The 57,010-nt window shown below is 40.7% G+C and carries 65 protein-coding genes (2 of these 65 only partly in view); 7 read left to right on the plus strand and 58 right to left on the minus strand.

Features of this window, described 5'->3' with window-relative positions:
• The 7 genes from M2470_RS13990 to M2470_RS14020 all read right to left on the minus strand — a co-directional run.
• On the minus strand, window positions 1–247 hold the 5' portion of the coding sequence (locus M2470_RS13990; protein WP_280745624.1) for a hypothetical protein. 6,026 nt of this gene lie to the left of the window's left edge; only the first 247 of its 6,273 coding nucleotides appear in the window; the start codon lies at window positions 245–247; its stop codon lies off the left edge, out of view.
• A 60-nt stretch (window positions 248–307) separates the two neighbouring features.
• A complete protein-coding gene (locus tag M2470_RS13995) occupies window positions 308–2,650 on the minus strand; it encodes a hypothetical protein (RefSeq protein ID WP_280745625.1) in 2,343 nt (780 codons plus the stop codon).
• A gap of 41 nt (window positions 2,651–2,691) precedes the next feature.
• Entirely contained in the window at window positions 2,692–4,026 is a 1,335-nt protein-coding gene (locus tag M2470_RS14000) for a hypothetical protein (RefSeq protein WP_280745626.1), read from the minus strand.
• A gap of 13 nt (window positions 4,027–4,039) precedes the next feature.
• Window positions 4,040–4,978, minus strand: coding sequence for a FimB/Mfa2 family fimbrial subunit (locus tag M2470_RS14005; RefSeq protein ID WP_280745627.1), 939 nt, complete (start codon window positions 4,976–4,978; stop codon window positions 4,040–4,042).
• An 81-nt stretch (window positions 4,979–5,059) separates the two neighbouring features.
• On the minus strand, window positions 5,060–6,541 hold the full coding sequence (locus M2470_RS14010) for an Mfa1 family fimbria major subunit (protein WP_280745628.1): 1,482 nt from the start codon (window positions 6,539–6,541) through the stop codon (window positions 5,060–5,062).
• 128 nt (window positions 6,542–6,669) lie between these two features.
• Window positions 6,670–8,166, minus strand: coding sequence for a DUF3868 domain-containing protein (locus M2470_RS14015; RefSeq protein ID WP_280745629.1), 1,497 nt, complete (start codon window positions 8,164–8,166; stop codon window positions 6,670–6,672).
• A gap of 12 nt (window positions 8,167–8,178) precedes the next feature.
• Window positions 8,179–8,733, minus strand: a complete 555-nt coding sequence (locus M2470_RS14020; protein ID WP_280745630.1) for a DUF3575 domain-containing protein — start codon at window positions 8,731–8,733, stop codon at window positions 8,179–8,181.
• 472 nt (window positions 8,734–9,205) lie between these two features.
• Between M2470_RS14020 and M2470_RS14025 the strand changes: the two genes are divergently transcribed.
• On the plus strand, window positions 9,206–10,663 hold the full coding sequence (locus tag M2470_RS14025; RefSeq protein ID WP_280745631.1) for a glycosyltransferase family A protein: 1,458 nt from the start codon (window positions 9,206–9,208) through the stop codon (window positions 10,661–10,663).
• On the plus strand, window positions 10,660–11,607 hold the full coding sequence (locus M2470_RS14030; RefSeq protein WP_280745632.1) for a DUF4922 domain-containing protein: 948 nt from the start codon (window positions 10,660–10,662) through the stop codon (window positions 11,605–11,607). Before M2470_RS14025 ends, M2470_RS14030 begins: the two co-directional genes overlap by 4 nt.
• Window positions 11,608–11,684: 77 nt before the next feature.
• Here the strand turns inward: M2470_RS14030 and M2470_RS14035 are convergent, their stop codons facing one another.
• On the minus strand, window positions 11,685–12,458 hold the full coding sequence (locus M2470_RS14035; protein ID WP_280745633.1) for a hypothetical protein: 774 nt from the start codon (window positions 12,456–12,458) through the stop codon (window positions 11,685–11,687).
• Between the two features lie 238 nt (window positions 12,459–12,696).
• Here M2470_RS14035 and M2470_RS14040 point away from each other — a divergent pair, with 238 nt between their 5' ends.
• From M2470_RS14040 to thiL, 4 genes are read left to right on the plus strand one after another with little or no spacing between them, the layout of a single operon-like run.
• Window positions 12,697–13,218, plus strand: a complete 522-nt coding sequence (locus M2470_RS14040; RefSeq protein WP_280745634.1) for a hypothetical protein — start codon at window positions 12,697–12,699, stop codon at window positions 13,216–13,218.
• Window positions 13,219–13,233: 15 nt separating this feature from the next.
• Window positions 13,234–15,006 carry a signal peptide peptidase SppA gene (gene sppA / locus M2470_RS14045; RefSeq protein ID WP_280745635.1) on the plus strand — a complete coding sequence of 591 codons (1,773 nt, stop codon included), beginning with the start codon at window positions 13,234–13,236 and terminating at the stop codon, window positions 15,004–15,006.
• Between the two features lie 12 nt (window positions 15,007–15,018).
• Complete coding sequence (gene lpxK, locus M2470_RS14050; protein WP_280745636.1) at window positions 15,019–16,137, plus strand: tetraacyldisaccharide 4'-kinase; 1,119 nt, start codon at window positions 15,019–15,021, stop codon at window positions 16,135–16,137.
• Window positions 16,121–17,146 (plus strand): thiamine-phosphate kinase, encoded by a 1,026-nt coding sequence (gene thiL, locus M2470_RS14055; protein ID WP_280745637.1) that lies wholly within the window; start codon window positions 16,121–16,123, stop codon window positions 17,144–17,146. The genes lpxK and thiL overlap by 17 nt, the downstream gene beginning before the upstream one ends.
• 81 nt (window positions 17,147–17,227) lie before the next feature.
• On the opposite strand, the gene M2470_RS14060 is transcribed toward thiL, so the two are convergent.
• From M2470_RS14060 to M2470_RS14240, 37 genes are all read right to left on the minus strand, one after another.
• The gene (locus M2470_RS14060) at window positions 17,228–17,680 is read right to left on the minus strand and encodes a hypothetical protein (RefSeq protein ID WP_280745638.1); all 453 of its coding nucleotides are present in this window, start codon (window positions 17,678–17,680) and stop codon (window positions 17,228–17,230) included.
• A gap of 10 nt (window positions 17,681–17,690) precedes the next feature.
• On the minus strand, window positions 17,691–18,344 hold the full coding sequence (locus M2470_RS14065; protein ID WP_280745639.1) for an outer membrane beta-barrel protein: 654 nt from the start codon (window positions 18,342–18,344) through the stop codon (window positions 17,691–17,693).
• A 110-nt stretch (window positions 18,345–18,454) separates the two neighbouring features.
• Complete coding sequence (rplQ, locus tag M2470_RS14070; RefSeq protein ID WP_280745640.1) at window positions 18,455–19,057, minus strand: 50S ribosomal protein L17; 603 nt, start codon at window positions 19,055–19,057, stop codon at window positions 18,455–18,457.
• A gap of 8 nt (window positions 19,058–19,065) precedes the next feature.
• Complete coding sequence (locus M2470_RS14075; RefSeq protein ID WP_280745641.1) at window positions 19,066–20,058, minus strand: DNA-directed RNA polymerase subunit alpha; 993 nt, start codon at window positions 20,056–20,058, stop codon at window positions 19,066–19,068.
• A 12-nt stretch (window positions 20,059–20,070) separates the two neighbouring features.
• Window positions 20,071–20,676 carry a 30S ribosomal protein S4 gene (gene rpsD, locus M2470_RS14080; RefSeq protein WP_280745642.1) on the minus strand — a complete coding sequence of 202 codons (606 nt, stop codon included), beginning with the start codon at window positions 20,674–20,676 and terminating at the stop codon, window positions 20,071–20,073.
• Window positions 20,677–20,796: 120 nt separating this feature from the next.
• Entirely contained in the window at window positions 20,797–21,186 is a 390-nt protein-coding gene (gene rpsK / locus M2470_RS14085; RefSeq protein WP_280745643.1) for a 30S ribosomal protein S11, read from the minus strand.
• Window positions 21,187–21,197: 11 nt separating this feature from the next.
• On the minus strand, window positions 21,198–21,578 hold the full coding sequence (gene rpsM, locus M2470_RS14090) for a 30S ribosomal protein S13 (protein ID WP_280745644.1): 381 nt from the start codon (window positions 21,576–21,578) through the stop codon (window positions 21,198–21,200).
• Window positions 21,579–21,615: 37 nt separating this feature from the next.
• Window positions 21,616–21,732 (minus strand): type B 50S ribosomal protein L36, encoded by a 117-nt coding sequence (gene ykgO, locus M2470_RS14095; protein WP_044186271.1) that lies wholly within the window; start codon window positions 21,730–21,732, stop codon window positions 21,616–21,618.
• A 12-nt stretch (window positions 21,733–21,744) separates the two neighbouring features.
• Window positions 21,745–21,963, minus strand: coding sequence for a translation initiation factor IF-1 (infA, locus tag M2470_RS14100; RefSeq protein ID WP_009318521.1), 219 nt, complete (start codon window positions 21,961–21,963; stop codon window positions 21,745–21,747).
• Between the two features lie 9 nt (window positions 21,964–21,972).
• On the minus strand, window positions 21,973–22,758 hold the full coding sequence (gene map / locus M2470_RS14105) for a type I methionyl aminopeptidase (RefSeq protein WP_280745646.1): 786 nt from the start codon (window positions 22,756–22,758) through the stop codon (window positions 21,973–21,975).
• Between the two features lie 2 nt (window positions 22,759–22,760).
• Entirely contained in the window at window positions 22,761–24,101 is a 1,341-nt protein-coding gene (secY, locus tag M2470_RS14110) for a preprotein translocase subunit SecY (protein ID WP_280745647.1), read from the minus strand.
• A gap of 3 nt (window positions 24,102–24,104) precedes the next feature.
• Entirely contained in the window at window positions 24,105–24,551 is a 447-nt protein-coding gene (gene rplO, locus M2470_RS14115) for a 50S ribosomal protein L15 (protein WP_280745648.1), read from the minus strand.
• Between the two features lie 24 nt (window positions 24,552–24,575).
• Window positions 24,576–24,752, minus strand: coding sequence for a 50S ribosomal protein L30 (gene rpmD, locus M2470_RS14120; RefSeq protein WP_280745649.1), 177 nt, complete (start codon window positions 24,750–24,752; stop codon window positions 24,576–24,578).
• A 17-nt stretch (window positions 24,753–24,769) separates the two neighbouring features.
• Entirely contained in the window at window positions 24,770–25,288 is a 519-nt protein-coding gene (gene rpsE, locus M2470_RS14125; protein WP_280745650.1) for a 30S ribosomal protein S5, read from the minus strand.
• Between the two features lie 5 nt (window positions 25,289–25,293).
• On the minus strand, window positions 25,294–25,638 hold the full coding sequence (rplR, locus tag M2470_RS14130; RefSeq protein ID WP_280745651.1) for a 50S ribosomal protein L18: 345 nt from the start codon (window positions 25,636–25,638) through the stop codon (window positions 25,294–25,296).
• Window positions 25,639–25,660: 22 nt separating this feature from the next.
• Window positions 25,661–26,212 carry a 50S ribosomal protein L6 gene (gene rplF / locus M2470_RS14135; RefSeq protein ID WP_280745652.1) on the minus strand — a complete coding sequence of 184 codons (552 nt, stop codon included), beginning with the start codon at window positions 26,210–26,212 and terminating at the stop codon, window positions 25,661–25,663.
• Window positions 26,213–26,231: 19 nt separating this feature from the next.
• Entirely contained in the window at window positions 26,232–26,627 is a 396-nt protein-coding gene (rpsH, locus tag M2470_RS14140; protein WP_280745653.1) for a 30S ribosomal protein S8, read from the minus strand.
• A gap of 54 nt (window positions 26,628–26,681) precedes the next feature.
• Window positions 26,682–26,951 carry a 30S ribosomal protein S14 gene (rpsN, locus tag M2470_RS14145; protein WP_280745654.1) on the minus strand — a complete coding sequence of 90 codons (270 nt, stop codon included), beginning with the start codon at window positions 26,949–26,951 and terminating at the stop codon, window positions 26,682–26,684.
• A gap of 6 nt (window positions 26,952–26,957) precedes the next feature.
• Window positions 26,958–27,515 carry a 50S ribosomal protein L5 gene (rplE, locus tag M2470_RS14150; RefSeq protein ID WP_280745655.1) on the minus strand — a complete coding sequence of 186 codons (558 nt, stop codon included), beginning with the start codon at window positions 27,513–27,515 and terminating at the stop codon, window positions 26,958–26,960.
• On the minus strand, window positions 27,515–27,835 hold the full coding sequence (gene rplX, locus M2470_RS14155; RefSeq protein WP_280745656.1) for a 50S ribosomal protein L24: 321 nt from the start codon (window positions 27,833–27,835) through the stop codon (window positions 27,515–27,517). The genes rplE and rplX overlap by 1 nt, the downstream gene beginning before the upstream one ends.
• An 18-nt stretch (window positions 27,836–27,853) precedes the next feature.
• On the minus strand, window positions 27,854–28,219 hold the full coding sequence (gene rplN / locus M2470_RS14160; RefSeq protein ID WP_280745657.1) for a 50S ribosomal protein L14: 366 nt from the start codon (window positions 28,217–28,219) through the stop codon (window positions 27,854–27,856).
• A gap of 1 nt (window position 28,220) precedes the next feature.
• Complete coding sequence (gene rpsQ / locus M2470_RS14165) at window positions 28,221–28,478, minus strand: 30S ribosomal protein S17 (protein WP_280745658.1); 258 nt, start codon at window positions 28,476–28,478, stop codon at window positions 28,221–28,223.
• A gap of 12 nt (window positions 28,479–28,490) precedes the next feature.
• Window positions 28,491–28,688: a 50S ribosomal protein L29 gene (gene rpmC / locus M2470_RS14170; protein ID WP_280745659.1), complete on the minus strand. Its 198-nt coding sequence runs from the start codon at window positions 28,686–28,688 to the stop codon at window positions 28,491–28,493.
• 5 nt (window positions 28,689–28,693) lie between these two features.
• On the minus strand, window positions 28,694–29,128 hold the full coding sequence (gene rplP / locus M2470_RS14175; protein WP_280745660.1) for a 50S ribosomal protein L16: 435 nt from the start codon (window positions 29,126–29,128) through the stop codon (window positions 28,694–28,696).
• A gap of 19 nt (window positions 29,129–29,147) precedes the next feature.
• Entirely contained in the window at window positions 29,148–29,900 is a 753-nt protein-coding gene (gene rpsC, locus M2470_RS14180) for a 30S ribosomal protein S3 (RefSeq protein WP_280745661.1), read from the minus strand.
• Between the two features lie 6 nt (window positions 29,901–29,906).
• Window positions 29,907–30,317 (minus strand): 50S ribosomal protein L22, encoded by a 411-nt coding sequence (gene rplV / locus M2470_RS14185; RefSeq protein WP_280745662.1) that lies wholly within the window; start codon window positions 30,315–30,317, stop codon window positions 29,907–29,909.
• Between the two features lie 12 nt (window positions 30,318–30,329).
• On the minus strand, window positions 30,330–30,599 hold the full coding sequence (gene rpsS / locus M2470_RS14190) for a 30S ribosomal protein S19 (RefSeq protein WP_280745663.1): 270 nt from the start codon (window positions 30,597–30,599) through the stop codon (window positions 30,330–30,332).
• A gap of 20 nt (window positions 30,600–30,619) precedes the next feature.
• Window positions 30,620–31,444, minus strand: a complete 825-nt coding sequence (gene rplB / locus M2470_RS14195; protein ID WP_280745664.1) for a 50S ribosomal protein L2 — start codon at window positions 31,442–31,444, stop codon at window positions 30,620–30,622.
• Between the two features lie 6 nt (window positions 31,445–31,450).
• Window positions 31,451–31,744 (minus strand): 50S ribosomal protein L23, encoded by a 294-nt coding sequence (gene rplW, locus M2470_RS14200; protein ID WP_280745665.1) that lies wholly within the window; start codon window positions 31,742–31,744, stop codon window positions 31,451–31,453.
• A gap of 11 nt (window positions 31,745–31,755) precedes the next feature.
• On the minus strand, window positions 31,756–32,385 hold the full coding sequence (rplD, locus tag M2470_RS14205; protein ID WP_280745666.1) for a 50S ribosomal protein L4: 630 nt from the start codon (window positions 32,383–32,385) through the stop codon (window positions 31,756–31,758).
• The gene (rplC, locus tag M2470_RS14210) at window positions 32,385–33,002 is read right to left on the minus strand and encodes a 50S ribosomal protein L3 (RefSeq protein ID WP_280745667.1); all 618 of its coding nucleotides are present in this window, start codon (window positions 33,000–33,002) and stop codon (window positions 32,385–32,387) included. Before rplC ends, rplD begins: the two co-directional genes overlap by 1 nt.
• A 19-nt stretch (window positions 33,003–33,021) precedes the next feature.
• Window positions 33,022–33,327: a 30S ribosomal protein S10 gene (gene rpsJ / locus M2470_RS14215; protein ID WP_005634728.1), complete on the minus strand. Its 306-nt coding sequence runs from the start codon at window positions 33,325–33,327 to the stop codon at window positions 33,022–33,024.
• Between the two features lie 62 nt (window positions 33,328–33,389).
• A complete protein-coding gene (fusA, locus tag M2470_RS14220) occupies window positions 33,390–35,516 on the minus strand; it encodes an elongation factor G (RefSeq protein ID WP_280745669.1) in 2,127 nt (708 codons plus the stop codon).
• Between the two features lie 33 nt (window positions 35,517–35,549).
• Window positions 35,550–36,026 carry a 30S ribosomal protein S7 gene (rpsG, locus tag M2470_RS14225; RefSeq protein WP_280745670.1) on the minus strand — a complete coding sequence of 159 codons (477 nt, stop codon included), beginning with the start codon at window positions 36,024–36,026 and terminating at the stop codon, window positions 35,550–35,552.
• A 148-nt stretch (window positions 36,027–36,174) separates the two neighbouring features.
• Window positions 36,175–36,564, minus strand: coding sequence for a 30S ribosomal protein S12 (gene rpsL / locus M2470_RS14230; RefSeq protein WP_280745671.1), 390 nt, complete (start codon window positions 36,562–36,564; stop codon window positions 36,175–36,177).
• Between the two features lie 333 nt (window positions 36,565–36,897).
• Complete coding sequence (locus M2470_RS14235; RefSeq protein ID WP_280745672.1) at window positions 36,898–38,013, minus strand: NAD/NADP octopine/nopaline dehydrogenase family protein; 1,116 nt, start codon at window positions 38,011–38,013, stop codon at window positions 36,898–36,900.
• A 1-nt stretch (window position 38,014) separates the two neighbouring features.
• Window positions 38,015–39,829 (minus strand): aminotransferase class I/II-fold pyridoxal phosphate-dependent enzyme, encoded by a 1,815-nt coding sequence (locus tag M2470_RS14240; RefSeq protein WP_280745673.1) that lies wholly within the window; start codon window positions 39,827–39,829, stop codon window positions 38,015–38,017.
• A gap of 91 nt (window positions 39,830–39,920) precedes the next feature.
• Between M2470_RS14240 and M2470_RS14245 the strand changes: the two genes are divergently transcribed.
• Window positions 39,921–41,234: a UDP-glucose/GDP-mannose dehydrogenase family protein gene (locus tag M2470_RS14245; protein ID WP_280745674.1), complete on the plus strand. Its 1,314-nt coding sequence runs from the start codon at window positions 39,921–39,923 to the stop codon at window positions 41,232–41,234.
• A 4-nt stretch (window positions 41,235–41,238) separates the two neighbouring features.
• Here M2470_RS14245 and M2470_RS14250 read toward each other — a convergent pair whose 3' ends face one another.
• From M2470_RS14250 to M2470_RS14310, 13 genes are all read right to left on the minus strand, one after another.
• The gene (locus tag M2470_RS14250) at window positions 41,239–42,498 is read right to left on the minus strand and encodes a metallophosphoesterase (protein WP_280745675.1); all 1,260 of its coding nucleotides are present in this window, start codon (window positions 42,496–42,498) and stop codon (window positions 41,239–41,241) included.
• Between the two features lie 63 nt (window positions 42,499–42,561).
• Window positions 42,562–42,738, minus strand: a complete 177-nt coding sequence (locus tag M2470_RS14255) for a FeoB-associated Cys-rich membrane protein (RefSeq protein WP_348524224.1) — start codon at window positions 42,736–42,738, stop codon at window positions 42,562–42,564.
• Window positions 42,739–42,754: 16 nt separating this feature from the next.
• Window positions 42,755–45,259, minus strand: a complete 2,505-nt coding sequence (feoB, locus tag M2470_RS14260; RefSeq protein WP_280745676.1) for a ferrous iron transport protein B — start codon at window positions 45,257–45,259, stop codon at window positions 42,755–42,757.
• Between the two features lie 301 nt (window positions 45,260–45,560).
• Window positions 45,561–46,562, minus strand: coding sequence for an SAM-dependent methyltransferase (locus M2470_RS14265; protein ID WP_280745677.1), 1,002 nt, complete (start codon window positions 46,560–46,562; stop codon window positions 45,561–45,563).
• A complete protein-coding gene (locus M2470_RS14270) occupies window positions 46,555–47,679 on the minus strand; it encodes a glycosyltransferase family 1 protein (protein WP_280745678.1) in 1,125 nt (374 codons plus the stop codon). The genes M2470_RS14265 and M2470_RS14270 overlap by 8 nt, the downstream gene beginning before the upstream one ends.
• On the minus strand, window positions 47,672–48,931 hold the full coding sequence (locus M2470_RS14275; protein ID WP_280745679.1) for a glycosyltransferase: 1,260 nt from the start codon (window positions 48,929–48,931) through the stop codon (window positions 47,672–47,674). Before M2470_RS14275 ends, M2470_RS14270 begins: the two co-directional genes overlap by 8 nt.
• Window positions 48,928–50,241, minus strand: coding sequence for a polysaccharide deacetylase family protein (locus M2470_RS14280; protein WP_280745680.1), 1,314 nt, complete (start codon window positions 50,239–50,241; stop codon window positions 48,928–48,930). Before M2470_RS14280 ends, M2470_RS14275 begins: the two co-directional genes overlap by 4 nt.
• Window positions 50,238–51,182, minus strand: coding sequence for a GNAT family N-acetyltransferase (locus M2470_RS14285; RefSeq protein ID WP_348524225.1), 945 nt, complete (start codon window positions 51,180–51,182; stop codon window positions 50,238–50,240). The genes M2470_RS14280 and M2470_RS14285 overlap by 4 nt, the downstream gene beginning before the upstream one ends.
• Window positions 51,170–52,207, minus strand: coding sequence for a recombinase RecA (recA, locus tag M2470_RS14290; RefSeq protein ID WP_280745682.1), 1,038 nt, complete (start codon window positions 52,205–52,207; stop codon window positions 51,170–51,172). Before recA ends, M2470_RS14285 begins: the two co-directional genes overlap by 13 nt.
• 5 nt (window positions 52,208–52,212) lie before the next feature.
• On the minus strand, window positions 52,213–52,671 hold the full coding sequence (gene bcp / locus M2470_RS14295) for a thioredoxin-dependent thiol peroxidase (protein WP_280745683.1): 459 nt from the start codon (window positions 52,669–52,671) through the stop codon (window positions 52,213–52,215).
• A gap of 6 nt (window positions 52,672–52,677) precedes the next feature.
• The gene (locus M2470_RS14300; protein ID WP_280745684.1) at window positions 52,678–53,691 is read right to left on the minus strand and encodes a radical SAM protein; all 1,014 of its coding nucleotides are present in this window, start codon (window positions 53,689–53,691) and stop codon (window positions 52,678–52,680) included.
• Window positions 53,691–54,884, minus strand: coding sequence for a saccharopine dehydrogenase family protein (locus M2470_RS14305; RefSeq protein ID WP_280745685.1), 1,194 nt, complete (start codon window positions 54,882–54,884; stop codon window positions 53,691–53,693). The genes M2470_RS14300 and M2470_RS14305 overlap by 1 nt, the downstream gene beginning before the upstream one ends.
• Window positions 54,885–54,970: 86 nt before the next feature.
• Window positions 54,971–57,010: the 3' portion of an AAA family ATPase gene (locus tag M2470_RS14310; protein WP_280745686.1), read on the minus strand. The gene runs 783 nt beyond the window's last position; 2,040 of the gene's 2,823 nt are visible here — the last part of the coding sequence; its start codon lies beyond the right edge, outside the window; its stop codon occupies window positions 54,971–54,973.

Genomic DNA, 57,010 nt, shown 5'->3' on the forward strand with positions numbered 1-57,010 from the left:
ATAAAGTCAATTGCTCTGTAAGACTATATGTTCCGGGTGCAAAATAAGCATTAAATGTTGTGCCATCAGAAGCTGTATGAGCTTTAAATATTGCCATAAATTGGGTAAGATTCACCGGAGATGAAGGAGTTGTTCCGTTACCTGAACCAGTCTCGGAAACATATACATTTTTTGCCCCGACTTGTGTAACAGCGCAAACAAATGTAATAAGTAAAAGTATTATTTTGGTTTGAATTAACTTTTTCATGATTTGTAATATCGTTTAAATTCCTATTCTTTCTTATCTTTTTCCTAAATCCTTCGATATTTACGGAATGTCTTTCACGCAGCGGACAGGTAATCCATTGGCACGAATGGCTGACTTTATTGAGGCTGAAGTTGTCGAAAATTCAAACATATAAGCCTCCATACCTTTTGCAGAAGCACTCCAGACAGCCCCCTTGTTAGATGCATCGTATCGGGCTCCGCTAAACCCGTCTAAATATCCGCTTAAGGGGTATACGGCTCCATTCCGGCTGTTTGTTGTAAATCCATGCCATGGCGAACCGCTACCGGTATCTTTAACCACAGGTACACGCCAACCGAACGGACAGGGGTCATATACTCCCTTTTCTCCATTCGCAGCTACCCACAAGTTATTATTCTGGCTTTGCGCATCCGTTCCAATCCAATCATAAGGATATGAAGTACTTGTATAGAAAGTTATTGGATTGCATATTGCTGTATCTAAATTATTACTGTACGACACAGTTTTCTTCAAGAATATATCATTAGTCGCTAAGTCATATGAGATCAAATCCTTACGACCCCATTGGTAATAATTCCCGTAGTAAGTGATGGTAGCATTATTAGCATAAGCCCCTAAATTACGATCCATAAATATAAATCCATTATTATGTCGTTGATACGTTGGGTTTTCAAAGTCTATTCCTGCCGGAACAGCCCATATATGCCACCCCCAGATAATATTATCATCACTGTCATGTGCATAAATATATTTGTTTCCTCCATCAGTTATTGCTCCGACCCCACTCACCTCTATAATGGTGCCATCTGTAATTGAAAAACGATATTTTATATCATCTCCGTTACTCCAATAATGAGACAGGCGTCTTATTAATGTAGACCTAGTTGTCCCATCTATATCTGCCGAAGCCAATGGGATATATATTGTTTCACCCGAATGTAAGATGTAGCTATTGGAACCAGGACTTTGAACAACTGTGATGTCCTTCTTTAGCGTACCGGCTGAAATTGTTACAGTATGAGTAATTGGGCGACCTGTTTTATTGGGCGTTAATGTTGTTGTAGTTGCATAATCCTTAGTATTTACTCCTGCTGAACCTGTAGCGTCTCCTGTAGCAGTCCAACCACCTGGATAATTAGTTTTCACCGGAATTCTTATCTGTTCATTCCAGTCAATCATTATTTTTTCTGCCGAATAGGCCAGGTAATACTGTTCATTAGTAATAGATTCATTAAGATCTAATTCCCCAGCATCAAACAGCAACGAAGGATTATTCAATGTAGCACGTGAATCCAATGCATCAACTAACTCATCATAACCTGTTGTTTTGACTCCTACTATATTGACCGTATAACTATGATTTCTCAATAAAGGAAGGTACTTCCCGTCTTTCACAAAGTCTACACGATAATAATACGGTTTGTCATAATATGTGGCTTTTATAACCAAAAAAGCAGGCTTATTATTTGCAGGAGAATCCAATGTATCTGACTCCAAGGCATATATCGTCCTAACCATGGATACACCTTCATTCTTTTCAAATTTATAACCAATAGTTGTATCATTCGATACTACCGGATTGGGGGTCATTATCTCGATTGCACGTACACCGGCTGTTGTTGACAAATAATCATTATGAGGAGGTATTGTCCCTCGTGTACGGGTATTACACAAATATACGCTGTCTATTTCAAATATATTACCAAAACCCAAAGCCGGGTCTCCCAGACCATTTATATCCACACCTACTTCAATTCTTGCCACTGCACGAATCATATTTATAGTAATCGAAGATGGACCATTACCCTGATAAAATTGCACATAATCAGAACCAGAGCCATTGACATCTGCCATTTGTCCCCACATTGGAAAAGCAGGAGCTACTGAGGATAAGTGATCTTTCTGCCAAGAAGCTCCGCTATAACTTAACTTATTTACTATAGTGCCCAATGTAGTCGAACCAATAGCCGCTCCAGCCGTGTCTGCCACATTTAATGTTCCATCGGGTAAATTGGCCAACAGGATAAAGCGTTGATTTTCCTGCATGCTCTGCACCTTCACCTGAACGGTTTTTGTATCACCGACTACCCCATTAGGAAGAGGACTGGTTGAAGAAGAAATGGCTGAACCGGACACCTGCATCCTGTATGCCAGGACATCATCCAAGTAAGTACCGGATGAAGCTTTCTTAAAAACAAGAATATCCAACCTGTCAACACGATTTTCATCCTCTGGTGTAATAGTAGACGCTTTTGTCATATCAGACGCCTGGGGGAATTTCAGTGTTAATGTTAACTCTGAACTATCCCCTCTCCCGTTAGACAGTTCTATAGCAGACTCGTCTGTGCAGGAGGAGCCCAGCAATAATAAAGCTATTATATATATATTCCACTTTTTCATCATGCTATTTCTTTTTGTTCCCATATTAACTGCTGACCATGCATTTATTGAGCTGTTATCTTTATCGTCTTTGTAAGTTTTCCGGCGCCCACCTTTATTTCCCAAGGAGAACTTCCTCCTTTAATTATATATTTTAAGGTATTGCCAGCAATACTTGTATCCACACCAGTAGAACTTTCTTTAACATTCCATCCACCTGAATAATCAGTTGTAACAGATATACTTCCTTCATAAGTATTCGTAGGGGTATATGTTTTCAAAGGTATGCTGATCGCACTCTGAGATACGGTTAAACTATACTCCTGAGGCTCTGTTTCATCTGTTAAAGTCGCATTCCAATCTATAATCTTTCCTACAATAGTTAAGTCTGAACTAGAACTTTGATTAAAACTCTCAATAGAGGCAGTAATACCATAATGAGTATTGCGATATACACGCAGGCCTTTAATTCCTGCGTATTTTTGCATATATTCATTATCATTACGAGTAATACTATCACCTAAAATAATTTGATATTCCTGTTCAATTGTAGGATCATTCAACAAGGCTACTTTTGCAGATATATATGAACGACGTGATACTTCTGAAACAATGTGCTCCGGTATATAAAATAAGAAGTCACCTGAAAAACCTGTACTTGTTAATGCATAGTTACTATTCTTTATTACATCTGTTGTATCTCCATCAAAAAAATCAGCATCTGTATTTTTGAGATAAAAATCCGGTGCCAAATAGGATTCTTTCGGCATGCTTTTAACTAAAATACTCTTCAAATAAATAGCTTCACCGCTATTTTGTAAATTACTAAAAACACAACTCAGTTTCAAAGACACCTTCACATAAAGACGGGTTAGATTCCCTAAACTTGCAGACACATCTGCCCCATAATAATAGGCTTTAGAATCACTTTTTATCTGCAATTGTTCATAATGAGCAAACATTGGAATTGCAGTATCTTTATGTACAACCGGATATCTGTCAAAATTAAGAACTTTGCTTTTGATCAATGAGGATGAAACAAGGGTCTTAGGTGTAAGTGCATCAAAATTCCATGACTCCTTTTCATTCGCAATCAAAAAGTATTCTACTGTTCCTACAGGTACTGAGTCTTGAATAATAACGGACGTAGAATCCACCGTCAAATCAACCTTTTTTATATTATTCGTCACACGACCATCCTTTATTATGATCATACGAACAGTTTCTACCCGTTCCTCTTCATTGTTTTCCCCATTTACACTTTTCGTAAGAGGGATTTGCAACGGAATGTTCTCTTCGGTGATAGGCGGATTTAATCGTTCTTCTTCCGAAGTACAAGACAGAATCCCTATACAGCCAATCAACACAAGTAATAATCGTATTATCTTTTCAGTATTCATGTGACATATCTTTTTATAAAATTCCAGATGTAGAACCTGATGTCCAACCGTTAACAGTTACAGTTACAGTTCCTACGACATAATCAAATTCTAGTATGATATTAAAAGTATCCTCTATGTCCAAATCTCCCCTTACCGATGCAGGGAGAAGTAATTCTACCAAACTCTGGTTAAACAAGTCTTTTATTTCTCCTGTAGTAGAATTATTATGACGAAGAATCAATCGTGAATCAGTTGATCCATCATTCAACTCACGCATAGTTATGAAATCAGAGATAAGTTCCTTATCTGCATTTACTGATGCATAAGGTATATAATGTAACCGGTCGTATCCAGTTATCGTATTATCAAATTTATAATCTCCATTTACAGATGTTATTGAACAAGCAAATATATCTGTCGATGCCTTAGTAGGATCAACCGGTAGACCAACAGCTGTTACTGTAATGGATTTCGTATCTTTTATCATGTCAATCGTTAACGTCTGGTTATTTTGGTCTGCAGGTAAAACTGCTTCATTGAAGATTGCTCCATGAAATAAATGTCCCGGATGTGTAGTGATTGTATCACTTACACGAGTTAATTTCAATATAGCATCATTCATTCGGGTCTCTCCTCTTACAAATTGAGACAACGTATAATCATCACATAAATTACCCCAAACTACAAAGCTATAAATACCTGGACTTAAGTTTATATTCATACTCTTTATCGATCCAATATTCTCATGAGAATATACATCCTGATATACACCTTCTGAATCAAAAACAAATACATCTACTCGCTCTACGGATTCGGAAAATTTATCCACTCCATCCAGATTTCTTGTATATGTAAATTGCAAATTCACTCCACATACCGATAAATCATCGTTTATACACCCCTGGAAGGAAATACATACAGATAATATAGAAATGGCTATTAATATTTTGAAAAAATTTATCGGTCTCATATATATACTATTAAAAAATTCTTAATTAAGATGCGAGAAAGAAGAGGGGAAAGATATTCCCCTTCTTCTTAAAGTATTTAGTTAAAGGATAACACCAGCTCCTTTATATTCCCATGGAAGTACTTTAACAGATACCGTCAAATAAGTAGGACCATATTCAACCGGTTCTTTCGGGTCACCTTCCAGATCTTCTTCTGTTGCAGCTCCTAAACCAGAGAACCCTTCGATTTGAGCCCAATAATAAGAGTTACGCTCAATACCATAAGTATAGTTAGGATGTGATTCAGTTTCTGTAGATTTATCAAAATCACCGCTACCAATATTCAGACGATACCAAGATACACCACCTACATATTTTGTAAAGTATTTTTCAACATCTGATTCTACTACTGTTGAGACATCTGTAACAAGAGTAGACAGGCCATCATTTTCAAAATGATGTGTAATTTGCTTTACAGTAGTAGGATTGGCATATACAGCGCCGATGACAAGTCCTGAGAAACCAGCAGGAATAGAATCGAGCTTCCAGAAGTCAGCACCTTTAACCGCATCCATAGTAGGTACTTCTATCGTGAATTTATTACCTACATTAGTAAATTGAGTTGCGGCTCCATAATAATAAGTAGCTTTCGGAGTAAAAATTGCTTTTACAGCGGCATACGTTGTATTACCATTCAGGTATTCAGAACGTAAAGTACGTTTGTTTTCAGTAACATAATAATAGCCACCTCCGCCTTCTGCAGGAGCAGCAGTTTCAGCCGTTACTGTAATAAAATCTGTACCAGTAGAACCAATTCCAACTCTGTCACCATATTTATCAAAGTCAGCTGTGCCACCATAAGGAGCAAATGTTTCTTCAATAGGGAAAACTCCGCTATTTACATTCCACATTCTGTAAGATACATCAGAAATTCCACCTTTTCCGTCAGAAGTAGTACCATACGTAGTACCAGCCAAAGCAAGTCTCAACTTAGCGATAAGTCTTTTAACATCTATAACGATATTGTTTTCAGACGATGCCAGTTTAGAATCTTCTTCTGAAATACCAGAAGCCAATGTGTAATCACAATTAGCAAATGCATTTGACATCACAAAAACACTTGGATTTGCATTTGTTTTTACTTTTGTCAAATTAGCCAAAGTAGTACCAACGTCAATAATGCCACTTAAATCAGCGTACGTCAATGATCCTTTTGGTTTTAAATTAGCTGCCACATCGTTAGCTACAACAAAAATCTTCTTGAGACCTGATGTTTCCAGGTAAACAGTTAGTGGATCAGCAGTTGTAGTTGACTCATCAACTTGTGGTGTGGATGTAGGATCAACATTTCCTCCAAAGATAATCACACGGAATGAGTTAACTAATTTTGACTCATTTGCATCCGATGTCAATGCTTTAGATTGCTTATTACCACTATCATCAAATTTGAATGTAGCATACGTAGATGGCAATTCTTGTCCTCCACCTACAGTTTCGTTAGGAGTCCCTTCTTCACTGGAACAAGCCGTAAATCCTGCTGCTACGATGGCAGCCATCATAAAAAATTTAAACGTCTTTTTCATTTTCACTTGAATTAATTAATAAAACATTTTAGTAATTAGTAATAAATAAATTTGGATTGTAATCTTATCTTTTTTTTGTATAGTCTCTTTTATCTTTCTTGTTAGTCTTTTGTAAATTTATGTTTATGTTAATTTTTAAGCTGCTTGTCAGCCTCTTCTTTTCGTCTTAGTTCTTCCAGATTCTTTAAGGCGGCATCTACATTGTCTTCCGATGCTCTCTGGAACAAGCTCTTTGCCCTGGCGGTGTTACCTCTCATCATTTCCAACAAGCCCAGGTTGTTGTAATATTCGGCAGTGTTACGCTCTGCACGTTGAAGGTAACGTTCAGCTCTTGTCAGGTCTTTCGTCAACAAGGCTGAAGCTGCTGCATTCAGGTTTGCCACAGGATCATCCGGAAAGACCTTTACTGCCGTATCGAATACCTCCATGAACTCTTTGCTACCCTCCGGATAAGTGTTCGCCACCATAAACATTTCGTTCAGGCTCAATTGCTTCGGGTGGGTCTTGATTACCTGCTTGGCTTCCTCTACATTGAAGTTCCTGGCATTGTAATCGATCCGGGATACTACACGTCTTAACTGAGGATACAGCGTGTGTAACAACTGCTGATAAGTTCTACCGCCATTCAAGGCTTTCAAACGGTTCTTTCTCTCAACCGGGTTGTAGTAGTTGATGATCGACAGGATCGTACCCTTGGGCTCGATATAAGACTGTTGTACCAATCTGGCCAGGCCATCCCAATCCTCACCACCATAACCGATCTGGTACAGGTGCGAAGGGATACCCGCTCTCATTGACAAATAGTTTCGGAGGGCTTCGGCTCTGCCTCTTGACAACTGGTTGTTGAAATTTACATCACCTTCCGGCGAAGCGTAACCGGTGATTAACACTCCTGTTACGGTCAGGTTCTTATCCGTACGGATTTCGTTGATGATCTGTTCTATCTTCGCCAACTCCCTGGGGTTGTTACCAAAGCTGGGGTTGATCTCTGTTCTGGCTACAGGGAAATCAAGGAAGATATCGCTCGACTCGTTTCTGGCCTTCACTTGTTCTACCTCCGGGCGGATATAAGCTACATTAGGAAGCGTACGGTACTCTTTTGCTCCTTCCAGGATAATACGGTTCGCTACTTTGTCTGAGGCTAATACTTCAGCATAACCTGCACAGCCGCATAAGTCCGTTTCAACTTCCATACGCGCATCACGCATCCAGGGTTCAAACGCTACAGACTGACGGTAGCGATGAATTCCACGGTTTTCAGATGTTAATGGAATAATAGCATAATGGGTGTTTTTCACTTGCTTCTCCCAGCCATTCAATGTTACTTCACGTTCAAAGGCCTTCTGACGCTGACGACCATTGACAAGCAGATTTTTCAACTTTACTTCACGGCCTTGCGAATTGATTAATTTAGGCGTTAGTACTAAATAACGTTGTGTATTTAGATTCAAGTTTGTCAAATCCAAGTCCATTACCAATTGAACAGAGTCTTCAACTTGTTTCAGTCGTTGGATCTTTACCGGAATCTGCCCGTCAAAGATCACTGATTCGGTTTGGGCTTCTGAGGGAGTAACAAATACAAAGGACAGAACCCCTACACATATACTATATATTAGCTTCTTCATTTTCGGTACGGTTTATTTGATGATATAAATGATACTGATTCCTGCTTTGGTAGGGCCAAAGTAGTTCTTCGTATAATCGTCTATCTTACTCTCACACTTTCCACAAGGGTATTTGGCGTGATCCAGGTAAGTATAACCCACACCAACCGTAGCCTCGATGCTCCAGCGTTTACTGAGTATCCACTGGTAACCGTAAGAAATACCGCCTCCGTACAGGTTGCCCTCGTAGCGGTGATTGTTCAGGCCAAAAATCTTCAGACCTCCAACATTATAGCCGGCTACATGTCCGTGCAAACCAAAGAAGTGCCCATTGAACTTTTCACATAACCAGTAACGGACTTCAGGCTGCACACCCCAATGCTTCAGCTTGCGATCCTTCGGGAAATCCCATGGGTTATAGTTGACAGGCAACTCTAGCGTCCACTGAGGAGCTAAGCCTATCTCAAGACCCAGGTTGATCGTACTGGTAACATCGTACAGTAAGTTGGATTTCACCGCAACCGTTTGACTATTAATTACGGGTAATATTGCAGTTACAACAACAATAAACACGAAGATTCGTCTCATCTTATCTTTCTTGTTAGTCTTAATTATATACACCGTTCTGACACAAAACAAGGGGTCTCCCGCCTTTCAGCATTTTTACGGTTAATTCTTATCTTTCTCTCACAATATTCTCTTATGAAGAGAACTTATTAGTCTTTGAAATTACTTTTTACACCAAATCAACAGCACAAAGGTAATTTTTTTTTTATAATTAATTAATCGAAGCAAGTATTTTCGCAATAAAATTAGTTAATTTATGTAATTGCCCTAAACTTATCCTTATTTACTTCTTCATATTCTCCACTCTTAAAAGAGGAATACAATGCAAAGATATAAAATCATTTATAACTACCAACTTTTTTTACATATATTTTACATTAAATTCCATATTTCTCCGCGATAAAAATGTCAACCATCTGAAATATAGCAATTTAACAAATTGATACTTTTCGGGTTTTGACAGATATTTATTTATATCTTTGTCAATAAAAACATGAAACGCATCGATTGCTTCATTCCATATGCCCAGTTTGAATCTACCCGGCTAACAGCAGATCAGTTGAGTAAATCAGATATAGTTAATAATGTATACCTTATAACAAACAATCCTGATGTAGAAAATATCCCTGGCTGTATTATGCTTTACACGGAGCAGATATGGAGTACAGAAAGTATTCGCAATATAGCTGCAACGGCTACTGCCGATTATTCGTTGATTTATATAAAACAAGAGGCACTAAATATTGGACTATTTGCCTTGGAGCGGCTGCTGAACATTGCTGACAATACTTCTGCCGGAATGTTTTATGCTGATCATTTCGAGCTGAAGGAAGGTAAACATACTCCACATCCGCTTATAGATTATCAGAGAGGGAGTTTGCGGGATGATTTCGACTTTGGTTCCCTCTTATTATATAAGACTACGACCTTGCAAACGGCAGTCCAGTCCATGACAGAGAATTATACTTTTGCCGGACTATATGACTTACGTCTGAAAGTATCTCAACAACAACTACCGGTTCACATTAATGAATATCTTTATACGGTGATAGAGAATGATACACGTAAATCCGGAGAAAAACAATTCGATTATGTAGATCCGAAAAACCGGGAAGTACAAATTGAAATGGAAAAAGCCTGCACCGAGCACCTGAAAAGAATAGGCGGATGCGTAGAAGCACCTTTTAAAAGTATTGACCTGAACCGGATTCCTTTTCAAACAGAGGCCTCTGTTATTATTCCGGTACGCAATCGCATTCGTACCATTGCAGATGCGATACGTTCAGTTCTGACACAAAAGACCTCGTTCCCATTTAATCTTATTATTATAGACAATCATTCTACTGATGGGACCACTGAGGAAATACGCCGCTTGGCATCCGACAAACGAATCCTACACATCATTCCTGAACGGGAAGATTTAGGAATTGGCGGCTGCTGGAATATAGGGGTACATCACCCAGCATGTGGCAAATTTGCGATACAACTGGATAGTGATGATGTTTATAGTGACGAACATTCGCTTGAAAAAATCGTAGACACCTTTCACCAAGAGCAATGTGCCATGGTAATCGGCACCTATCAAATGACAGACTTCAACATGCGTACTATCCCTCCGGGAATTATTGATCACAGAGAATGGACGCCAGAGAATGGACCTAATAATGCTTTGCGAATTAATGGTCTGGGAGCTCCCAGGGCATTTTACAGCCCCTTATTAAGGGAACTAAAAATGCCAAATACCAGCTATGGGGAAGATTATGCCATTGGTTTACGCATCAGCCGCGAATACCGGATCGGAAGAATATATAATGTATTATACTTGTGTCGCCGATGGGAAGAAAATTCTGATGCCGCACTAGACATCGAAAAACTAAACAGAAATAATCAATACAAAGACAAACTAAGAACGTGCGAACTGGAAGCCCGTATCAAAGCAAACAAACGATGAAGCCGGAAATCTTTTTTGAAGAACAAATACGCTTATGGCCTTTGGCTCAAACTAATTACCAGTTATTGAGTAGTAGTGTCCGGATAAAGGAGATATCATTGGCAAATTCGCAAATCAAGGTGCAATACAATCCTACGCGCATTGTATCTTCGGGTGCTAAAGTGGATACGTCTTCCATACGTGAACGTCCTTGTTTCTTATGTGAAAAGAATCGTCCGGCAGAGCAGATCAGCCTGCCGATAGATGATAAATTCTCTCTGCTATGTAACCCTTACCCTATTTTTCCGGAGCATTTCACTATCGTATCCGGAGAGCATGAGTTACAACAGATCAGACCTTATTTCTCCAACTTGTTGGCGATTACTTGCCAATTGCCTGCGTATACGGTCTTTTACAACGGTCCTCAAAGTGGAGCCTCAGCGCCGGATCATCTCCATCTACAAGCCTGCACGCACGGATATATGCCGATTGATAATGAATGGAGGGGATTACTTCAGAAGCAAAACCAGCCAATCGTTACAGCAGAAGACGCAGCTCTTTATGCCTTTAATGGTTACCTGAGAAACGGATTTATTATCAAAGCTACCCGACCAGAAGAAGCAAGTAGGTTATTTAATCTCCTATATAGCGGATTGCAAAGCAGTCCATTAATTAAAGGGGAAACAGAACCTATGATGAATATTATCGCTTATTATCAGGAGGGCGGCTGGATTATTGTCATTATCCCACGTAAGAAGCATCGACCCCGGCAATATTTCGCTGAAGGCGAGGAGCATTTCCTTTCCAGTCCGGGGGCAGCCGACATCGGAGGGGTCTTTATTACAACTTCGGAGAAAGATTATGAAAAAACAACCGCTGAATTGCTATGCGAGATTTATAATCAGGTATGTTTGAATGATGACGAGATTTGCTTGTTGGCAGAGCATATAAAAAGCAAAAGTTGAAAACCAAAATGTTTTTCCGACATTTTAGGTTTTCAACTTTTCATACAAAAAAGGTTGCCCTTGTCTGTTTTTTGCTATTAAAAGATATTATACGTTAATTGGAAGTTCACCATAGGCCACCATTTTAACCATTTGGTGTATTTGTCTATATCTTCAAAATCATTCAGCCCTGTGGAATCCTCATCTATCTTTACACCGGATTGTTTTACCGAGTAATCGCCTTGATACAGTACACCTAACTCCACTTTATAGCCGAACTTGGACTTTCCGAATGTTCTCCCTAAACCAAAACCCAGGTATGGTTTAATTGCACCACCCAGTTTTAATTCCAGGTCTTCAACATATCCATTGGTTACATCTATTTTATGTCCGTCCAGATCCAACTCGGGCCACTCCATTCCGGGTAACAATACAGCCATATTGTCATTCTCCGGATTCGACAGGAAACCGTCAAGATCTATTTTATTTGATCCGGCATATACACCTGCAGTAATATAAAAAATACCTGTAGGCATAGGATGGTAATCAACTAATAAATGACCATGAAACATAGAGAGGCCAAATTTAGCCCTGTAATCTGGTGTATAACCAAAGGCCTTATTCAAATATCCTCCATTGTCTTCCAAAGATATATTGTAATGACTTGTATTGAAACCTAAATAATCGACACCTGCCCGGGCTCTAAAATTAGGACTCAAGGGAGTAATCGCTTCCAAGCCAAGTCCCATCGTAGAAAAACGGAGAGAGGCGTCTAACTTACTAAAAGGTTTATATTCCTGCCCAATGGCGGAAAAAGATTGAGAAGAGATGATTAATACAGCAATAAGTAAGAACCAAAAGTTCGTTTTCATAAGATAAAATTTTTAAGAATAATCATTGATAATATTTCACTAATAAGAGCTGCAAATATAAAGATTTAAAAATATTTTTTTGTTTCATTTTATGATTTATAACCAATTTTTGTTATTGCCTTTCGCTTTTCTACCAAAAGAGCAAACGATAAACAGAATTTTTCAAGTTCCATTTTTCTATTTCTAATTATATTGTATTAAGTTTGTGTGTTAAAAGTTTTAATAACTTAATGTGCGTATGAGAAGGATTATCTGTTTCTTTTTATTTTCTGCCTTAACAATAAGCGCAAGTGCCCAGTTCCAGTTAAACAGGTTAACTTTCAGTGGAGGTCTGGGGCTACAATTCGGTGATTACACAGTAGTAAATGTTGCACCTCAGGTAGGTTACAATTTTTCGAATTACTTCAATGCAGGAGCTGGGTTTACATATACTTATTACGGCGAAAAATACAATAATGACCAATGGAAACAAACTAACAGTTACTTTGGTATGAATGTATATGGCAAGTTTTATCCGATTCCTTATGCTGTTATCATGGTACAGCCGGAGATAAATCGGATGTGGCAAACAGATAAAGACCTGCGAACAGGAGTAAAGACAAGAGACGAAAGAATGGTGCCCGTTTGCTTGGTTGGTGCCGGAGTAAAACTGGGGCCTATGACGCTCATGCTTCAATACGACCTGGCACAAGATGATTACTCACCTTATGGTAACCGGATTTTCTACTGTGTGGGATATACCTTCAGCTTTGGCTTATAACTAATAACTAATGATATGAAACAATTCTTCAAAATGATGTTTGCTTCAACACTGGGAGTGTTTGTAGCAGTATGTATTATAATTATTATCGGCTCCTTTGTGATGATCGGAATGGTGGCGTCTATGAGTAGTCAGCCGGAATTTGTTCCCAAGCAGAACACCGTATTTAAGTTGTCGCTGAGTGGAGCTGTGACGGAAATTGCCGACGAAAACCCTATCTACTCATTAATGGGGCAAAGCGACAAAGCTATAACACTGAATGCCTTGTTGAAAGCGATTCGCTCGGCAAAAGAGAATGACAACATCAAGGGAATTTACCTGGACGCAGGATCTTTTGGAGTAGGAAGCGCCTCAGTCGAAGCCATCTACCGCGAGCTGAAAGACTTCAAAGAATCAGGCAAATTTTTGGTAGCTTATGCAGACCATTATTCATTAGCTTCCTATTATATATGCTCACTGGCAGACAAAGTGTTTTTGAATCCCAAAGGAGGATTGATGATCAATGGGCTGGGCTCTCAAACCATTTTTGTAAAAGGGCTTAGCAATAAAATAGGCGTTGAAACAGAAATTTTCCGCGTAGGCACATACAAAGGAGCGGTTGAAATGTTCATGCTCGACAAATTGAGCGATGAAAACCGGGAGCAGATCCAGACATACGTAGGTGGTATATGGAACAACCTGGTTAAGGGTATTGCCGAATCGCGGGGAGTAACGCCACAGCAGGTGAACGATTTCGCAGACAAAGGCTACAGCCTGGCTGGGGCAGAAAAAGCGGTAGAATTAAGTTTTATAGATGAGCTGAAATACAGACCGGAAGCCGAAGAATATATCAAAGAACTGTCTGGACAATCAGGAGACAAGCTGAAAACAGTAGGCGTTGATAAAATGAAAAATATCAAGACCAAGGGAAGCAAAAGAAAGAACGACAAAGTTGCCGTTCTATATGCAGAAGGTACGATCGACATGTACAAGGCTCCCTCTCCCTACTCCACCAGTGGCAGCATGATAACAGAAAAAATGGTAGACGAGCTAATCAAACTAAAGAATGATGAAGATGTAAAAGCCGTAGTTTTCCGCGTAAATTCAGGAGGAGGAAGCGCCTATGTTTCCGAACAAATCTGGAGGGAAGTCGTTGAGCTGAAGAAAGTGAAACCAATCGTTGTTTCTATGGGAGACATGGCAGCTTCCGGCGGATATTACATTTCGTGTGCCGCTAATAAGATTGTGGCTGAGAAAAACACATTGACAGGATCAATTGGTATCTTTGGTATGTTCTCCAACTATACCGGATTGATGAAACACCTGGGAGTTACAGCCGACGTAGTAAAAACCAACACGTTTACAGATCTGGGAAATAACATGCGCCCATGGACAGATAACGAAAGAGCAATCGTTCAGGCTTATATCGAAGAAGGATATGATTTGTTCATTACACGCTGCGCCGAAGGCCGAGGCATGAGCAAAGAGGATATTGACAAAATAGGGCAAGGACGTGTATGGACCGGAGAAGATGCCAAAGCGAGAGGTTTGGTAGACGAACTTGGCGGTCTCGACAAAGCAATAACAATCGCTGCCGAGCTGGCCGAATTAACTGATTATGATGTAACCGACATATCTAATTCCACCGATTTCTTCAAAGATTTATTGGAAAAACAGATAGAAGACATAAAAGTGTCAATCGTGAAAGATATGCTGGGCGACGAATACATGAAGTGGCAAAAGATTAATCACCTGAAATCGCAAAATGGTGTAATGGCCTTATGCCCATACGAAATAAACTCATTCTGATTAAACTAAATTATGCCGACAGACCGCTCCTTTAAATTGAATTACTTCTTTTTGCCCTTTTCCTTCTTGTACGGAATAGGGATCAGAATCCGAAACCTGTTTTTTAACTGGGGCCTCTTATCATCCGAAGAGTTTCCTGTTCCGGTGATAAGTGTTGGTAACCTTTCAGTAGGCGGCACAGGTAAAACGCCTCATGTAGAATACCTGATCCGCCTGCTGAAAGATCAATACAAAATAGCCATCCTAAGCCGTGGATATAAGCGCAGTACAAAGGGCTATGTCCTGGCGAATGAAAAAAGCTCGGCTCAGACCATAGGAGATGAGCCTTATCAAATCAAACGTAAATTCCCTGATATTCCGGTAGCTGTGGACAGCGACCGGCGAAGGGGAATAAAGCAATTACTGGCGCTGCCTGATGATCAGAAACCGGAGGTAATTCTGCTGGATGATGGCTATCAGCACCGGTATGTTACTCCTTCTTTTTCGATCGTACTGACGGATTATAACCGTTTGTTTTATCTCGACAAGTTGTTGCCGACCGGACGTTTACGCGAACCGGCCAGTGAAATCAACAGGGCCGATGTAGTGATTGTCACCAAATGTCCCAAAGACTTAAAGCCTATCGATTTCCGGATCATAAAGGACGAAATGAAGCTATTTGCCCATCAGCAGATTTATTTCACGTCTGTAGTTTATGAAAACCTGGAACCTTTGTTTCCAGAAAAGGCTCCGCTCAAATCCAATATAAAAAAAGACGACAAGCTATTGCTGCTGGCAGGAGTGGCAGCGCCCGCCCCGTTTGTAGATAAAGTGAAAAACTGCAGCGATCATGTTATCTCACAAATATATCCTGATCATCATACATTCAGCAAACAGGATATTAAAAAGATAAGTGAAACATTCACACGGGTGAACTCTCCCGACAAATACATACTTGTCACAGAAAAGGATGCTGCCAGGCTACAAAAGAATCCGCTGATACCTGAAGATTGGAAAGATGCCTTGTATTACCTTCCTATCACGATCAGGTTTGAAGCAGAAGCGGCTACTTCTTTAGACGATCTGGTATTAAAACATATTGTATCATTTAATAGAAATAGTATTTTACGTAAATATGACAAAAGAAACTGAGATAGCCTCTTTAGGCGAGTTTGGACTGATACGCCACCTTACTGAAAAAATTGAACTCAAGAATGAAAGTACGCTAAAAGGTGTAGGCGACGATGCAGCTGTATTGAATTATGATAAGCAGGTTTTGGTTACCACCGATTTACTACTGGAAGGTATCCACTTCGACCTGACATATGTGCCTTTGAAGCATTTAGGATATAAAGCGGCAGTTGTCAATTTTTCAGACATTTATGCCATGAACGGAAAACCGAAGCAAATAACTGTTTCGATTGGTATTTCCAAACGCTTTTCGGTAGAAAACATCGACGAATTGTATAATGGCATTAAGCTGGCGTGCGAAGTCTACGGCGTGGATCTGGTTGGCGGAGACACCTCTGCATCCCTCACCGGATTAACCATTAGCATTACCTGCATTGGCGAAGCCGACAAAGATAAAATTGCCTATCGGAGCGGAGCAAAAGACACCGACCTGGTATGTGTTTCCGGTGATTTGGGAGCCGCTTATATGGGTCTGCAATTGCTGGAACGGGAGAAGAAAGCATTCTCGGGAGAAACCGATTTTAAGCCCGACTTTGGAGGAAAAGAATACTTGCTGGAACGTCAGCTAAAGCCCGAAGCACGCAAAGATATTATCGAAATGTTGGAAAATACAGGAATTGTTCCTACTTCCATGATTGACATTTCAGACGGCCTTTCGTCCGAACTGCTACACATTTCTAAAGAAAGCAACGTAGGATGCCGTATCTACGAAGACCGCATTCCTATTGACTTTCAGACTGCCTCCATGGCTGAGCAATTCAATATGAACCTGGTTACTGCTGCCCTGAATGGTGGCGAAGATTACGAGTTACTATTTACCGTTCCGCTAAGCATGCACGAACAAGTAGCTGCGATGAAAGGAGTACATGTCATTGGCCATATCACAAAACCCGAGCTTGGCAACTATCTGGTAGGCCGTGACGGAGGCGAAGTAAAACTAATCGCTCAAGGCTGGAATGCAATAGATTGATTTTAAGACACGACTTATATTTCACAGGACGTTAGCCAATAAAAATAGCTAACGTCCTGTTTTTATTGGCACGTATGTGAATTAACGGATACTATATCGTACATCAAAACGACCTTCGTTGACGATATCGCTTTCGAAGCGTCCACTAATAATTCGGGCATCCGTATCAAAACGGGTGATCACGGCAGTTCCATCCGGTAGTTCTCTGTCATCCCATAAGACATTTGTTATAATACAACTTTTCCCTTCTCCGGGCTGCTGAATCGTAAACGAGATTACCTTTCCTGGCTTGACGCATACGCTGACTTCCATATCCGCCGTTTCATTATAATAGAAAGAAATGGACTCTGAGGGGATTATTCCTACCCACTGTGCATAACGTCCTCCAACATAAACCCAACCATCAATAAGACAGCCGAAGGTGTTAAGCCCCTCAGTTGTTTCTGCCGGCATAACCGTAACATCTACTGTTTCATCTTCTGCACAGCTCAAAAGGAGTAGTAAAGGCAATAATATATAAACAAGTCTTTTCATCTACTATGCATTAAAAATGGTAATTTATGCCGGCTGAAAGATTGAGCCTTGACAATGACAATCGATTATCCGAGGGAAATTTTACTTTAATCGTTTCACCATGATAATCAATATCTACTTTTCGTATGGAGGAAAGAATATATTGGGCAACAACTGACACACCCCAATGTGAAGTAAACAGGTATTCGCCCCGAAGTCCGAGATTCCCGGCAATGCGTCCTCCTGTAACTTTCCGCTCCTTTCCGTACACCTTACTGTCATTGAAGTAGCGTATATATCCCACCCCCATGTTCAGGCGAATGCGCCATCGTTCTTTATTTAATAAGTTACCAGCAAACTGCGGAGCAATATAATGTGTAAACAAGTGATCGGAACCAGTAGCATGTGAGGCCTTCGAAGTAAAACCGGAATAGAGAATCCCAAGGCCCACCTCCCTTATCGGATTATAATAATACTGAGCATCCCATGAAATACCCGAGCGAAGCTTTTTCTCATAACTATTTGAGGTGTTGGTAAGTCCGCCCGTTCCTGCTAGCATATTTGCGTAACCAAAATAGGTAGCTAGCTCATGCCGTTTAAAAGTTGGCTTTTCTGCAAAACAAACAGTAGGAAATAGTATTGCAATGGCTAACATCAGGAAATACCTGTAAATACGATTTTTCATCTTCACTCTATTTATATGTATAGATGTTAGAAAATCAAAAATGCTGCATGAAAAAACAAGCATCCATATGTATGAATGCTTGTTCTCTATTATCTAAAAGTTGCCTTATATTATTCAGCAGCTTTTTCTTCTTTGTTCTCAGGAGCTTCTTCAGCAGCTGGAGCTTCAACTTCTGATGCAGCTTCCACTTTTGGTGCTTCCTCTTCAACAGGTGCAGCAGCTTTTGGAGCTTTCTTTGCCTTTGGAGCTTCTTCTACTACAACAGCTTCAGTTGCCGGAGCATCTGTTGTTGCTTTTTTGCGCGAACGTCTTGTAGTCTTAGCTGCTTTCTTCTTGGTATCTTTCAACATGTTTTCGTTGTAGTCTACCAATTCAATAAAGCACATAGCTGCATTATCACCCAAACGGTGTCCTGTCTTCAGAATACGGGTATAACCTCCCGGACGATCAGCAATCTTCTGTGATACTTCCTGGAAGAGTTCTGTTACGGCATGTTTGTTCTGCAAATAACTAAACACGATACGTCTTGAATGAGTTGTATCTTCTTTAGACTTCGTGATAATCGGTTCAATATATTTGCGGAGAGCTTTAGCCTTTGCAGTCGTTGTAAAGATTCTCTTATGTTGGATTAAAGAAGAAGCCATATTCGCCAGCATCGCCTGACGGTGAGTGTTCGTACGACCTAAATGATTGAATTTCTTATTATGTCTCATCGCTTTACTTACTCTTTATCTAATTTATATTTAGTGATATCCATACCGAAAGAAAGATTTAGGCTTTCAAGCAGTTCGTCAAGTTCGGTAAGTGATTTTTTTCCGAAGTTACGGAATTTCAACAAGTCATTCTTATTGAACTTAACCAACTCACCTAAAGTTTCAACGTCTGCAGCCTTCAAGCAATTAAGTGCGCGAACTGAAAGATCCATATCCGACAATTTACTCTTAAGTAGTTGTCGCATGTGAAGTACTTCTTCATCAAATTCTTCATTACCATCGGAATCAACTGTCTCGATAGCAATTTTCTCGTCAGAGAATAACATAAAGTGATGAATTAGAATCTTTGCTGCTTCTTTTAAGGCATCTTTAGGATGGATAGAACCGTCTGTGGTTATTTCAATAATTAACTTTTCGTAGTCCGTCTTTTGCTCAACACGGAAATTTTCAATTGAATATTTAACGTTACGTATCGGAGTATAGATAGAGTCAATAGCAATCACATGAACATCTGAACTTTGTTCTCTATTTTCATCCGCTGGAACGTATCCACGTCCCTTGTTTATTGTTAATTCAATCTGAAAACTTGCACTCGGATCTAAGCGGCAAATAACCAAATCAGGATTTAACACTTCAAATCCTGTTAGTTGTTTACCTATATCACCAGCTTTGAACACTTCCGAACCCGAAACAGTAATACTTACTTTTTCATTCTCAATATCGTCAACTATATGTTTGAAGCAAACTTGTTTCAAATTCAAAATGATGTTGGTTACATCTTCTAAAACGCCGGGTACCGTACCAAATTCATGATCTACTCCGTCGATTTTTATGGATGTAATAGCAAAACCTTCAAGTGACGACAATAGAATACGGCGCAGGGCATTACCAATTGTAATCCCGTAACCGGGTTCCAACGGACGGAATTCAAACTTTCCGTAAAAATTGTCCGCTTCTAACATTAATACTTTATCGGGTTTTTGAAATGCTAATATCGCCATGGAAATCAATTATTATTTAGAATACAATTCTACGATCAACTGCTCTTTAATATTTTCAGGAATGTCAGCTCTCTCGGGCAAATGCAGTAATTTTCCACTTAATGAAGGCTGATCCCATTCAAGCCATGGATATTTGCTGTGATTGAAGCCTGCTAATGCTCCAGATACAACTTCCAAGGATTTGGATCTTTCTCTTACACCAATAACCTGTCCAGGTTTTACAGAATAAGAAGGAATATTTACAACTTTCCCATCAACTGTAATATGACGGTGAGAAACCAATTGACGAGCGGCTGCTCTGGTAGGAGCAATTCCTAAACGGAATACGATATTATCCAAACGTGCCTCGAGCAATTGTAGTAGAACTTCCCCTGTAATACCACGTGAACGAGCTGCTTTATCAAATAAGTTTCTAAATTGTTTCTCTAATACACCATATGTATATTTTGCTTTTTGCTTCTCGCGAAGCTGAATGCCATATTCTGACGTTTTTCTTTTTCTGGCATTACCATGCTGTCCGGGAGGATAATTCTTCTTAGAAAGAACTTTATCCGGTCCGAAAATAGCTTCGCCAAACTTACGGGCAATTTTTGTCTTAGGTCCAGTATATCTAGCCATTTTTTAATTATTTTAATTGTTCTGTTTGAATCTGAAGTTGAGCAGCCGCGATCACAGAGAGGGAAAGGTTAATATGTAATCTATTCTCAATTTCTGATCCAAAATCTAAGAATTAATTTGTTATACTCTTCTCTTTTTGGGAGGACGACATCCATTATGTGGTAATGGAGTAACGTCTACAATTTCAGTAACCTCAATACCAGCACCATGAATTGTTCTGATAGCAGACTCACGTCCGTTCCCTGGACCCTTCACATACACTTTCACCTTTCTCAAGCCCAAATCATACGCTACTTTAGCACAATCCTGAGCGGCCATCTGAGCGGCATAAGGAGTATTCTTTTTAGAACTTCTGAATCCCATCTTACCTGCCGAAGACCAGCTAATCACTTGACCTTCGCTATTAGCAAGAGATATGATAATGTTATTAAAAGAAGAATGGATATGAGCTTGACCATAAGCGTCAACCTTCACGTTTCTCTTCTTAGCTGCGACTGATTTTTTTGCCATATTAACTCTTATTATTTAGTAGCTTTCTTCTTATTTGCAACTGTTTTCTTTCTTCCCTTACGAGTACGTGCATTGTTTTTAGTGCTTTGTCCTCTTAAAGGCAAACCAATACGGTGACGAATGCCCCGATAACAACCAATATCCATCAAACGTTTGATGTTTAACTGTACTTCCGAACGAAGATCCCCTTCTACTTTATAATCTTCACCGATTATTTCACGAATCTTCGCTGCTTGGTCATCTGTCCAGTCTTTCACTTTAATATCGCGATCAATTCCCGCTTTTTCCAAGATAGAGTTTGCTGAACTACGACCAATCCCATAAATATAGGTCAGAGCAATTTCTCCTCTTTTATTCTGTGGCAAGTCAACGCCAACTATTCTTATAGCCATAATTACCTACTATTGATTAATTTACAAAAATAATAAATTATCCCTGACGTTGTTTGAACTTCGGGTTTTTCTTGTTGATCACATATAAGCGTCCTTTTCTCCTTACTATTTTGCAATCAGGAGTACGCTTTTTTAAAGATGCTCTTACTTTCATATCTTGTTATTTTTATTTATATCTAAAAGCAATTCTACCTTTCGATAGATCATATGGAGACATCTCTACTCTTACCTTATCGCCTGGGAGAATTTTAATATAATGCATTCGCATCTTTCCCGAGATATGAGCAGTGATTTCATGCCCATTCTCTAATTCTACCCGAAACATTGCGTTAGATAATGCTTCGACAATTACTCCATCTTGTTCTATTGCAGCCTGTTTAGCCATATATACTACTTAAATTACGTTATTTCCAAGAACTTCTTCTAAAAACTCAAAAGATGATAAAATCTGAGGCCCTTCCGAACAAATGGCAATGCAATGTTCAAAATGTGCAGAACATTTCCGGTCTTTCGTACGAACAGTCCAACCATCTTGTTCAAATGCTACATTTTTACTTCCCATATTGATCATTGGTTCAATACAAATACACATTCCTTTACGTAATAACGGCCCATGTCCACGACGTCCATAATTCGGAACCTCCGGTTCTTCATGCATTTTTCGTCCTATACCATGACCAACTAATTCTCGCACGACAGAATAGCCATTTGATTCGCAATAAGTTTGAATAGCATTACTGATATCTCCGATCCTCTTGCCTTCTACAGCTTGTTGGATACCTAAATAAAGAGATTCTTTTGTTATCTTCAGTAATTTTTTCACCTCTGGTTCAACCTCACCAACACAGAAGGTATATGCGGAATCTCCAACAAAACCATTCAATACTGTGCCACAATCAACAGAAACAATATCACCTTCCTTCAAAACAACCTTTGACGAAGGAATTCCATGCACTACCTGCTCATTTACAGAAGTACATAAAGAATTCGGAAAACCATTATAGCCTAAAAAAGCTGGATAAGCCCCATTATCCCTGATAAATTCCTCCGCTATTTTATCCAGTTGAAGTGTAGTAATCCCTGGTTTAATATGTTTAGCCAGTTCTGCCTGCGTTCTGCCAACCAGTTGGTTGGCTAAACGCATCAGTTCTATCTCTTCATCTGTCTTTAGATATATCATTCTTAATAAGCGGCTACTGAGCCTGAACGTCCTTTAATTCTTCCTGATTTCAATAATCCGTCATAATGACGCATCAACAAATGACTTTCTACTTGCTGCAATGTATCCAATACAACACCTACCAAAATCAACAAGGAAGTTCCACCAAAAAACTGTGAAAATTCCATGCTGACACCTGCAATTCTTGCAAAAGCAGGCATAATAGCAACCAAAGCAAGGAAAAATGCTCCGGGAAGAGTTATGCGATCCATTATTGCATCTAAATAATCTTTAGTAGCTTTTCCAGGTTTCACCCCTGGAATGAATCCATTATTTCTCTTCAAATCATCAGCCATTTGTGTAGGATTAATAGTTATAGCTGTATAGAAATAAGTGAACAGTATAATTAACACTGCAAAAACGAAATTATACCAAAAACCCGTATTATCCATAAATGCAGCCCAAAAATTACTTGTATTTCCTGTATTAGAAAATCCAACAATAGAGATTGGAATGAACATAATAGCTTGAGCAAAGATGATAGGCATCACATTTGCAGCATTCACTTTTAAAGGTATATATTGCCGCGCACCGCCATATTGCTTATTACCAACAATTCTCTTTGCATATTGCACAGGCACTTTACGAGTTCCTTGCACCAACAAAATAGCGCCAGCTATAACAAGTAACAATACTAACATCTCAAACAAGAACATTACCAATCCCCCGGTTTTTTCACTTGTTCTAGAAATAAATTCCTGGAACAAAGAATGTGGAAGTCTCGCAATAATTCCCACTAAAATAATGAAAGAGATACCATTACCAATACCTTTATCTGTTATCCTTTCTCCTAACCATAGAACGAACATACTCCCAGCCGCCAAAATGATAGTCGACGATAGAGTAAACCATAGACCGGAAGGCATTGCTGCCCCAACAGCTCTAAGTTGTACATTCAGGTTTACAAGATATGTCGGACCTTGTAATAATAAAATAGCAACAGTTAGATAGCGTGTCCACTGATTAATTTTGCGACGTCCACTTTCACCTTCACGCTGCAATTTTTGAAACGAAGGGATTGCTATTGCCAACAATTGCATCACAATAGATGCAGAAATATATGGCATAATCCCCAACGCAAAAATAGAGGCATTGGAAAATGCACCTCCAGCAAACATATCTAACAAAGCGAGCAACCCACCTCTTGTTTGTTCATGTAATGCGGTCAACGATTTAGGGTCAATACCCGGAAGAACGACATACGTTCCGAACCGGTAAATACCCACTAAAACTAATGTGGTTATAATCCGATTCCGTAGATCCTCAATCTTCCAGATATTTTTTATTGTTTCAATTGCTCTCATAACTTAGAGTTTAACGGCTGTTCCACCCACAGCCTGAATAGCGGCCTCAGCACTTTTAGAGAAAGCATGAGCTTCAACTTCTAATTTCGCTGTCAGGTTTCCATTACCAAGAATTTTAACTAACTGTGAGGCAGAAATAAATCCAGCTTTCATCAACTCTGCAATTCCAATCTTTGTCATTTTTTGACTATCCGCCAAATCTTGCAATACAGCAATGTTAATAGCCTTATATTCTACTCGGTTAATATTTTTGAAACCAAATTTCGGCAAACGTCTTTGTATTGGCATCTGACCTCCTTCAAAACCAATCTTCTTTGAATAACCTGATCTGGATTTGGCTCCTTTATGACCTCTTGTAGAGGTACCGCCTAATCCTGAACCTGGTCCACGTCCAATTCTTTTTCTGGTTTTAACAGATCCTTCTGCCGGTTTTAAATTAGATAAATTCATATCGTATATTCTTTAAACCAATTATTACTTTTCTACAGAAACTAAATGTTTCACTTTTTCAACCATTCCTAAAATGGCCGGAGTAGCTTCATGTTCTACTACGCGGTTCATTTTCTTCAGACCTAGCGCATCAAGTGTTCTCTTTTGGTCCTTCGGGCATTTAATTCTGCTCCTAACTTGTTTAATTTTTATAGTCGCCATAATAAATCCTCCTTTTTTTAACCATTAAACACTTTTTCCACAGACACGCCTCTGTTTTGAGCTACAGTGAATGGGCTTCTTAATTCATTAAGGGCTTCGATTGTCGCTTTTACCAAGTTATGAGGGTTCGAAGAACCTTTCGATTTTGCTAAAACGTCAGTAATACCCACACTTTCAAGAACAGCACGCATAGCACCTCCGGCTTTAACCCCTGTACCATGAGTAGCTGGTCTAAGAAGAACTTGTGCTCCACCAAATTTGGCAATTTGCTCATGGGGTATCGTTCCTTTATGAACAGGTACTTTAATCAAATTTTTCTTTGCAGCTTCTACACCTTTAGCGATAGCTGTTGTTACCTCACCGGCCTTACCTAAGCCCCAACCAACAATACCATCTTCGTTTCCTACTACAACAATAGCAGCAAAACTAAATGTACGTCCTCCTTTTGTAACTTTGGTTACACGGTTTATTGCAACTAATCTATCCTTCAACTCTAAGTCGTTGGTCGATTTAACTCTATTATTAACTCCTGCCATCTTCATTAAAATTTAAGGCCGCCGTTACGCGCAGCATCTGCCAATTCTTTAATTCTACCATGATACAGGTAACCATTACGATCGAAAACAACTGCCTGGATGCCTGCTTCCTGGGCATTCTTTGCAATTTGTTCACCAACTTTCGCTGCTATTTCTTTTTTAGGAGCTTTATCTTCCAGTTTTAAAGAAGAAGCGGTGGCCAAAGTCTTACCTGTTGTATCATCTATAAGTTGTGCATAGATTTGTTTATTACTTCTAAACACAGTAAGGCGTGGACGTTCTGGTGTACCGGATACTTTCGAACGTATGCCTTGTTTTATCTTTAATCTTCTTTCTATTTTCGTTGTCATGATAATTTCAGTTTACGTACAATTACTTACCAGCTGATTTACCAGACTTTCTGCGAATAGTTTCGCCAACAAACTTAATACCTTTACCTTTATAAGGCTCTGGCATCCTGAATGAGCGTATTTTAGCACAAATCTGACCTATCAATTGTTTATCAGCTGATTCCAAAATAATAAGAGGATTCTTATTCCTTTCAGTCTTCGTTTCTACTGTAATCTCTTTCGGCAATTGGAAAAAGATATTATGAGTATATCCTAAAGAAAGATCTAGCAACTGACCTGTATTTGACACACGATAACCAACACCAACTAATTCTAGCTCTTTTCTATAACCAGTAGACACACCTATTACCATGTTATTGATAAGAGAGCGATATAAACCATGCATTGCACGATGTTTTTTTTCGTCTGTCGGTCTTGTCAGTTCAAGAATACCATCTTCTATTGAAATTTTAATATCTGGATTAATGTTTTGAGTTAGTTCGCCTTTAGGGCCTTTCACCGTAACTACATTATCCTTTACAGTAACTGTTACACCGGCAGGTATTTCTATGGGTAATTTTCCTATTCTTGACATTCTGTTTTCCTCCTAAAAATTAATACACATAACATAATACCTCACCACCAATCTTTAATTCGCGGGCTTCTTTGTCAGTCATTACACCTTTAGAAGTAGAAAGGACAGCAATACCCAAACCGTTTAATACTCTTGGCATATCTTTATAGCCAACGTATCTACGTAAACCAGGACTTGAAACTCTTTCCAGTTTCTTGATTGCATTCACTTTATTTACCAAGTCATACTTCAAGGCAATTTTAATTGTACCTTGAGGACCATCATCTACAAACTTAAAGTTAAGAATGTAGCCTTTGTCGAAAAGGATCTTTGTGATCTCTTTCTTTAAATTTGACGCGGGCACGTCAACTACTCTGTGCTTCGCTTTAATCGCATTACGCAATCTTGTCAAATAATCTGCTATAGGATCTGTCATATATAAATAATTAAATTGATCCCGGCTTTCGGGACAATATTTAACAATAAAATCTTACCAACTTGCTTTTTTAACACCCGGTATTAATCCATTAGATGCCATTTCACGCAGTTGAATACGAGAAATGCCGAATTGGCGTACATAGCCTTTCGGACGTCCGGTAATTTTGCAACGATTGTGCAAGCGTACCGGAGAAGCATTCTTTGGTAAAGCCTGCAAAGCTTCATAATTACCTTCTGCTTTGAATTTTGCTCTCTTCTCAGCATACTTAGCAACCAGCTTCGCCCTTTTTACCTCACGGGCTTTCATTGATTCCTTCGCCATAAATGTTTAATCTTTTTTAATATTCTTAAAAGGTAAACCAAATTCTCTCAATAAAGCATACCCTTCTTCGTCTGTTTTCGCAGAGGTCACAAAGGTAATATTCATTCCCAATATTTTAACAATATTATCAATATTAATTTCCGGGAAGATTATTTGTTCCTGTACACCGAGAGTATAATTTCCTCTACCATCCAGTTTACTTTCAATACCTTTAAAGTCACGAATACGCGGAAGAGCTATACGTACTAATCTTTCCAAAAATTCATACATTTGCTCACGACGCAATGTTACCATTACACCGATCGGCATTTTTTTACGTAACTTAAAGTTTGAAATATCTTTCTTAGATACAGTTGCAACTGCTTTTTGTCCGGTAATAGCTGTCAGTTCTGTAATCGCAACATCTATGATTTTTTTATCTGCTGTTGCCGTACCTAACCCTTGATTGATAACAATCTTTTTCAAAACAGGAACCTGCATGACAGATTTATACCCAAATTCTTTTGTTAAAGCAGGAACGATTCTTTCCTTGTACTCTTTCTTAAGATTGGCTGTATTGCTCATCACTTCATTTCCTCCCCTGACTTTTTAGAGTAACGTACTAAAACTCCTTTCTCATTTAATTTCCGTCCCACACGTGTAGGTTTTCCTGATTTAGGGTCTACAACATTCAAGTTGGAAATGTGAACCGGCGCTTCTTTTTTCTCAATCCCTCCCTGAGGGTTTTTAGCACTTGGCTTGGCGTGCTTAGACACCATATTAACACCTTCGACAATGGCGCGCTTTTCTTTTACAAGCACTTCGAGGACACGACCTGTTTTACCTCTGTCTTCTCCGGTATTAACAAATACTATATCGCCTTTTTTGATATGTAATTTATTCATTACCTTACGTTTTACAAATTAAAGCACTTCAGGTGCAAGTGATACGATTTTCATGTTCGTCGCACGAAGCTCTCTGGCTACTGGTCCAAAAATACGGCTACCGCGAATTTCACCGGATGCATTCAACAATACACATGCATTATCGTCAAAACGAATATATGAACCATCCTGACGGCGAATCTCCTTTTTTGTGCGAACAATAATAGCTCTTGAAACAGCACCTTTTTTTACATCACTTGAAGGGATTACACTTTTAACTGCAACCACAATCACATCACCAACAGTAGCATAGCGCTTTCTTGTTCCACCCAATACGCGGATACACAATGCTTCTTTAGCACCACTGTTATCGGCAACTATTAATCTTGATTCTTGCTGTATCATATTACTTAGCCCTTTCGATTATTTGAACAAGTCTCCATCTCTTTGTTTTACTCAAAGGACGAGTCTCCATAATTTTTACGGTATCACCGATATTACATTCATTCTTTTCGTCGTGAGCATGAAACTTCTTTGTTTTATTCACGAACTTCCCGTAAATAGGGTGTTTTTCTTTCCACTTAACCGCAACTGTGATGCTTTTATCCATCTTGTTGCTATAGACTACACCCGTTCTTTCTTTTCTCAATTTTCTTATTTCCATCAGGCTCATCGATTATTTGTTGTTAAGTTCTCTTTGGCGTAATTCTGTCAACATACGCGCAATTGTTCTGCGTGATTGTTTGATTTGCGCCGGATTATCCATCGGTGAAATACTATGATTGATAACCTTCTGTTCGAGAGATGCCTTCTCTGCTTCAATTCTTTCAGTCAGCTCTTTCGTGCTTAATTCTCTAACTTCTGCAATCTTCATAACAATTACACATTTTCGTTTTGATAATCATAATCACGCCTCACAACAAACTTCGTAGTAACTGGAAGTTTTTGAGCAGCCAGACGCAATGCCTCCTTAGCAACATCGAAAGGTACCCCTTCGATTTCGAAAATTAGACGTCCTGGTGTTACCGGAGCAACGAATCCTTCCGGAGAACCTTTACCTTTACCCATACGTACTTCAGCCGGTTTCTTTGTAATAGGTTTATCCGGGAAAATCCGAACCCAAACCTGACCCTGACGTTGCATATAACGAGTTACAGCAATACGGGCGGCCTCTATTTGACGACCGGTAATCCATTTATTCTGTAACGATTTTATTCCAAAAGAACCAAAAGCAAGCTCGTGGCCTCGTTGAGCTTCACCCTTCATCCGGCCTTTTTGCTGTCTTCTGAACTTTGTTTTTTTCGGTTGTAACATCTCTTTAAAATTCTAATGTTTAACGATTAGCTCTCTTCTTTTTGAAGTTTCTGTCTCCTCTTTCCCTGCTTCCACCGGCATTATCACCGCCTCTACGGTTGTTTCCGGACTCTTTCGTTGAAGTAAATGCTGGAGCTAAATCTCTCTTACCATATACTTCTCCACGACAAATCCATACTTTAATACCAAGCAACCCGACTTTTGTCAACGCTTCAGCAAGAGCATAATCTATATCAGCTCTGAAAGTGTGTAAAGGAGTTCTTCCTTCCTTATACATTTCCGAACGGGCCATTTCAGCACCATTCAAACGACCAGAGACTTGCACTTTAATACCTTCTGCTCCCATTCTCATGGTCGAGGCTATAGCCATCTTAATAGCACGACGGTATGCAATTTTTCCTTCTAATTGACGAGCAATATTATTTGCTACAATCACAGCATCTAATTCCGGTCTTTTAATTTCGAAAATATTGATTTGTACTTCTTTGTCTGTGATCTTCTTCAATTCTTCTTTCAACTTATCAACTTCCTGACCACCTTTACCAATAATAATACCCGGACGTGATGTACAAACTGTAATTGTAATCAACTTCAACGTACGTTCAATAATAATACGCGATACACTAGCCTTTGCAAGACGGGCATTCAGATATTTACGGATTTTGCTATCTTCAAGCAAAGTATCTCCATAATTCTTTCCGCCATACCAATTGGAATCCCATCCACGGATAATTCCTAAACGATTACTAATCGGATTTACTTTTTGTCCCATCTACAATTAATTTTGACTATCGTTTGTACTACGTGTATCAACAAACAGAGTAACATGGTTCGAACGTTTACGAATCCTATATCCTCTTCCTTGCGGAGCTGGACGCATTCTTTTCAGTATTACTGCATTATCTACATATATTGAAGAAACGAACAACTCTCCGGCTTCTGCTTTACGCTCATTCTTTTGCTCCCAATTGGCAATGGCAGAGCGAAGCAATTTTTCTATTCTTGCTGAAGCTTCTTTATTGGAAAACTTCAAAACCCCTAATGCTCTAAACACTTCCATACCGCGTATCATATCTACAACGAGACGCATCTTACGGGGAGAAGTAGGCACATTTCGCAATTTTGCGAAATACATGGTTTTCTTTGCTTCTTTTCTTACTTCAGCTGATATTCTTTTTCTAGCACCCATTTTATTTGATGATTATTTTTTCTTATTACCAGCGTGACCACGGAAGGTACGTGTCGGGGAAAATTCACCCAGTTTATGCCCAACCATGTTCTCGGTTACAAAAACAGGAATAAACTTGTTTCCATTATGAACTGCAATAGTATGGCCTACAAAATCAGGCGAAATCATTGAAGCTCTTGCCCATGTCTTAATGACAGCTTTCTTTCCTGACTCATTCATTGTCAGAACTTTCTTTTCAAGCTTTACATTAATATACGGGCCTTTTTTTAGTGAACGACTCATAGTTTACTTAATTAATCAGATTACTTTTTCCTTTTCTCAATAATGTACTTAGAAGAGTGTTTCTTCGGAGCTCTTGTTTTCAAGCCCTTAGCATACAAGCCTTTGCGAGACCTTGGATGACCTCCTGAAGCACGTCCTTCACCTCCACCCATTGGGTGATCAACCGGGTTCATTACAACCCCACGGTTACGCGGACGACGTCCAAGCCATCTGGAACGACCGGCTTTACCTGATTTTTCAAGACCATGGTCTGAATTTCCAACACTACCAATAGTAGCCTTGCATGCAGCAAGGATCTTCCTGGTTTCACCAGAAGGCATTCTTATAATCACATAAGTTCCTTCTCTTGAAGTCAGCTGAGCAAAACCTCCAGCAGAACGTACAAACTTTGCACCTTGTCCCGGACGAAGCTCAATATTGTGAATAATAGTACCTACAGGGATATTTGCCATCGGCAATGAATTCCCTATTTCAGGAGCCACATCGCTACCTGAAATCACTGTTTGGCCAACTTCCAATCCGTTTGGAGCAATGATATAACTCTTGGCTCCATCGGCATAATACAACAAGGCAATACGTGAAGTACGATTTGGATCATACTCTATTGACTTAACTGTTGCTGGAACGCCATCTTTATTTCTCTTGAAATCGATAATTCTGTACTTTTGTTTATGACCGCCACCGATATAACGCATTGTCATCTTACCAGTGTTGTTACGGCCACCTGTACGTTTTTTACCTGTTACAAGAGACTTTTCTGGTGTACTTGCAGTGATTTTATCAAATGCACCAATAATCTTGTGTCTCTGCCCCGGTGTTGTGGGCTTTAATTTGCGTATTCCCATTTCTTTTTAGATATTACTAAAGAAATCAATTATTTCTCCTTCTTTCAACGTTACGATTGCTTTCTTGAATGACGACTGTTTTCCGCTGATGATACCTGATTTGGTATAACGGCTTTTACGCTTTCCGTCATAGTTCATAGTATTAACATCAACTACAGTTACATTATACATTCCTTCAATCGCTTCTTTAATCTGCAACTTATTGGCATCAGGAGAAACTCGAAAACCATAGCGATTTGGCATTTTGTCAGTAATCGCTGTTAGTTTCTCAGTTACGATAGGTTTAATAATTATTCCCATTTTTCTATTCCTTATGCTTTAAAAAGTTCTTCGATCTTCTCTACCGATTTTTCGGTCAATATTACACTAGCAGCATCTAAAATCTTATATGTATTCAACTCAGAAGCCGTAGTTACATTTGCCTTCTTCAGGTTACGGGCAGACAAATAGATTGATTTATTGTTTTCTGGTAATACCAAAAGCAACTTGCAGTCAGCAAGGTTCAGACTTTTCGCCATAGCTGTAAACTCTTTTGTTTTGGGAGTTTCCATTGAAAAATCTTCTACAACAATAATCGCATTGCCTTTCGCTTTATAAGTCAAAGCTGACTTACGAGCCAGACTCTTCACTTTTTTATTCAGTTTGAAACTATAGTCTCTTGGCTTTGGGCCAAAAACACGAGCACCTCCTACCAATACAGGAGAGTTAATGTCACCACGACGGGCTCCACCACCACCTTTTTGACGGATTAACTTACGTGTACTTCCAGACATTTCGCTTCTTTCTTTCGACTTATGAGTTCCCTGACGTTTGTTTGCCATATACTGTTTTACATCCAGATAAATAGCATGATCATTGGGTTCAATGCTGAATATCGCATCGTTTAAAGTTACCTTTCTTCCGGTATCTTCTCCTTTAATATTTAATACGTTCAGTTCCATTACTTTTCAATTAATACGATTGAACCTTTTGCTCCGGGAACAGACCCTTTGACCAATAAAAGATTATGCTCTGGTATCACCTTGAGCACTTCCAGATTCTGAACAGTCACACGTTCATTACCCATCTGACCAGCCATACGCGTTCCTTTGAACACTTTCGCAGGATAAGAACAAGCACCAATAGCACCCGGAGCACGTAAACGATTGTGCTGACCGTGAGTACTCTGTCCTACTCCACCAAAACCATGACGCTTTACAACGCCCTGGAATCCTTTACCTTTAGATGTTCCCACCACGTCTACATAGACTGCATCCTGTAAGTATTCTACAGTGATTACATCTCCTAGATTATACGCAGTTTCAAAACTCTTGAACTCAGCCAAGTGTCTCTTGGGTGTCACACCTGCTTTTTTAAAGTGACCCATTTCAGGCTTAGATGTATGTTTCTCTTTTTTGTCAGAGAAACCCAACTGTACTGCCTCATAGCCATCTTTTTCAAGCGTTTTAATTTGTGTAACCACGCAAGGACCCACTTCGATAACAGTGCATGGAAGATTCTTTCCCTCGGCACTGAAAACGGATGTCATTCCGATTTTTTTTCCTAACAATCCTGGCATTTCACTTAATTTTTAATTATCACACTTTAATTTCAACTTCCACACCACTGGGTAATTCCAGTTTCATCAATGCATCAACTGTTTTTGCAGTTGAGCTATAAATATCAATCAATCTCTTATAAGAAGAGAGTTCGAACTGCTCACGTGATTTTTTGTTAACGAACGTAGAGCGGTTCACTGTAAAGATACGCTTGTGTGTAGGCAGAGGTATAGGACCACTTACTACTGCACCGGTAGCCTTTACTGTCTTTACGATTTTTTCAGCAGACTTGTCTACCAAAGAATAATCGTAAGATTTCAATTTAATTCTAATTTTTTGGCTCATTTCTATTTGTTAATTATCTATTAATAATTGGGGAAAGAGCCATTCTCTCCCCCAATTTTTTTTTATTTTATAAGATCAACACGTCCTTGAACTTCAGTCAGCACCTGCTTAGCTATTGAGCCGGATACTTCCGTATAATGCGAGAACTGCATGGAAGAAGTTGCTCTTCCCGAAGTAATCGTACGCAAGGCTGTTACGTATCCGAATGTTTCAGCCAAAGGAACTTTAGCTTTTACGATACGAGCTCCAGTACGGCTTGTTTCCATACCTTCAACCTGTCCACGACGTTTGTTCAAGTCACCAATTACATCACCCATACTTTCTTCCGGAGTAACCACTTCAATCTTCATGATTGGTTCCATCAAAACAGGGCTGGCTTTTTCCGAAGCACTCTTGAATGCCTGGATTGCACAGATTTCATAAGATAACTGGTCAGAGTCGACAGTATGGTAAGAACCATCAATAAGAGTCACTTTCAACTGATCCAGCGGATAACCTGCCAAAATACCATTCTTCATAGCCTTTTGGAATCCTTTCTGTACAGAAGGTATAAACTCTTTAGGAATATTACCACCTTTTACTTCGTCAACAAACTGCAATTCACCTTCAAAATCTTTATCAGCCGGTTCAACACGAACAATGATATCAGCGAATTTACCACGACCTCCAGATTGTTTCTTATATACTTCACGAAGTTCAACAGACTTGCTGATCGCTTCTTTATAAGTTACCTGAGGACGTCCCTGGTTACATTCTACTTTAAATTCACGACGTAGACGGTCGATAATGATCTCCAAGTGAAGCTCACCCATTCCGCTTATTACGGTTTGACCTGTATCTTCATTTGTCTGAACACGGAAAGTTGGATCTTCTTCTGACAATTTAGCCAATCCGATACCCAGCTTATCTAAGTCTTTCTGTGTTTTTGGTTCAACAGCTATACCGATTACAGGTTCTGGGAATTCGATTGATTCCAATACAATCGGATGAGCTTCATCACACAATGTATCACCTGTACGGATATCTTTAAAACCTACACCTGCGCCGATGTCACCACAACCAATCAATTCCATTGGGTTTTGTTTGTTTGAGTGCATCTGGAACAAACGTGAAATACGTTCTTTCTTATCAGAGCGGGTATTCAATACATATGAACCGGCATGCAATTCTCCAGAATATACACGGAAGAAGCAAAGACGGCCTACATAGGGGTCTGTTGCAATCTTAAATGCCAAAGCTGTTAATGGCTCACTTGATTGAGGAGTACGAACGATCACCTTGTCCGAATCTCTCGGATCTGTACCTTCAATAGCCGGTGTATCCATCGGACTCGGAAGATAATTACATACAGAATCCAATAAAGTTTGTACACCTTTGTTTTTGAAAGAAGAACCACAAATAATTGGGTTGATCTGCATAGCCAATGTTCCTTTACGGATTGCTACTCTGATCTCGTCTTCTGTGATAGTAGAAGGATCTTCAAAGTATTTCTCCATTAAGCTATCATCACATTCAGCCAGCACTTCAAGCATTTTATCTCTCCATTCTTCGGCTTCAGCTACCAAATCCGCAGGAATTTCTTCTATCGAATATTCTGCTCCCATTGTTTCATCATGCCACAGAATGGCTTTCATCGTTACAAGGTCTACTACACCTTTAAACTTTTCTTCCGCACCAACGGGTATCTGTATCGGGCAAGGAGTTGCACCTAATACATCTTTAACCTGACGAACTACTTCAAAAAAGTTTGCACCCGAACGGTCCATTTTATTTACATAACCGATTCTTGGTACATTATACTTATCAGCTTGCCTCCATACTGTTTCTGATTGGGGTTCTACACCACCAACTGCACAAAATGCGGCAACTGCACCATCAAGGATACGCAAAGAACGTTCAACTTCAACTGTGAAGTCAACGTGCCCCGGGGTATCAATCAGGTTTATTTTATATTTCTCGTTATTATGATTCCAGAAAGTTGTTGTAGCAGCAGAGGTGATTGTAATACCACGTTCCTGCTCTTGTGCCATCCAGTCCATAGTCGCAGCGCCATCATGAACCTCACCGATTTTGTGAGTCAATCCGGTATAGAAAAGAATACGTTCTGAAGTCGTAGTCTTCCCTGCATCAATATGCGCCATGATACCGATGTTTCTTGTGTATTTTAAAAGTTCGTCACTTTTTGCCATTGTCTTTTATAATCTCCTATAAACTAATACTAATTAAAACCTAAAGTGAGCAAATGCACGGTTTGCTTCTGCCATGCGATGCATATCTTCTTTTCTTTTATATGCTCCTCCCTGGTTGTTGAATGCATCAACAATCTCTGCAGAAAGTTTGTCAGACATAGTCTTTCCACCTCTCTTGCGAGAATAGATGATCAAATTCTTCATTGAAATAGATTCTTTGCGATCAGGGCGAATTTCAGTAGGAACTTGGAATGTAGCACCACCTACACGGCGGGATTTCACTTCGACTTGGGGAGTAATATTATCGAGTGCAGCTTTCCAAATTTCGAGTGCAGATTTTTCTTCGTTCGGTAATTTGGTCTTTACAGTTTCCAAAGCGGAATAGAAAATTTCATAGGCAGTATTCTTCTTGCCATCATACATTAAATGGTTAACGAACTTCGTTACCTTTACATCACCGAAAACAGGATCTGGTAAGACCTGTCTTTTCTTTGGTTTTGCTTTTCTCATTTGTTTTCAAAAATTTTCGTTCTTGTTTCTTGGTTGCCTTTTTTGTCTTCAACGATTCCTCCGAATCATTTACTCAACCTTAATAGCCTTTCCAAATAACTCAAACCAGCTTTAATACTTAATTTAAAATCTCAGTTTGAAGGAATAATTACTTCTTTGCTGCACCAGCTTTCGGACGTTTAGCTCCATATTTAGAGCGTCTTTGTGTACGACCATTTACGCCGGCAGTATCCAAAGTACCACGTACAATATGGTAACGTACCCCTGGAAGGTCTTTTACACGACCACCACGTACTAATACGATAGAGTGTTCCTGTAAGTTGTGTCCTTCGCCCGGAATATAAGAGTTCACCTCTTTACCATTTGTCAAACGTACTCTTGCTACTTTACGCATTGCAGAGTTTGGTTTCTTCGGTGTTGTAGTATATACTCTCACACATACGCCACGTCTTTGGGGACAAGCATCCAGTGCTGGAGATTTACCTTTAACCACCAAAGTTTCCCTTCCTTTTCTCACTAATTGCTGAATTGTAGGCATTTTTTTTCTTTTTAAACTTTGTATGTATTTTTATTGTTACTAATTCACGCTTTCGTTTTCGGACTGCAAAATTACGGATTATTTCCGTATAACCAATAAGTTATACCGATATTTCCGTGGTTTTTAGTGCGAAAACGGCACAAAGGTAGGAATTTATCCCTTTTTTTCTATATAAGCCTCTGTATATATTTTGGATAATTATTATTTTTTAACAATCAGCCATATGCATTGAATAAATAAGAACTGTAGTATTATAGGATACATACGAATAAAAACCACTTTGTCTCAATATAAGTAGGATGTATACAAAAACAAAAGGACGGGAGCCATCCGCTAAAGATCTGAAAGTTTCCTGATGTTGTCAATACCGAAATTCTGGATAATGCCACTACAAGGCAGATCTTGTCCTTTTAACTCAGAACCTACAAGGTATTCTTTTTGCATCCGACCTTGCATCCACTGCAGAAGCGTGTCAATATAAGGCGTATCCATGCTCATGGCTTCAGCTATAGATTTGATAATCAAAAGTCCAAAGGGAATATCTTCTGTAAAATAACGATTGGAATAGTCTACATAATATTTACCGGCTTGGTTAATCATCGCCATTTTTATTCCTTTAAAGGCAGTAATCGAACGTATTTTTCGGGTCAGAGAAGCCGGATCTGTAGATTCATAATACTCCAGTATGCCGGGGATTTCTTCCCTTTTTACAGGAAGATGCTCCAGTATTTTCTGAAACTCATTGTCGCAATTAATCAGCACTTCCGAACTATAATCATCCCACTCTTCATAAAACATAAATTCTTTATCAAAGGCATCGGTTGTTTCTTTACTCAACATGCCATATATACGGGTAGGATGTAATAGAGGATTGCTATTTGTCAAAGTAGCTTCCAGGTAATGATTTAATGTATAGGTAGGGGTATCGAAGGCTTGCGAAAAGAAAGCAGCAAGTTCGTCTAGTTTTCCATCCGCAAGGCATCCAGCAATCTTCAGTTTTGATTTATAACCCTTAATCTCGGCGCTTTTCCCATACTCGATCAGTCTGCAAATATACGGAACCCGCTGAAAGCCGAATAAGCCACACGTAGAGCCTAATATATGTCTGGCAATCCAGAAAAATCCGTTACTGCAAACAACAGACCCTACCAATGTTTCCGGACGAATATACGGCTTCGCATCCCGCAACGTCTGTTCTACCAGAAAGCCTGGAACACATAAAAGAATCATATCTGAGATAGCAACTGTATCTTCCGGACGGCCTGAAACAACATTCAATACACCTTTGATAGTTTTGCCATTACAATCATTTACTATAATTTCAGACTGCCATTGGGTCGGACGGCTAGTCCATATATTTACGGTATATCCTTTATTACTTAAAACAGCCGCAATTACATGTCCTAAACTGCCTCCTCCGCAAATGCAGATACTTTTCGGTCCCGCCATATTATTTATCTAATCGCTGTAGCGCTTCTTTTAACATATTATTATCTTTCTCGTCCCTTATGGCTATACGAATGTATTGCGAAGAGTTGAAGCCAACCTTATTTGAGCAATCTTTTATTAAAATATTATCGGCGTATAGCAACTGGCTGCACAATTCCTTGGCGGAATATTTTTCCGTAACCTCACACAGGAAGTAATTGGCAGCAGAAGGTATTATTCTTAGGTAGGAAATATCACTCAGGAGCATACGGAAACGTTCCCGTTCTCTTACAAACTGCAGACAAGCCTGCTCGTACGCATCTTGGTATTTGATGAATATCTGCATGAAGAATTCGGCAAATGAATTGATATTCCATATCGAAACTTCTTTTTTTATCTGTCCGATCAGTTCTGTATTCCCGGAAGCCATAAAGCCCAGTCGCAAACCGGGAACACCATACGATTTAGAGATACTTTTGATAACTATTACATGTGGATTAGCCGATAGAAAATCTTTTCTGAAAAGACTAAATCGCTTATCCGTATCGGCAAAATCTATAAATGATTCATCAAGAATAAATGTCAGATTCTTATCTCCACTCCACTTAACAAGCTTCAATACATCATCCTGCGACAGTAAGTTTCCCGAAGGATTATCCGGATTAATGATCACCAGTTGGCTGATATCTGTTCCTTCAAAGAATGTAATCAGATCATCTGCCGAATAGGAGAAATTCTTGTTGGCGGGATGGAAGACAACTTTATTCGATGCCGACAGGCGATTCGGATATTCCTCAAAAGTCGGATATACAAGCCCTGTCTTCAGATCATTCAGGTGCAAATAGGCATGTATCAGTTCGGCAGCCCCATTCCCTACCACTATTTGCTCGGGATAAATACCAGTAAAGCGGGCAGCCAATGCTGAATTAACACCCATGCCGGAAGGATATTCCGTTAGCAAAATATTAAAGTTGGAAGACATTTCCTCCTTCATTCTTTCATTCGGAAAATAAGGATTCACCAGATAACAGAAATCTGTCATCTGAGGAAATCGCCAATATCCTCCAAAACGTCTGCCGTACAAATGGGGAGCCTCTTCTTCTGACGAGAAAAGAGCTTCTGCATTTTGCAGATCTTGCTCATCGTCTATTTCATACCATTTCTCATCGGCAATAGGCATTGCTTTCAGGTTTGGCTCATCCAGCAAAGATATAACCCTCAATACCTGCTCGTAATATTCATTATTTCCCAAAGCCTTGCTGTATGCCTCCAGGAAAGGAACGTATTTATTCGACGAAAAATCAACACTGAACTTGTAGATATTCACTGTCTTATAGTAATGTTCTTTTTCGCTGAAGCGAAACGCTTTCTTGGGTATAAAATTAATGATATTATTGTCTGCGTCAATGGTAACAACCGTCCCGTCCATCCAGCTCTGATATTTGGCTACAACCGTCAGGTTAGGATAAGGGTTACGAATCAGTTTCTTTATTATTTGTTTGGAGAAAATCAGATCCGACTCCAAAAGAATCGTTTCATCTTCCATCAAGTATTCGCGAGCCAGGTATAGGGAGTAAATATTGTTTGTTTTGTCGTACAGCTTATTCTCTACATAGAATATAGGTGTTCCATTAAATGTATCACCAATCAGTTTCTTTACATTCTCGCCCTTATAACCAATTACAATAATAATACGCCGCATATTTTCACTGGTGAGCTGGGTCAACATACGCTCTATCAATGTTTGAGAGTGAACCTTCACCATACATTTGGTATTATCTTTGGTGAGATCACCGAGACGCTTACCCATCCCTGCCGCCAATATTATTGCTTGCATTTGAAATATTCCTAATTAGTACTCGTTTTTTAAAGAAACACAAAAATAGAGAAATATCCTCTATCTTTGTAAAAACATCAAAAAAGAATTTATGAAAATAGCAATCGTTGGTACTGGATATGTTGGTTTAGTTACCGGTACTTGTTTTGCGGAAATGGGAACAGAAGTCTTTTGCATAGACGTAGATGAAAAGAAAATAGAGGGACTGAAACAAGGCATCATTCCCATCTATGAGCCGGGGCTGGAAGAAATGGTTATAAGGAACACCCAAGCCGGAAGATTAAAATTCACAACCGACCTGAAAGAATGCATAAATGAGGTAGAAGTCGTATTTTGTGCCGTAGGTACTCCTCCGGACGAAGACGGAAGTGCCGATCTGAAATATGTATTGTCTGTAGCTCGCCAGGTAGGACGCCTGATGAATAAATACACACTGGTAGTAACCAAAAGTACAGTTCCTGTCGGAACAGCCAAGAAAATAAAACAAGCCATCCGTGAAGAACTGGACAAGCGAAATGTAGATATAGCCTTCGATATAGCATCCAACCCCGAATTTCTTAAAGAAGGAGCCGCCATTAAAGACTTCATGAGCCCCGACCGGGTAGTCGTAGGGGTGGAATCGGAAGAGGCAGAGAAAGTGATGTCCAAGTTATACCGTCCTTTCCTATTGAATAATTTCCGTGTGATTTTCATGGATGTACCCTCTGCTGAAATGACAAAGTATGCAGCCAATTCCATGCTAGCTACCCGCATCAGCTTCATGAATGACATTGCCAATCTGTGCGAGATCGTAGGGGCTGACGTTAATATGGTACGCAAAGGGATCGGTTCGGATTCCCGTATCGGAAACAGGTTCTTATATCCGGGTTGCGGATATGGTGGTTCATGCTTCCCTAAGGATGTAAAGGCACTTATCCAGACAGCCAAAGAACACCAATACCCCATGCGAATATTACAAGCTGTAGAAGACGTGAATGAAGATCAGAAGAAGATATTGTTTCAAAAGCTAGAAAAGCACTTTGACGGGAAACTTGAACGGAAAAGGGTTGCCCTGTGGGGATTGGCCTTTAAGCCTGAAACAGATGATATGCGTGAAGCGCCGTCACTGGTTCTGATAGACAAGTTACTGGCAGCCGGCTGCCAGGTGTGCGCCTACGATCCGATAGCTATGGAGGAAGCAGAAAGGCGTTACAAAAACAAAATAAGCTATGCCAAAGATATCTATGATGCCGTAATAGAAGCAGATGCACTTATCTTGGTAACGGAATGGAAAGAGTTCAGACTACCCTCCTGGCAAGTAATAAAGAAACTGATGGTCACCCCTTTGATCCTGGATGGACGTAATATCTATGATGCAAAAGAGTTAGAAGAACAAGGCTTTACCTATCATTGCATCGGCAGATAAAAACTCAATAAGTTATTGATTGTATTGCCGGATAATCCTCCGTAGACATTCCGGAAGGTAAATACGCGCCAAAGAAAGTTATATATATTTCCCTTTGGCGCGTATCTATTACATAGATACAAAAGCTATTGTTTTGCAGACTCTTGGAAGTACGGGGAACCTTATTAAATACAGTCCCGGCTTCGGATGGAGACATATTTGTGCACAAAAGCATATGTTGCAAAGGTAGATCGGCAGACTGATTACTTAAGCCTGTTATCTGAAAACGAGCTGTAACATGGGCATGCCCTCCCAGATAACAGATAAAATCGCCGGAGGCATCACTGAAATCAAAGTCAACATTAATCGGCTCAAAAACACCCTTTTGATCTTTATAGATTTGCTGGATAGGCTGCTTTGTGCGGAAAGCTTCTACTATTTCCGGAATCATTTTCCAGGAGTGGACATAGGCCCCATCACATAAAAAACCGGAATAGGACGGCTGAAAAGGATAATGAGTCAGGATTATCACCTGATGGTTTTCTGTCATTCCCTCTTTCAACGCTACATTTCCCAACCAGCTTATCTGCTCCTGCGAGTAAATAGCATTCATTACCGTATTGATCTCATTCGCGCCCTGATCCAGCATATCCAGTGCTATAAAGCGGATATATCCCCCCATCGGATTCTTTACATCGGCATAATAATAACTCTTACCGGATTTCCGCTGCAAAGTATAATTGCCTTTATTACTGAATGCATTAGACAATTCCGATGTCGTCAGATACAGATCCTTTCTGTTAGTTGTCATATTGTTGTCATGATTGCCATGACAGGGAAATGTAGGTATCCTATTATTTGTATAAAGATTGGCATAGAAAGCCTCCATACAGCTTAGTGCATCTATTCTACTCTCATAGCCTATATGGTCACCGGTGGCAGCCATAGCATTAATCTTAAGTTCCGGTTGATTGGCAAAAGATACCGCTTCCAGCAAATTGTTCGGAGACTTATAATGATTGTCTATAGAATAATCGGAAAGATGTGCATCGGAAATGTGCACCAGTTTAAAACGCTCAACAGGCTCTGCCGCATCTGTATTGTTATCATACATAATGCGCGCTAAACGCTCTGACGCCTGCTTGTTGTTTATTGCATAATAATACCCTACATCATTACTTCTTAAAGAGTTAGGATCATTATCTTTGCCACAACCTATAAAAACCAGCATACAAGCGAATAACAGGAAAAGTATCTTCCTCTCTATCAAACTGGCGTAAATCATTCAGTTCATACAAAAAGTTGTCTTTGCAAAGATAAAAAAATGTTTGCGTTAGCAACAAAGTTACTAATGTGTTTCAGGGCAGTCTTTTGGAGACTTTATTTGGTCTTTCAACACGCATCCCGAACATCCGGCACATGGGTTGTTATTTTTGCGTATCCTTTTGACCATGCGGTATATACTATATAATGTATAGCCTACGGCCATTGTTCCTACGATTGCTATTGCTATATATTGCCACATATTCTGTCCTCCCACTTTAAACAGCCGATAGACTTAAGAAGAACGTACCTGCCTGATATACGATAAAAGAAACCAGCCAAGCCAGCAAACAGGTATAACCAATAACGAAAAGCCCCCACTTCCAGGATCCCGCTTCTTTAGATATAGCTGTTATAGTAGCTATACAAGGGAAATAGATCAGTACAAACAACATCAAACTCAAAGCTACCAAAGGGGTAAAGACAGGTGTACCATCAGCATATGTATCTTGCTTTAAGCGGTTCGACAATGCCTGATTATCTTCTTCTCCCTCCAACTCATCTTCTCCGGTGTACAAAACGCTAAGAGTGCTGACTACCACTTCTTTTGCGGCCATACCTGTTAATAAACTGACACTTATCTTCCAGTCAAAACCTAAGGGGGCCAGAACAGGCTGAATAGTTTGTCCCAGGCGTCCGATATATGAATTTTGTTGATGATCTATGGCTTTCTGATGTTCCAGTTCAAGTATCGCTTCCGTTTTCTCTGCTTGTGTTACGCCTTCTGCCTTCTCCCACTCGGATATTTGAGCATCAAATGTCTGCTCATTCGTTGAATGTAAAGGGAAGTAGCCCAAGAACCATATAATAATAGAAGCAACAAGGATAACTCCCCCCATCTTCTTCAGGTACTGCCTGGCCTTCTCCCACATGTGGATTAAAATGGACTTCAGCGTAGGCATACGATAAGGCGGAAGTTCCATCACGAAAGGCATATCTTCTTCGTTGAAAAGGTAGCGCTTAAAAAGCCGCGCCATGATAACCGCCAGCAAAACGCCGGTTCCATACAATGTAAAAAGCACAAAACTGGCCTTTCCCGGAAAAAAAGCACCGGCCAACAATACATAGACCGGAAGCCGCGCACTACAACTCATCAAAGGATTGATCAGCATCGTAATCATGCGGCTGTTACGACTTTCAATCGTACGCGAAGCCATAATAGCCGGTACATTACAGCCAAAGCCCATCACCAAAGGGATAAAGGATTTTCCGTGTAATCCCATTTTGTGCATGATTTTATCCATTATAAAAGCGGCTCGTGCCATATAACCGGAGTCTTCCATAAAGGAGATAAACAGGTATAGTATCAGAATATTCGGCAAGAAAACGATCACACCTCCTACTCCGGTAATAATTCCATCAACCAACAAGTCTTTAAATGGGCCTTCGGGCATAAACTGCCTCACCGTATGACCAATCCATGCCACCAGGCTTTCAATCCAGTCCTGAGGATATGCTCCTAAGCTAAATGTAGCCTCAAACATGATCCACATAAAGAACAGAAAAATAGGAAAGCCCAATACCTTATTTGTTACAAACAAGTCGATGATCTGTGTACTCTTCATCGATTCGATTTTGCCCGGCTCGTACGTTTCCCTTAAGGCTCCGGAGATAAAGCCATATCTGGCATTTGTAAAAGCCGTTTCAGCATCTTCTTCCAACAGACTCTCTATCTGAGTTACATTCTCATCCCTAACTTGCAGCACTTTCTCTCCTTTCGGTATCTCCCGGATAAAAGCATTCATTTCCGGATCACCTTCCAGGAGTTTCATTGCTACATGTCGCTTGGAGATTCCCTTTGACAAGTTGCCATTTTTTCTCAAAGCATCCCTTACGTTTGTAATAGCCTTCTCTAGGTCGTCTCCGTAGTTTATATGGATATGGCGGATAGCAGGTTCTTTCTCTTCGTAAACTTTGATTACCCGGTCGAACAACTCCGTAATACCCATACCCGTCTTGCTAACGGTTGGGATGATAGGTGTACCTATCAGCTTTTCCAACATCAGGATATCAAAGGTATCGCCTCTTTTTTGCAGCGAATCGTACATATTAAGAGCAATCACCATACGCACGTCCATATCGATCAGTTGAGTCGTCAGATAGAGGTTTCGCTCCAGGTTTGAAGCATCTACTACATTGATAACTACATCCGGATGTTCTTCGCTAAGGTGGCTGCGCACAAAGCGTTCTTCCGGGGAGTAAGCCGACAAGGAATAGGTTCCGGGCAAGTCTACGATCCTGAACGTATAACCATGTTGTTTGAAAACAGCATCTTTGGCATCAACCGTTACCCCGCTGTAATTCCCCACATGTTCGTGCGCACCGGAGGCATGGTTGAATAGAGTCGTCTTACCACTGTTCGGATTACCTACAAGTGCTACATTGATTGTCTTGCCCTTTTCAATGGCAATAGAGTGTAAATCGTCTGATGATGCGGTGACGAAAGAGTCAAAATTCCGCTTCTCTCCTTTGGCCGGCAATTGCTCCTTTTCTATTTCGGGAACATGAATAATCTCAATCAAAGTAGCCTCGCTACGACGCAATGACACATCATACCCCATGACTTTGTAATGGATCGGGTCTTTTAAGGGTGCGTTCTGGATAACCTCTACCTCTTTTCCTCTGATAAAGCCCATCTCAATGATACGCTTGCGGAATCCTCCGCGACCCATCACCTTTACTATTACGCCTTTCTCACCTGTTTTAAGCTCCGACAGTCTCATCTTTTCAATTTAACACGCAAAGTTACGCTTTATTACAATTATACTCAATACCTATATGTAGGTATAAAACGTATCGCTCCTACGGAGTTAGTATGGAGACAATATGTTACATGAAGTAAAAATCGCATGGCTGCAATTTCAAAAACGCATGCATGCGATCAGCAAAACGCACCCATGCGATTTAGGAAGAGTATGTATGCGTTTTTTAGAACACCGCAGCTCGCTAATTTGCAATTAGATACAACTTCTTTGTTTTCTTAATTTATAACTGAAGAAAAATACAATAAGGTTCGTTAAAGGGTCACTTATTGTTTTTACAATGTAGTGTAATGAAGGGGGCGAGGAATAGGCCGGCTTTTCCGCTTATACGAATCAGTCCGTTTATGAGTTGGCAAAGAAGTGATTGTAGAGGGTTCGTTCTGTGTGTGTTATAGAAGCCTTTCTTTACTGATAAGTGGTAGTTACAAGGGGCGAGCGAAATGCGATATCGCTGGATGGGCAGGATACGTTCCGCCCAGTTTCCCGTTTCCGGATCGCAGGTGTTGTATTTGTCTTCGGGGAAAGGTAAATGGTTAGTTTCAACGGCTCTTTTTATGTCATCATAGATCACACCGCGTGTGCATGAAGCCCAGACCTTGAGTTGTTCTTCTGTCAGTTCCGGAAAAGATTCCCGAAGGTATTGTTCTCTTCGGGCATAATAGCCCGGCGAAACGGCAACTCCCGACTCACAGTCTTTCATAAAACGATGCAATTTCCTTTTTACAAAAGGATTATAAGGCGTTGATCCTGTAGTGAAGATTAACTCCATTTCGTTATTAATCCGGCACAAATCAGTAAAAAAGGCCGAAAGATTATATACATGCTCTATTAAGTCGGTAGCGATCAGCAGTTGAGGTTGTATCTGGCGAGCCTGACACCAATCGGCTAAAGCATCTGAACTGCCGGGTAGGATAATATCAGGCCCCGTACCCACCTCGTGCTTAAGCACTTTGATTGTTTCTACGGAAAGAGGATTCAAGTCGACATAAATAACCTGCCCTATACCTATTTCCTTTGCCAGCATACTAAGGAAGCCACTACCACCTCCGTAATCAACCAATGTTATATTTTCAGGAGAAAGATTTGATGAAGAAATACCCCGGTACAAACAGTCGGCATAAATCTCCATATAATAGGCCAACGCAGGATAGATTTTACGAATATATTGTTTATTGTAATCGCTGATGGGCAAACGATCGTAGTCTACCTTTTGCAGGCGAGCCAGCAAGGACTTGGAAGCGGATATCAGCTCATTTTTATTCATAAATCATCCGATATAGACGCTCTGCCTGGTATCTGTTGGAATAAGCCGGGATCAGAAAATCTTTTCTTTTTTGTATTTCGTCCGGAGTAAAAGGCAGTGTCAGGAGTTCATCACAAGCTGCAATCATCTCTTCCGGAGTGGATGCTATATGGCAAAGTGCATCTACCCCACTTCCCGTCAGCATCAAGGGATTCACCAGAATATGCCTACCTGCAAAAAGGCTGTTTAGCAACTTTAGCTTCAGCCCGGTATCCTGGAATGTAACCAACACATGAATATGCGCTTCCCGGATCAACTCATTCATTCGCTCCTGAGAAGGGTTTGCTTCTAATTTGATGTTGCGGTAAAGGGAAATAGCATTCCGGATACGTATGGAAGGATTCATTCCGGCAACTACACAAGTACAATTTAACTTGCTGAATACTTGTTTGATCAAATAAAGGGCGGCCTGTTCGTTCTCCTCCACAGAAAGCTTGGCATGATACAAAACAAAGTCGGAGGCTCCCGGCTTGATGTTTATCTCATCATTCTCGTGAAAGGAGGTCATAAACTCAACTTGCTTCCCGGGGAATTCGTTTCGCAGGTATTCTACATCTGCCATCGAAACGGCCAATGTCAGGTCGGCATCGTTTATTACCTTCTGGTATCGCTTAAAGCGCCAGGCTTCCAGGCGGAAAAACATTCTTTTTATCCGCTCCTTGCATGAGTTAGCCAGGCATTGGTAATAATCATGCTCTATATTGCTTTCGCGATAGATCTTTTTCCGCCCTCTTAAGCGTTTGTCCGTCAGATAATAGCATGAATGTAAGCCTTCAAAAAGGATTGGGTAGTTATCTTTCAGTAAGTTCTTCAGCAGTTCGGGGCTTTTGCGGCTATATACATTATAAGGTAACAAAGATATATTTGTCAACCATCCCGTACGGCGCTTATAGTAGTACACCTTCTCACATAAAAGCTCCAGCTCCGGAGACGGATGGCGTTCATATTCAAAGCAGTGCAGGATAATCTTCACCCCTATAGCATGCAATGATTTAATCTTATAATATATATCAATAATACCCCCGTAATTAGGTGGATAAGGAATATTCAAGGCTATGATATGTAAGTGCTTATCCATGATGCCGAACTTTTCTATTCATCAGTTCGGCAAATATATGCATAAATTGGTCAGCCTGTCTCTTTCGGGAGAAAGATTCTACCACTTCTTTATCTACATCAACGCTTGTATAGCCTTTTGTTTTCCACTCGTGGTAGTAGTGTAAGATAAAATCATAGGCTTCCTGAGCTGTACGGGCAGAAGCTCCGGCACGAGCCAGACGTATCATTTCTTCCAGGTAGCTTTCATCGCTACGGACACACAGCATAGGCTTTTCTACAGCAAAAGACTCGAACAGCTTGGTAGAGATAATCCCCTTAGGGCCTTCTCCTCCTGCTTTATTAGCCAGTTGCAGTAAGATGGAACTGCGGTTCAGGATAGCCGGGATACGGTCGCCGGGAACATATCCAAAATAATCCATGTATTCCTCTATGTTGTACTCCCGGAGCAAAGGTGAAAGCATTTCCCACGACGCATCATCCGTATACCATTGTATCCTGAAATCAGTCGGAGATATCTGCTTTTCTTCTGACAAACGGGCTATGGCTTCAAACAACGGATGGGGATCACGTGTTTCCAGACTCACCAGCCGTCCGGTAAATGTAAGGCAGAATTGAGGAGTAACAATGTGTTCGGGATAAAACAATTCCGGATCATAGCCATTATAAATCAACTCTACACGAGGGTTGTATTGCTGCATCATGCTGACGTGCCAGGGGGAAACTGTTGTAACACAATCGGCTTTCTGTAAAGCCCTGTTTCTTCCTGTCAGCAGTTTCCGGCGGAATGCTTTTACGATTAGCTTGTCCAGCCAGGCAAAAGTTTTGAATGAATGGCTTATATACTTGGTTGAAACATATTGCTCGATAATATCCCGGGTATCAGCCACAAACGGCAAATCAAACTTCTCTGCCAACTTCCGGGCAGCCGGCAGAGGAAAGGTACGATAGCTTGCACATAAGATTGCCTGAAAATCCCCTTGCTGTAAGATTTTGGAAGCAACCTTTACCATCTTCCTGTCTTTATAACTGAATAGAAGATCAAGTAGCTGAACGATTATCCATTCCAGCCGACGCGCCAATTTGCCGTTCGCCTTATAATAATTAATGTAGGTAGCCTCAGCATAGCCTTCCAGGAAAGAAAAATTACGATCGTTTATTTGCTCTGTAACCACCACGGGTTGCCATCCGGCGCGTACCAGGTATTTGCACAGATACCCCATGCGCGGGGCAAAGGCAGGCGGGAACATATCACACAGGATCAATAATTTCATCTTTTTCTCAGTTCTTCTATTAATGCCGCATATAATTGACGATGCCAGGAGGCACTATCCATACGGGTTTTCATTTCCGATACGGAGTCATTATGCCAAAGCAATACCAATTCTCCGTTCGCTTTCTCTACCTGGTTTATTAGTCCCAGACAATAAGCATACGCCTCATCATAGCTTAAGCCCATATACTTTTGCTCACTCAGAGCCACATCCATGACACTTAGCGGATGTAAGCGCAAAGAAGACAAATGCCTATTGCCCGGATTGATCCAGCGTACGGGATGGGACGTACCCAGGCGAAAACCTGCCACATCCGGATAACCCATTGTGAAATCATCAGTAATTCCGGCTCGCTCTAACCAGATATAATCTTCCGGTTCCCGGCAAGCCAGATAGTGATGCCTGTTGTAGCGGATCGGCCGACCGGTTATCCTGCCCAATACTTTATGTTCATGAGTGATAAGTGAGGGCTTTTTCCCCGCATCATAGCTGGCATGTAATCCCAGAGAGGCCTTTTGAGATTGGAGCAATTTCAGCAAAGCCTGACCATCCGGTGTATGTAAGTGATAATGTGGTTTGTCCTGAGCGGAACAGCCTCCTGCTTTAAGGAAATAAACGGCTTCGGAGCGCTCTATCCCCAGTGTATTGACAAGTGTATTATCTTGCTCTGTCAGCCAGGGAAATGTATAATAAGGATCCTCCTCCAGCGGTTTACGAAACCAACTCAAGGCTTTTCCGATCCCTTTGCCTTTTATAGTTTCGCGCATTACATTACGCAGTGTCCGACAATAAAACGGAGCATCTACATCATGCGTTAGCCATATTTTTTGTATTTGAGGGGTGGGCTCTGTCAGGGGGACTCCTGTTTCACGCAACCAGTTTCGCAGTAGCTTTCCATACTCATCCACTACCGGACGATGAATAAAACCTGCCTGATAAGGAAGTGATTCTTTCCCTGGAAACCTCCCGTACTCGTCACGCACATGCCGTTTGCGGATCTCTTCATAACGGGAAAGCAGAAAGTATGCCCCGGCAATGATATCTGCATGAACGATCAAGGTATCACTATGCCATTTTATTTCAGGCGAACCAAACAACAAAGGAACGCCTTCTATTTCATTAAGAGGCAATTGGGGCATAGAGGCCGGGGTTCCGTACACATGATCCCGAAAAAACGAAGACGGAACAATAACAACATTATATTTATGAAAATCCCGCACATCGGAGGTGTAACCTACCCGATAGGCTAATCGCGACGTCTTATCTCCATCAATCAAAAAGCGTATAATGTACGAAACAAGCGGATTCATAAACCAAATTTCTGTCGAACTCTATAATATAAACTCCGTTCGCCTCTGGATATTGTAAAGAAGGGTGTTTGTATGGCTCCGAATTCCCGAAAAAAACGTTCGACTCCCGGCATCATGGAGCCTTCAAAGTCGAATAGGTCCGTATGTTGTGAAACAGCCTGTATGCCTTCCCACAACACAAGACTATGCGCGCCTGAATCACGCAGGGCCGGATCACTTCCTCCCGCCAGATAGTAGGCAGAGCTCTCCTGCCAGACAATAAAGGAAACAGCATGCAGCCTTCCCTCTTTGTCATAAGCTCCCCACAAATCACCTTGCTTGCGCTCCCGGCAAACCGTAATCAGACGCTTTAATACCTCTTCGTGAGGCGGCTTCTGTTGCTGTCGCTTAAATGTTAGGGTATAAATCCGCAGAAAATCTTCAAGTGAAATGCCTCGCTTTACCTGAATACCTAGTTTATCCTTTGCTTTGGTGATATTCCGCCGGGTATGCTGACTCATATTTTCCCATAAGTGATGGGTGTCTTTTATATCTTCCAGCAAATAGGTATAACGAGTTGTTTGCTTGTAGCCTTCCCAGTAAAAAGGTAACCAGTCTGTTATTCTGTAATGAAAGTTTTGCAAAAAGGAAGGATATTTTTTCAGCGTATCGGTAAAGGCTTTACACAGGGATTGCCTGCGTCCCAGAATACTGGTATATTTAGCATCTCCGGCCTCCGGTGCAAACCAGGGTCCCATCGTCTGCGTATAAGGAGGCATAGATACTATTTTGGGATGGGGGATATAGAGAGGCATGGCTGCCAGTATCCGGTCTTTCTCTTCAACTAACAGCACATCCCACTTACCCTCTCCACATACCGCATCCAGCCACCAGTCTCTAGAGAAAACCGGTATGCTACTCTCCATGCGGCAGAGAAGACGATATTTTTCTATCCTTTTAATTTTTTAAATATTAAAGTCGACAGTTCTTCTGCCAACTCCGGGTTATCTGCAATACATTGCTTGGCTGCATCACGGCCTTGTCCCAACTTGGTCTCATTATAGCTAAACCAAGAGCCGCTCTTTTTTACCACACCGTATTCTACTCCCAGGTCAACGATTTCTCCCGTACGGGAAATACCTTCGCCAAACATAATATCAAATTCTGTTTTACGGAACGGAGGAGCTACTTTGTTCTTCACTACCTTAACGCGTACCTGGTTACCCTTTATCTCTTCTCCATCCTTCAGCTGCCCGATGCGACGGATATCAATACGAACGGAAGCATAGAACTTCAGGGCATTACCACCGGTAGTAGTTTCCGGATTTCCGAACATAACACCAATCTTATCACGCAATTGGTTAATAAAGATACAGGTTGTGTTTGTTTTATTGATAGCAGCTGTCAGTTTACGCATTGCCTGCGACATCAAACGGGCTTGCAGCCCCATCTTACTGTCTCCCATTTCACCTTCCAACTCTGCCTTGGGGGTCAGAGCGGCTACCGAGTCTATTACAATGATGTCTACTGCCGAAGAGCGTATCAGTTGTTCTGCTATTTCCAAGGCTTGCTCACCACTATCCGGTTGTGAAATATACAAATTATCGATATCCACACCCAGCTTTTCTGCATAGAAGCGGTCAAAGGCATGTTCCGCATCAATAAAAGCAGCCAGACCGCCTTGCTTCTGTGCTTCAGCTATCGCATGGATAGCCAATGTAGTCTTACCGGATGATTCCGGGCCATAGATTTCAATAACACGTCCTCTGGGGTAACCTCCTACGCCCAATGCAGCATTTAAGCCAATTGAACCGCTTGGTATCACTTCCATTTGCTCTACGACTTCGTCTCCCATCTTCATGATGGAACCTTTGCCATAGGCCTTTTCAATTTTGTCCATTGCGGCACGAAGCGCTTTCAACTTATCTGCATTAACTGCTGACTGACCTGTCTCTTCCATACTGTTCTCTGTCTTTTCTTTTGTCATTTTACTTACTTGTTAAGGATTTGATTTGCATGATCTTTTGTTTTTATCTCTTTGGAACCGATGATTTTCTCTACGATTCCTTCTTCGTTAATAATAAAGGTGGTACGAAGCGTTCCCATATATTTACGTCCGTACATGCTCTTTTCAGCCCAAACGCCAAACTGCTCTTGTAGTTTAACATCGGTGTCGGCTATCAGATTGAAAGGTAGTTCGTGTTTTGTGATAAATCCCTGATGCGACTTAGCGTTGTCTTTACTTACACCCAGCACCTCATACCCCGCCTTTTTCAATTCCTGATATCCGTCACGCAGACTACAGGCTTCTGCCGTACATCCACTGGTGTTGTCTTTCGGATAAAAATAAAGCGCCAGCTTCTTCCCTTTAAAGTCGCTTCGTTTTATTTCTTTTCCGTTTTGATCAAGCCCTAATACTTCGGGGACTTTATCTCCTACCTGTATCGCCATATTCTTTTAATTTATATCATAATTCATTTTACGGGTCACATCTACTTTCCGAGAGTTATTCTTCTGAAATATATTCCGGAACAATCGTTTCCCGGTATGATGCGATTTCGCGTATGAGTCAAATGTATCTTTCCGGTAATCAAAGTCATCTTTCCAGCAACTAGCCGGAGATACATAACAATATGTTGCTTTTTCTATCCTGTCATCTGTTTCTTCATCCGTTTCCAACAACAGGATATTTTCCTTTTTCGGAGCAATACAGATAATATTCCTCCGCTGACATTCTTCTATCAATGGAAGAAGAATCGTATCATACTTATCATAAATCGCCTTCCGGTCAAAATCGGCATATTCGCTTTCTCCTATCTTCTGGATCGGACGTAGCTGCAATACGTCAATATCATATCCGATGACATCCCATAAATTGCTTAACTCATCCAGGTTATCATTGTTGATCGTATAATTAATACGCAATTTAAACGCCGGATATTGTTTTCTGACTGCTGAAATATTCTCCAACAACTGCCGGAATACATCAAACTTCCCGTTTGTCATTAAAGATTCATATGTCTTCTCCGTCAGCCCGTGAACAGAAACTGTTATTTCATTCAACCCGGCTTCGGCAGCTTCCAATAATTGTTCCTTCGTTAGTAAGTTCCCGTTTGTCGTCAAAGAGATATAAGGGATCTTATACTGCTTTCCTAAAGCTATGATTTTTATCAGATCTTTATGCAAAGTAGGTTCTGCCCCACAGCCTATCTGAAACTTCAACGCCCGGTGAAACAAAGCTTTTCCTATTAATTCAATATCGTCAAAGCTTAAAACACCCTTATGCTCTTTTCGCCAACCTTCATCACTGAAATAACACATCTTGCAACGAAAGTTACACGCCAATACCGGATCGAAGAAAATACCTATATATCGTTTACCTAAAATATGCAGGCCCCAAATACCTAATAACTTTATTCGTTTACTTTTGATAAGGGTTCCAAAGCGCAATATCTTATAGATATTCGGCATTATAATTCCAGATCCACATTAAATAATTCATGCCAGGGCAAACCTTGCTTATTCAGTTCGGCCATGAACGGATCGGGATCAAACTCTTCTACATTCCACACACCCGGTTTTTTCCATACCCCCTGCATAAACAAGCGGGCGCCAATCATAGCGGGAACACCGGTGGTATAGCTTACACCCTGAGCGCCTGTTTCTTTATAGGCAGCCTCATGGCTACAGTTATTATATACGTAATAAGTCAATTCTTTGCCATCCTTCAAGCCACGGATACGACAGCCGATAGATGTTTCGCCAGTATAATTTTCACCCAGATCGCCGGGATTCGGCAATACGGCTTTCAGGAACTGGATCGGAACGATCTCTACGCCATTATACATAATAGGCACAATACTATCCATTCCGATATTCTGTATCACCCGCAAGTGAGTAAGGTATTCCTGTCCGAAGGTCATCCAGAAACGGGCACGTTTGATCGTTGGAAAATTCTTTACCAGACTCTCTAGTTCTTCGTGATACATCAGGTAAGATTCTTTCGGGCCTACATTTGGATAATTCAGGGCTTTATGTACTGATAGCGGATCTGTTTCCTTCCATTCTCCGTTCTCAAAATACTTACCCCGTTGAGTAATTTCACGAATGTTGATTTCCGGATTGAAATTAGTGGCAAAAGCCTTATGATGGTCTCCGGCATTGCAGTCTACAATGTCCAGATACTGTATTTCGTCAAAGTGATGCTTAGCAGCATAGGCTGTGTAAACACCTGTTACACCCGGGTCGAAACCACAACCCAAAATAGCTGTCAGTCCGGCCTTTTCAAAACGGTCTTTATAAGCCCATTGCCAGCTATATTGATATTTTGCTTCGTCAAGCGGTTCATAATTAGCCGTATCTAAATAGCTCACGCCGTATTCCAGACAGGCATCCATGATAGACAGGTCTTGATAAGGCAGTGCCAGGTTTACCACCAAATCCGGTTTATACGCATTAAACAATGCAACAAGTTCGCTCACATTGTCTGCATCCACCTGAGCCGTTTGCACTTTTATATTTTTAATGTCGGAAGCAATGGCATCTGCTTTGCTTTTCGTTCGGGTAGCAATCATGATATCACTGAATACATCCGTATTCATAGCCATTTTCTTTACAGCAACTGTACTAACTCCTCCGGCACCAATTACTAAAACTTTTCCCATTTGCGAATTTAATTTTAACGTATTATAAACGAGGAACAAATATACTACTATTTAGTTGAAAGTTGAAAGTTGAAAGTTGAAAATGTTCAATTAAGAATATGACTCCTACCGTTGCCTGAGGGAACTACCTTGATCTGAACAGGAATGCGCTCGGTCATTTCCTGTACGTGGGAAATGACACCTATTTTCCGGCCTTGCGTACGGAGGCTTTCCAGAGCGTCCAGTGCCATGCGTAGTGTGTCGGCATCAAGCGAGCCGAAACCTTCGTCTATAAACAGGCTTTCTACCTTCATGCGATTGGAGGAAAGGGAGGACAAACCTAATGCCAAAGCCAGCGATACCAAAAAAGATTCTCCACCGGAGAGGCTGTGAACCGTTCTCACTTCATCGCACATATCCCGGTCTATTACTTGCAAGGCCAAGGTGTCGGGTACACGCTCCAGGAAGTAGCGGTTTGTCAGATAACGTAATTGCACATTGGCATAATCCAATAAAACGTCAAGGGTGTATCCTTGGGCTATCCGGCGGAACTTCGCCCCATCTGCAGATCCCGCCAGTTCATTCAGCTTCGCCCAGCGCTCGCTGACATTCCGCTTATCGGTTAGCTCTTGTTGTAATGAGGCTATTTTTTGTTTGTTTTCTTCCTGCTTGCGCAAGCGGAACTCCAGTTCGCTTTTTTGCCGGGTCTGTTCTTTGAAGTATTCATCCGGTGCCGGAGCATCTGCAAATGTGTGATTATAATCCTCCATCCAGCTCTCCAGGGCTTTCTGATGGATAAGTAATTCGTTGGTAGTTGCTGCCAGCTCCTTACTTATCTGTTCTTGTATCCCCCGGGATTGCTCTGCTATACCCACTTGTTCTGTTTGTAGCTGTTGCAGTTTTTCCTTACGGTTTTTGATATCGTCCAGTTTCAGATTCAACTCTTTTTCCACCACATCGGCTGCCTTTCCACCCAGCAACAGAGAACGTTCCGCTTGTATCTTTTCCAGAGCTCCGGCTTTGGTTTCGTAAGCTGTTTTTGCGCCTTCCACTTGCTGCTGCAAGGTATGCTGAAAGTCCTGATACGAACGTAGTTCTGTTTCGGAAGCTTTTTGTTGGTTTTCCAGTTGCAACAACAATTCCTTATTTCGCTTCCACTCTGTTGCAAAAGTAGTCAGTTTTTCTCTGAAAGTCATCTCGTTTTCCTGCCAATGCAATTGCCAGGCTTCATTTCCAAACAAGTCATTCGTAGCGGTCAATGAGTTGTTCAGGAGGACGACCTGCCGGGATATTTCTTGCTGTTCTATCGCTTGCTGTTCGCTATTCTTTTTCTTTTCACTCACCAACCGGGCCAACTGTTCCAGGTGGTCGATCCGTTTTTTCAAGGCTGCTATCTCATCCCCCATTTTCACAAAGCGTTCTATAATATGGGCCGAAGCATAGGGGTGTTCGGTACTGCCGCAAACCGGACAAGGTGTACCCTCCATTAATTTGTCACGCAGCGCTTTTACATCGCCGGAGGTTACAAAACGGGTTTGTTCTACCACTAAGACCTCCCATTGGTTACGGCTCTGTACAATAATGGATTCTATTTCCGGCAGTTCACACGAGGCCTCGGGTAAGTCCAATTTCCGGATACTCTCTTCCACTTCTGTCTGCTTTTTTTGCAGGCTTTTCAAACCTTGTTCTGCTTTTTCTTTTGCTTTCCGGGCCTCCGAGGCATGATCCAGGCGAATCAGCAAGGCTTCCAGTTGCTCGGCTGTTTTCTCCTTCGATTTATACTTTTCTATCCAGCTTTGCAAACGGGTCATTTCATCCGCCCGCTTTTGCCGGCTGGTAGCCAGCTGTTTCAGTTTTGTGTCGTTTGTCTCTTGTTCTTTAGAGGCTTTAGCCAAAGATCCCCGTGCTTCTTCGAGTACTTTCCGCTCGGTTTCCAAACGGATATCTAATTGCCGGGCAATCTTCAGTTCGGGTTGCATATTCTGATAGACAGTCTGTAATTGCAAATGCTCCTTCTCTGCTTCCGCATACGACTTTTTCGACGTTTCTAGCAATTCCAAAGCCTTGTTTAATGCTTCTAATGCTCCTTGTTGCTGTTTCTGACGGTTCGTAATAGACTGTTGAGCCGCAGCAATAGTATCTAACAA

Source organism: Parabacteroides sp. PH5-46 (assembly GCF_029892785.1).
GTDB lineage: Bacteria > Bacteroidota > Bacteroidia > Bacteroidales > Tannerellaceae > DFXE01.

Excerpts from the sequence above, each read along its gene's own strand:
- rplP (WP_280745660.1), bottom strand. The coding sequence starts at position 29,128 with ATGTTACAACCGAAAAAAACAAAGTTCAGAAGACAGCAAAAAGGCCGG.
- M2470_RS14040 (WP_280745634.1), top strand. The coding sequence starts at position 12,697 with ATGAGAAGGATTATCTGTTTCTTTTTATTTTCTGCCTTAACAATAAGC.
- rpsN (WP_280745654.1), bottom strand. The coding sequence starts at position 26,951 with ATGGCGAAGGAATCAATGAAAGCCCGTGAGGTAAAAAGGGCGAAGCTG.
- rpsS (WP_280745663.1), bottom strand. The coding sequence starts at position 30,599 with ATGAGTCGTTCACTAAAAAAAGGCCCGTATATTAATGTAAAGCTTGAA.
- M2470_RS14280 (WP_280745680.1), bottom strand. The coding sequence starts at position 50,241 with ATGAATCCGCTTGTTTCGTACATTATACGCTTTTTGATTGATGGAGAT.
- rplC (WP_280745667.1), bottom strand. The coding sequence starts at position 33,002 with ATGCCAGGATTGTTAGGAAAAAAAATCGGAATGACATCCGTTTTCAGT.
- lpxK (WP_280745636.1), top strand. The coding sequence starts at position 15,019 with ATGCCGACAGACCGCTCCTTTAAATTGAATTACTTCTTTTTGCCCTTT.
- M2470_RS14300 (WP_280745684.1), bottom strand. The coding sequence starts at position 53,691 with ATGCCGAATATCTATAAGATATTGCGCTTTGGAACCCTTATCAAAAGT.
- rpmD (WP_280745649.1), bottom strand. The coding sequence starts at position 24,752 with ATGGCGACTATAAAAATTAAACAAGTTAGGAGCAGAATTAAATGCCCG.
- sppA (WP_280745635.1), top strand. The coding sequence starts at position 13,234 with ATGAAACAATTCTTCAAAATGATGTTTGCTTCAACACTGGGAGTGTTT.
- rpsM (WP_280745644.1), bottom strand. The coding sequence starts at position 21,578 with ATGGCTATAAGAATAGTTGGCGTTGACTTGCCACAGAATAAAAGAGGA.
- bcp (WP_280745683.1), bottom strand. The coding sequence starts at position 52,671 with ATGGCGATACAGGTAGGAGATAAAGTCCCCGAAGTATTAGGGCTTGAT.
- rpmC (WP_280745659.1), bottom strand. The coding sequence starts at position 28,688 with ATGAAGATTGCAGAAGTTAGAGAATTAAGCACGAAAGAGCTGACTGAA.
- rpsE (WP_280745650.1), bottom strand. The coding sequence starts at position 25,288 with ATGGCAGGAGTTAATAATAGAGTTAAATCGACCAACGACTTAGAGTTG.
- thiL (WP_280745637.1), top strand. The coding sequence starts at position 16,121 with ATGACAAAAGAAACTGAGATAGCCTCTTTAGGCGAGTTTGGACTGATA.
- rpsD (WP_280745642.1), bottom strand. The coding sequence starts at position 20,676 with ATGGCTAGATATACTGGACCTAAGACAAAAATTGCCCGTAAGTTTGGC.
- rplB (WP_280745664.1), bottom strand. The coding sequence starts at position 31,444 with ATGGGAATACGCAAATTAAAGCCCACAACACCGGGGCAGAGACACAAG.
- rplF (WP_280745652.1), bottom strand. The coding sequence starts at position 26,212 with ATGTCAAGAATAGGAAAATTACCCATAGAAATACCTGCCGGTGTAACA.
- rpsC (WP_280745661.1), bottom strand. The coding sequence starts at position 29,900 with ATGGGACAAAAAGTAAATCCGATTAGTAATCGTTTAGGAATTATCCGT.
- secY (WP_280745647.1), bottom strand. The coding sequence starts at position 24,101 with ATGAGAGCAATTGAAACAATAAAAAATATCTGGAAGATTGAGGATCTA.
- rplV (WP_280745662.1), bottom strand. The coding sequence starts at position 30,317 with ATGGGTGCTAGAAAAAGAATATCAGCTGAAGTAAGAAAAGAAGCAAAG.
- M2470_RS14060 (WP_280745638.1), bottom strand. The coding sequence starts at position 17,680 with ATGAAAAGACTTGTTTATATATTATTGCCTTTACTACTCCTTTTGAGC.
- M2470_RS14305 (WP_280745685.1), bottom strand. The coding sequence starts at position 54,884 with ATGGGAAAAGTTTTAGTAATTGGTGCCGGAGGAGTTAGTACAGTTGCT.
- M2470_RS14270 (WP_280745678.1), bottom strand. The coding sequence starts at position 47,679 with ATGGATAAGCACTTACATATCATAGCCTTGAATATTCCTTATCCACCT.
- M2470_RS14265 (WP_280745677.1), bottom strand. The coding sequence starts at position 46,562 with ATGAATAAAAATGAGCTGATATCCGCTTCCAAGTCCTTGCTGGCTCGC.
- M2470_RS14250 (WP_280745675.1), bottom strand. The coding sequence starts at position 42,498 with ATGATTTACGCCAGTTTGATAGAGAGGAAGATACTTTTCCTGTTATTC.
- M2470_RS14015 (WP_280745629.1), bottom strand. The coding sequence starts at position 8,166 with ATGAAGAAGCTAATATATAGTATATGTGTAGGGGTTCTGTCCTTTGTA.
- M2470_RS14035 (WP_280745633.1), bottom strand. The coding sequence starts at position 12,458 with ATGAAAACGAACTTTTGGTTCTTACTTATTGCTGTATTAATCATCTCT.
- M2470_RS14235 (WP_280745672.1), bottom strand. The coding sequence starts at position 38,013 with ATGGCGGGACCGAAAAGTATCTGCATTTGCGGAGGAGGCAGTTTAGGA.
- M2470_RS14010 (WP_280745628.1), bottom strand. The coding sequence starts at position 6,541 with ATGAAAAAGACGTTTAAATTTTTTATGATGGCTGCCATCGTAGCAGCA.
- fusA (WP_280745669.1), bottom strand. The coding sequence starts at position 35,516 with ATGGCAAAAAGTGACGAACTTTTAAAATACACAAGAAACATCGGTATC.
- M2470_RS14020 (WP_280745630.1), bottom strand. The coding sequence starts at position 8,733 with ATGAGACGAATCTTCGTGTTTATTGTTGTTGTAACTGCAATATTACCC.
- ykgO (WP_044186271.1), bottom strand. The coding sequence starts at position 21,732 with ATGAAAGTAAGAGCATCTTTAAAAAAGCGTACTCCTGATTGCAAAATA.
- M2470_RS14245 (WP_280745674.1), top strand. The coding sequence starts at position 39,921 with ATGAAAATAGCAATCGTTGGTACTGGATATGTTGGTTTAGTTACCGGT.
- rplR (WP_280745651.1), bottom strand. The coding sequence starts at position 25,638 with ATGACAACGAAAATAGAAAGAAGATTAAAGATAAAACAAGGCATACGT.
- M2470_RS13995 (WP_280745625.1), bottom strand. The coding sequence starts at position 2,650 with ATGATGAAAAAGTGGAATATATATATAATAGCTTTATTATTGCTGGGC.
- M2470_RS14065 (WP_280745639.1), bottom strand. The coding sequence starts at position 18,344 with ATGAAAAATCGTATTTACAGGTATTTCCTGATGTTAGCCATTGCAATA.
- rpsJ (WP_005634728.1), bottom strand. The coding sequence starts at position 33,327 with ATGAGCCAAAAAATTAGAATTAAATTGAAATCTTACGATTATTCTTTG.
- M2470_RS14000 (WP_280745626.1), bottom strand. The coding sequence starts at position 4,026 with ATGAATACTGAAAAGATAATACGATTATTACTTGTGTTGATTGGCTGT.
- infA (WP_009318521.1), bottom strand. The coding sequence starts at position 21,963 with ATGGCTAAACAGGCTGCAATAGAACAAGATGGAGTAATTGTCGAAGCA.
- M2470_RS14030 (WP_280745632.1), top strand. The coding sequence starts at position 10,660 with ATGAAGCCGGAAATCTTTTTTGAAGAACAAATACGCTTATGGCCTTTG.
- rpsH (WP_280745653.1), bottom strand. The coding sequence starts at position 26,627 with ATGACAGATCCTATAGCAGATTATTTGACAAGATTGCGTAATGCGATT.
- rplW (WP_280745665.1), bottom strand. The coding sequence starts at position 31,744 with ATGGGAATAATTATTAAACCTATCGTAACTGAGAAACTAACAGCGATT.
- rpsK (WP_280745643.1), bottom strand. The coding sequence starts at position 21,186 with ATGGCAAAAAAATCAGTCGCAGCTAAGAAGAGAAACGTGAAGGTTGAC.
- map (WP_280745646.1), bottom strand. The coding sequence starts at position 22,758 with ATGATATATCTAAAGACAGATGAAGAGATAGAACTGATGCGTTTAGCC.
- M2470_RS14075 (WP_280745641.1), bottom strand. The coding sequence starts at position 20,058 with ATGGCGATATTAGCATTTCAAAAACCCGATAAAGTATTAATGTTAGAA.
- M2470_RS14255 (WP_348524224.1), bottom strand. The coding sequence starts at position 42,738 with ATGTGGCAATATATAGCAATAGCAATCGTAGGAACAATGGCCGTAGGC.
- M2470_RS14005 (WP_280745627.1), bottom strand. The coding sequence starts at position 4,978 with ATGAGACCGATAAATTTTTTCAAAATATTAATAGCCATTTCTATATTA.
- rpsL (WP_280745671.1), bottom strand. The coding sequence starts at position 36,564 with ATGCCTACAATTCAGCAATTAGTGAGAAAAGGAAGGGAAACTTTGGTG.
- recA (WP_280745682.1), bottom strand. The coding sequence starts at position 52,207 with ATGACAAAAGAAAAGACAGAGAACAGTATGGAAGAGACAGGTCAGTCA.
- rpsG (WP_280745670.1), bottom strand. The coding sequence starts at position 36,026 with ATGAGAAAAGCAAAACCAAAGAAAAGACAGGTCTTACCAGATCCTGTT.
- rplO (WP_280745648.1), bottom strand. The coding sequence starts at position 24,551 with ATGAATTTATCTAATTTAAAACCGGCAGAAGGATCTGTTAAAACCAGA.
- rplN (WP_280745657.1), bottom strand. The coding sequence starts at position 28,219 with ATGATACAGCAAGAATCAAGATTAATAGTTGCCGATAACAGTGGTGCT.
- rplQ (WP_280745640.1), bottom strand. The coding sequence starts at position 19,057 with ATGAGACATAATAAGAAATTCAATCATTTAGGTCGTACGAACACTCAC.
- M2470_RS14025 (WP_280745631.1), top strand. The coding sequence starts at position 9,206 with ATGAAACGCATCGATTGCTTCATTCCATATGCCCAGTTTGAATCTACC.
- M2470_RS14275 (WP_280745679.1), bottom strand. The coding sequence starts at position 48,931 with ATGAAATTATTGATCCTGTGTGATATGTTCCCGCCTGCCTTTGCCCCG.
- feoB (WP_280745676.1), bottom strand. The coding sequence starts at position 45,259 with ATGAGACTGTCGGAGCTTAAAACAGGTGAGAAAGGCGTAATAGTAAAG.
- M2470_RS14240 (WP_280745673.1), bottom strand. The coding sequence starts at position 39,829 with ATGCAAGCAATAATATTGGCGGCAGGGATGGGTAAGCGTCTCGGTGAT.
- rplE (WP_280745655.1), bottom strand. The coding sequence starts at position 27,515 with ATGAGCAATACAGCCAATCTTAAGAAAGAGTACAAGGAAAGAATCGTT.
- rplX (WP_280745656.1), bottom strand. The coding sequence starts at position 27,835 with ATGAATAAATTACATATCAAAAAAGGCGATATAGTATTTGTTAATACC.
- rpsQ (WP_280745658.1), bottom strand. The coding sequence starts at position 28,478 with ATGGAAATAAGAAAATTGAGAAAAGAAAGAACGGGTGTAGTCTATAGC.
- rplD (WP_280745666.1), bottom strand. The coding sequence starts at position 32,385 with ATGGAACTGAACGTATTAAATATTAAAGGAGAAGATACCGGAAGAAAG.